57 protein-coding genes and 1 pseudogene (1 of these 58 only partly in view) are annotated in these 57,074 nt (G+C 44.0%); 18 read left to right on the top strand and 40 right to left on the bottom strand.

Features of this window, described 5'->3' with window-relative positions:
- The 6 genes in view from DFP79_RS11160 to DFP79_RS11135 are tightly spaced (each overlapping or abutting the next) and all read right to left on the bottom strand, a layout consistent with a single transcriptional unit that may run on beyond the window.
- A protein-coding gene (locus tag DFP79_RS11160) for a phage tail protein (protein ID WP_133504025.1) crosses the window boundary here: on the bottom strand, positions 1–163 show its 5' end (the start). It extends 518 nt beyond the left edge of the window; the window shows 163 of its 681 coding nt (coding positions 1–163); it begins with the start codon at positions 161–163; its stop codon lies off the left edge, out of view.
- Positions 160–669: a hypothetical protein gene (locus tag DFP79_RS11155; RefSeq protein WP_133504024.1), complete on the bottom strand. Its 510-nt coding sequence runs from the start codon at positions 667–669 to the stop codon at positions 160–162. Before DFP79_RS11155 ends, DFP79_RS11160 begins: the two co-directional genes overlap by 4 nt.
- Complete coding sequence (locus DFP79_RS11150) at positions 657–1,229, bottom strand: phage tail protein I (protein WP_133504023.1); 573 nt, start codon at positions 1,227–1,229, stop codon at positions 657–659. The genes DFP79_RS11155 and DFP79_RS11150 overlap by 13 nt, the downstream gene beginning before the upstream one ends.
- Positions 1,226–2,038 (bottom strand): baseplate assembly protein, encoded by an 813-nt coding sequence (locus tag DFP79_RS11145; RefSeq protein WP_133504022.1) that lies wholly within the window; start codon positions 2,036–2,038, stop codon positions 1,226–1,228. The genes DFP79_RS11150 and DFP79_RS11145 overlap by 4 nt, the downstream gene beginning before the upstream one ends.
- Positions 2,035–2,346: a GPW/gp25 family protein gene (locus DFP79_RS11140; protein WP_133504021.1), complete on the bottom strand. Its 312-nt coding sequence runs from the start codon at positions 2,344–2,346 to the stop codon at positions 2,035–2,037. Before DFP79_RS11140 ends, DFP79_RS11145 begins: the two co-directional genes overlap by 4 nt.
- Positions 2,343–2,882: a phage baseplate assembly protein V gene (locus tag DFP79_RS11135; RefSeq protein ID WP_133504020.1), complete on the bottom strand. Its 540-nt coding sequence runs from the start codon at positions 2,880–2,882 to the stop codon at positions 2,343–2,345. Before DFP79_RS11135 ends, DFP79_RS11140 begins: the two co-directional genes overlap by 4 nt.
- A 186-nt stretch (positions 2,883–3,068) precedes the next feature.
- Between DFP79_RS11135 and DFP79_RS11130 the strand changes: the two genes are divergently transcribed.
- The gene (locus DFP79_RS11130; RefSeq protein ID WP_133504019.1) at positions 3,069–3,530 is read left to right on the top strand and encodes a hypothetical protein; all 462 of its coding nucleotides are present in this window, start codon (positions 3,069–3,071) and stop codon (positions 3,528–3,530) included.
- 2 nt (positions 3,531–3,532) lie between these two features.
- On the top strand, positions 3,533–3,775 hold the full coding sequence (locus DFP79_RS11125; RefSeq protein WP_133504018.1) for a hypothetical protein: 243 nt from the start codon (positions 3,533–3,535) through the stop codon (positions 3,773–3,775).
- Positions 3,776–4,091: 316 nt separating this feature from the next.
- Here the strand turns inward: DFP79_RS11125 and DFP79_RS11120 are convergent, their stop codons facing one another.
- Positions 4,092–4,295: an NrdR family transcriptional regulator gene (locus tag DFP79_RS11120; protein ID WP_133504017.1), complete on the bottom strand. Its 204-nt coding sequence runs from the start codon at positions 4,293–4,295 to the stop codon at positions 4,092–4,094.
- Positions 4,296–4,361: 66 nt separating this feature from the next.
- On the bottom strand, positions 4,362–4,790 hold the full coding sequence (locus DFP79_RS11115; RefSeq protein ID WP_133504016.1) for a glycoside hydrolase family protein: 429 nt from the start codon (positions 4,788–4,790) through the stop codon (positions 4,362–4,364).
- Between the two features lie 152 nt (positions 4,791–4,942).
- Here DFP79_RS11115 and DFP79_RS11110 point away from each other — a divergent pair, with 152 nt between their 5' ends.
- On the top strand, positions 4,943–5,665 hold the full coding sequence (locus tag DFP79_RS11110) for a S24 family peptidase (RefSeq protein WP_133504015.1): 723 nt from the start codon (positions 4,943–4,945) through the stop codon (positions 5,663–5,665).
- 42 nt (positions 5,666–5,707) lie between these two features.
- Here DFP79_RS11110 and tcdA read toward each other — a convergent pair whose 3' ends face one another.
- Positions 5,708–6,490 carry a tRNA cyclic N6-threonylcarbamoyladenosine(37) synthase TcdA gene (gene tcdA / locus DFP79_RS11105; protein WP_133504014.1) on the bottom strand — a complete coding sequence of 261 codons (783 nt, stop codon included), beginning with the start codon at positions 6,488–6,490 and terminating at the stop codon, positions 5,708–5,710.
- Between the two features lie 110 nt (positions 6,491–6,600).
- Between tcdA and DFP79_RS11100 the strand changes: the two genes are divergently transcribed.
- The gene (locus DFP79_RS11100; protein ID WP_133504013.1) at positions 6,601–7,341 is read left to right on the top strand and encodes a TrmB family transcriptional regulator; all 741 of its coding nucleotides are present in this window, start codon (positions 6,601–6,603) and stop codon (positions 7,339–7,341) included.
- A gap of 26 nt (positions 7,342–7,367) precedes the next feature.
- Here the strand turns inward: DFP79_RS11100 and DFP79_RS11095 are convergent, their stop codons facing one another.
- The 18 genes from DFP79_RS11095 to rpmH form a co-directional block, all read right to left on the bottom strand.
- Entirely contained in the window at positions 7,368–7,793 is a 426-nt protein-coding gene (locus DFP79_RS11095; protein WP_133504012.1) for a F0F1 ATP synthase subunit epsilon, read from the bottom strand.
- A gap of 229 nt (positions 7,794–8,022) precedes the next feature.
- A complete protein-coding gene (locus DFP79_RS11090) occupies positions 8,023–8,439 on the bottom strand; it encodes a F0F1 ATP synthase subunit epsilon (protein WP_133504011.1) in 417 nt (138 codons plus the stop codon).
- Positions 8,440–8,498: 59 nt separating this feature from the next.
- Positions 8,499–9,875, bottom strand: a complete 1,377-nt coding sequence (gene atpD / locus DFP79_RS11085; RefSeq protein WP_133504010.1) for a F0F1 ATP synthase subunit beta — start codon at positions 9,873–9,875, stop codon at positions 8,499–8,501.
- Positions 9,876–9,904: 29 nt separating this feature from the next.
- On the bottom strand, positions 9,905–10,765 hold the full coding sequence (gene atpG / locus DFP79_RS11080) for a F0F1 ATP synthase subunit gamma (protein WP_133504009.1): 861 nt from the start codon (positions 10,763–10,765) through the stop codon (positions 9,905–9,907).
- 78 nt (positions 10,766–10,843) lie between these two features.
- Complete coding sequence (gene atpA / locus DFP79_RS11075) at positions 10,844–12,388, bottom strand: F0F1 ATP synthase subunit alpha (protein ID WP_133504008.1); 1,545 nt, start codon at positions 12,386–12,388, stop codon at positions 10,844–10,846.
- 30 nt (positions 12,389–12,418) lie between these two features.
- Entirely contained in the window at positions 12,419–12,955 is a 537-nt protein-coding gene (locus tag DFP79_RS11070) for a F0F1 ATP synthase subunit delta (RefSeq protein ID WP_133504007.1), read from the bottom strand.
- Positions 12,956–12,966: 11 nt separating this feature from the next.
- Entirely contained in the window at positions 12,967–13,437 is a 471-nt protein-coding gene (locus DFP79_RS11065; RefSeq protein WP_133504006.1) for a F0F1 ATP synthase subunit B, read from the bottom strand.
- A 53-nt stretch (positions 13,438–13,490) separates the two neighbouring features.
- On the bottom strand, positions 13,491–13,748 hold the full coding sequence (atpE, locus tag DFP79_RS11060; protein WP_009834415.1) for a F0F1 ATP synthase subunit C: 258 nt from the start codon (positions 13,746–13,748) through the stop codon (positions 13,491–13,493).
- 77 nt (positions 13,749–13,825) lie between these two features.
- Positions 13,826–14,647: a F0F1 ATP synthase subunit A gene (atpB, locus tag DFP79_RS11055; protein ID WP_133504005.1), complete on the bottom strand. Its 822-nt coding sequence runs from the start codon at positions 14,645–14,647 to the stop codon at positions 13,826–13,828.
- 58 nt (positions 14,648–14,705) lie between these two features.
- Entirely contained in the window at positions 14,706–15,110 is a 405-nt protein-coding gene (locus tag DFP79_RS11050; protein WP_133504004.1) for an ATP synthase subunit I, read from the bottom strand.
- Positions 15,111–15,287: 177 nt separating this feature from the next.
- Positions 15,288–16,175 (bottom strand): ParB/RepB/Spo0J family partition protein, encoded by an 888-nt coding sequence (locus DFP79_RS11045; protein ID WP_133504003.1) that lies wholly within the window; start codon positions 16,173–16,175, stop codon positions 15,288–15,290.
- A 101-nt stretch (positions 16,176–16,276) separates the two neighbouring features.
- Entirely contained in the window at positions 16,277–17,050 is a 774-nt protein-coding gene (locus tag DFP79_RS11040) for a ParA family protein (protein WP_133504002.1), read from the bottom strand.
- A 4-nt stretch (positions 17,051–17,054) separates the two neighbouring features.
- Positions 17,055–17,681 carry a 16S rRNA (guanine(527)-N(7))-methyltransferase RsmG gene (rsmG, locus tag DFP79_RS11035; RefSeq protein ID WP_133504001.1) on the bottom strand — a complete coding sequence of 209 codons (627 nt, stop codon included), beginning with the start codon at positions 17,679–17,681 and terminating at the stop codon, positions 17,055–17,057.
- Positions 17,682–17,719: 38 nt separating this feature from the next.
- Positions 17,720–19,609, bottom strand: a complete 1,890-nt coding sequence (mnmG, locus tag DFP79_RS11030; RefSeq protein ID WP_133504000.1) for a tRNA uridine-5-carboxymethylaminomethyl(34) synthesis enzyme MnmG — start codon at positions 19,607–19,609, stop codon at positions 17,720–17,722.
- 782 nt (positions 19,610–20,391) lie between these two features.
- The gene (mnmE, locus tag DFP79_RS11025; RefSeq protein ID WP_133503999.1) at positions 20,392–21,771 is read right to left on the bottom strand and encodes a tRNA uridine-5-carboxymethylaminomethyl(34) synthesis GTPase MnmE; all 1,380 of its coding nucleotides are present in this window, start codon (positions 21,769–21,771) and stop codon (positions 20,392–20,394) included.
- A gap of 225 nt (positions 21,772–21,996) precedes the next feature.
- Positions 21,997–23,658, bottom strand: a complete 1,662-nt coding sequence (gene yidC / locus DFP79_RS11020; RefSeq protein WP_133503998.1) for a membrane protein insertase YidC — start codon at positions 23,656–23,658, stop codon at positions 21,997–21,999.
- Between the two features lie 123 nt (positions 23,659–23,781).
- On the bottom strand, positions 23,782–24,180 hold the full coding sequence (gene rnpA / locus DFP79_RS11015; protein ID WP_133503997.1) for a ribonuclease P protein component: 399 nt from the start codon (positions 24,178–24,180) through the stop codon (positions 23,782–23,784).
- Between the two features lie 7 nt (positions 24,181–24,187).
- On the bottom strand, positions 24,188–24,322 hold the full coding sequence (gene rpmH / locus DFP79_RS11010; protein WP_013663328.1) for a 50S ribosomal protein L34: 135 nt from the start codon (positions 24,320–24,322) through the stop codon (positions 24,188–24,190).
- 529 nt (positions 24,323–24,851) lie between these two features.
- Between rpmH and dnaA the strand changes: the two genes are divergently transcribed.
- From dnaA to gyrB, 4 genes are all read left to right on the top strand, one after another.
- Entirely contained in the window at positions 24,852–26,396 is a 1,545-nt protein-coding gene (gene dnaA / locus DFP79_RS11005) for a chromosomal replication initiator protein DnaA (protein ID WP_133503996.1), read from the top strand.
- Positions 26,397–26,428: 32 nt separating this feature from the next.
- On the top strand, positions 26,429–27,526 hold the full coding sequence (gene dnaN, locus DFP79_RS11000; RefSeq protein ID WP_133503995.1) for a DNA polymerase III subunit beta: 1,098 nt from the start codon (positions 26,429–26,431) through the stop codon (positions 27,524–27,526).
- A 61-nt stretch (positions 27,527–27,587) separates the two neighbouring features.
- A complete protein-coding gene (gene recF / locus DFP79_RS10995) occupies positions 27,588–28,688 on the top strand; it encodes a DNA replication/repair protein RecF (RefSeq protein WP_133503994.1) in 1,101 nt (366 codons plus the stop codon).
- Positions 28,681–31,104 carry a DNA topoisomerase (ATP-hydrolyzing) subunit B gene (gene gyrB / locus DFP79_RS10990; RefSeq protein WP_133503993.1) on the top strand — a complete coding sequence of 808 codons (2,424 nt, stop codon included), beginning with the start codon at positions 28,681–28,683 and terminating at the stop codon, positions 31,102–31,104. Before recF ends, gyrB begins: the two co-directional genes overlap by 8 nt.
- Before the next feature lie 123 nt (positions 31,105–31,227).
- Here gyrB and DFP79_RS10985 read toward each other — a convergent pair whose 3' ends face one another.
- On the bottom strand, positions 31,228–32,079 hold the full coding sequence (locus tag DFP79_RS10985) for an SDR family oxidoreductase (RefSeq protein ID WP_133503992.1): 852 nt from the start codon (positions 32,077–32,079) through the stop codon (positions 31,228–31,230).
- A gap of 125 nt (positions 32,080–32,204) precedes the next feature.
- Here DFP79_RS10985 and DFP79_RS10980 point away from each other — a divergent pair, with 125 nt between their 5' ends.
- Complete coding sequence (locus DFP79_RS10980) at positions 32,205–32,621, top strand: winged helix-turn-helix transcriptional regulator (protein ID WP_133503991.1); 417 nt, start codon at positions 32,205–32,207, stop codon at positions 32,619–32,621.
- Positions 32,622–32,814: 193 nt separating this feature from the next.
- Entirely contained in the window at positions 32,815–33,966 is a 1,152-nt protein-coding gene (locus DFP79_RS10975) for an MFS transporter (protein ID WP_133503990.1), read from the top strand.
- A 66-nt stretch (positions 33,967–34,032) separates the two neighbouring features.
- On the opposite strand, the gene gmhB is transcribed toward DFP79_RS10975, so the two are convergent.
- Entirely contained in the window at positions 34,033–34,614 is a 582-nt protein-coding gene (gene gmhB, locus DFP79_RS10970; RefSeq protein WP_133503989.1) for a D-glycero-beta-D-manno-heptose 1,7-bisphosphate 7-phosphatase, read from the bottom strand.
- A 251-nt stretch (positions 34,615–34,865) separates the two neighbouring features.
- Between gmhB and DFP79_RS10965 the strand changes: the two genes are divergently transcribed.
- Positions 34,866–35,765 carry a lysophospholipid acyltransferase family protein gene (locus DFP79_RS10965; protein ID WP_133503988.1) on the top strand — a complete coding sequence of 300 codons (900 nt, stop codon included), beginning with the start codon at positions 34,866–34,868 and terminating at the stop codon, positions 35,763–35,765.
- Positions 35,766–35,819: 54 nt separating this feature from the next.
- Here DFP79_RS10965 and ybaK read toward each other — a convergent pair whose 3' ends face one another.
- The 6 genes from ybaK to def form a co-directional block, all read right to left on the bottom strand.
- A complete protein-coding gene (gene ybaK, locus DFP79_RS10960; protein ID WP_133503987.1) occupies positions 35,820–36,293 on the bottom strand; it encodes a Cys-tRNA(Pro) deacylase in 474 nt (157 codons plus the stop codon).
- A gap of 36 nt (positions 36,294–36,329) precedes the next feature.
- The gene (locus DFP79_RS10955) at positions 36,330–37,778 is read right to left on the bottom strand and encodes a TrkH family potassium uptake protein (protein WP_133503986.1); all 1,449 of its coding nucleotides are present in this window, start codon (positions 37,776–37,778) and stop codon (positions 36,330–36,332) included.
- A 129-nt stretch (positions 37,779–37,907) separates the two neighbouring features.
- Complete coding sequence (gene trkA / locus DFP79_RS10950) at positions 37,908–39,281, bottom strand: Trk system potassium transporter TrkA (protein WP_133503985.1); 1,374 nt, start codon at positions 39,279–39,281, stop codon at positions 37,908–37,910.
- Between the two features lie 326 nt (positions 39,282–39,607).
- Entirely contained in the window at positions 39,608–40,990 is a 1,383-nt protein-coding gene (gene rsmB / locus DFP79_RS10945) for a 16S rRNA (cytosine(967)-C(5))-methyltransferase RsmB (protein ID WP_133503984.1), read from the bottom strand.
- 51 nt (positions 40,991–41,041) lie between these two features.
- The gene (fmt, locus tag DFP79_RS10940) at positions 41,042–42,046 is read right to left on the bottom strand and encodes a methionyl-tRNA formyltransferase (RefSeq protein ID WP_133503983.1); all 1,005 of its coding nucleotides are present in this window, start codon (positions 42,044–42,046) and stop codon (positions 41,042–41,044) included.
- A gap of 153 nt (positions 42,047–42,199) precedes the next feature.
- Entirely contained in the window at positions 42,200–42,706 is a 507-nt protein-coding gene (gene def / locus DFP79_RS10935; protein WP_133503982.1) for a peptide deformylase, read from the bottom strand.
- A 298-nt stretch (positions 42,707–43,004) separates the two neighbouring features.
- On the opposite strand from def, the gene dprA reads away from it, so the two are divergent.
- Positions 43,005–44,249, top strand: coding sequence for a DNA-processing protein DprA (gene dprA, locus DFP79_RS10930; protein WP_133503981.1), 1,245 nt, complete (start codon positions 43,005–43,007; stop codon positions 44,247–44,249).
- Positions 44,250–44,267: 18 nt separating this feature from the next.
- Here dprA and DFP79_RS10925 read toward each other — a convergent pair whose 3' ends face one another.
- Positions 44,268–44,687, bottom strand: coding sequence for an RNA-binding S4 domain-containing protein (locus DFP79_RS10925; RefSeq protein ID WP_133503980.1), 420 nt, complete (start codon positions 44,685–44,687; stop codon positions 44,268–44,270).
- A gap of 42 nt (positions 44,688–44,729) precedes the next feature.
- On the opposite strand from DFP79_RS10925, the gene cysQ reads away from it, so the two are divergent.
- The gene (gene cysQ / locus DFP79_RS10920) at positions 44,730–45,590 is read left to right on the top strand and encodes a 3'(2'),5'-bisphosphate nucleotidase CysQ (protein ID WP_133503979.1); all 861 of its coding nucleotides are present in this window, start codon (positions 44,730–44,732) and stop codon (positions 45,588–45,590) included.
- 99 nt (positions 45,591–45,689) lie between these two features.
- Here the strand turns inward: cysQ and DFP79_RS10915 are convergent, their stop codons facing one another.
- The gene (locus DFP79_RS10915; protein ID WP_208111418.1) at positions 45,690–46,016 is read right to left on the bottom strand and encodes a hypothetical protein; all 327 of its coding nucleotides are present in this window, start codon (positions 46,014–46,016) and stop codon (positions 45,690–45,692) included.
- On the opposite strand from DFP79_RS10915, the pseudogene DFP79_RS10910 reads away from it, so the two are divergent.
- From DFP79_RS10910 to DFP79_RS10890, 5 genes and pseudogenes are all read left to right on the top strand, one after another.
- Positions 46,012–46,445, top strand: a pseudogene (locus tag DFP79_RS10910) (beta-ketoacyl-[acyl-carrier-protein] synthase family protein); the annotation flags it as partial. The gene DFP79_RS10915 and the pseudogene DFP79_RS10910 overlap by 5 nt on opposite strands.
- A gap of 177 nt (positions 46,446–46,622) precedes the next feature.
- The gene (locus DFP79_RS10905; protein ID WP_133503978.1) at positions 46,623–47,078 is read left to right on the top strand and encodes a hypothetical protein; all 456 of its coding nucleotides are present in this window, start codon (positions 46,623–46,625) and stop codon (positions 47,076–47,078) included.
- A 66-nt stretch (positions 47,079–47,144) separates the two neighbouring features.
- On the top strand, positions 47,145–48,350 hold the full coding sequence (locus DFP79_RS10900; protein WP_133503977.1) for a hypothetical protein: 1,206 nt from the start codon (positions 47,145–47,147) through the stop codon (positions 48,348–48,350).
- Positions 48,340–52,575, top strand: coding sequence for a PAAR-like domain-containing protein (locus tag DFP79_RS10895; protein WP_133503976.1), 4,236 nt, complete (start codon positions 48,340–48,342; stop codon positions 52,573–52,575). Before DFP79_RS10900 ends, DFP79_RS10895 begins: the two co-directional genes overlap by 11 nt.
- A gap of 83 nt (positions 52,576–52,658) precedes the next feature.
- Positions 52,659–53,504, top strand: coding sequence for a hypothetical protein (locus DFP79_RS10890; RefSeq protein ID WP_133503975.1), 846 nt, complete (start codon positions 52,659–52,661; stop codon positions 53,502–53,504).
- A 197-nt stretch (positions 53,505–53,701) separates the two neighbouring features.
- Here DFP79_RS10890 and DFP79_RS10885 read toward each other — a convergent pair whose 3' ends face one another.
- The 3 genes from DFP79_RS10885 to DFP79_RS10875 form a co-directional block, all read right to left on the bottom strand.
- Positions 53,702–55,021: a TRAP transporter large permease gene (locus DFP79_RS10885; protein ID WP_208111417.1), complete on the bottom strand. Its 1,320-nt coding sequence runs from the start codon at positions 55,019–55,021 to the stop codon at positions 53,702–53,704.
- A gap of 3 nt (positions 55,022–55,024) precedes the next feature.
- Positions 55,025–55,573: a TRAP transporter small permease subunit gene (locus DFP79_RS10880; RefSeq protein ID WP_133503974.1), complete on the bottom strand. Its 549-nt coding sequence runs from the start codon at positions 55,571–55,573 to the stop codon at positions 55,025–55,027.
- A 209-nt stretch (positions 55,574–55,782) separates the two neighbouring features.
- Positions 55,783–56,808 (bottom strand): TRAP transporter substrate-binding protein, encoded by a 1,026-nt coding sequence (locus tag DFP79_RS10875; RefSeq protein WP_133503973.1) that lies wholly within the window; start codon positions 56,806–56,808, stop codon positions 55,783–55,785.
- Positions 56,809–57,074: the final 266 nt, after the last annotated feature.

The raw sequence follows: 57,074 nt of genomic DNA, 5'->3' as shown, positions 1-57,074 counted from the left end.
TTTGAACAAAACGCTTCTCAGGTGTCGCACTCGCTAAAAACTGTTCTACTTGATTTTCTTTCTCTGTCACTCGACCATCCGCTTTATCCAAAAAGCTTTGCGTTTCATTGGTATGGTCCTGAACGGCTTGAGTTAGCCGCGCTATTTCGTTGTTCACACTCATAGTGCTTTTCCTTCTGTTGTTAATATTCGGTTATGCAGTTGTATTTGCCGCGTTGCGTTTTGAATCGTCGCGGTCGCATTGGCATAAATAGGGTTCATCCAAAGGTCGGTAAGTTCTGACCCTGTGATGTAATCAGTCGCTTTAAAGACGATCTCACCCGGTTCACCCGAAACGGCGGCTTTGATCGTCAGCATGCCGCCGATCCCTGTGGACAAGGCTATTTTCGGCGTTTTCGCGGAGACAATGGTCGAGCCGCTGGCGTCGACAATTCGCACTTCGTACAAATACATTTGAAAGTCTTTGTCACTGGGTAAATTGACGATAAAGGTCAATACACCACTGGTGTCGTAGTAGCTGTTGTCTATCTGAGATTCGTGGAAAACGCTAGTTGAGCTGGCGCTGTGCGTGCTCGCTCCCACAAGTTGATAGCGATTAGCCTGGCTTTTCAGCGTGCTTTTCAGCACACCAAGCCCATGCTCCGTCGCGATGGCGGTTATAGTGTCCATTGAATGACTCCTTTGCATTTCACTGTGCAATTTGCGTTAAGAGATAACGACGAAGACAAGCTCATACCGTTTGTCGAGGCCGCATCGGTTTTTATCACTGAGGCACGCGCCTCAGGCAGTGCGATAACAAACTCTCCAAAGCGACTACGAAGGTTTTTCGCATCGTTCGCCAGACGTTTTGCTGTCGCAAACTTTTCATCATCAAATACCTGATTCGGATCACCGCCTAACGTTACTTCGGCATCAAACACATAGGGCGTTTTGAACTCCTGTATTTGCACCTTGCTAAACACACTGCTTAAGGCTTTTTTCACTGCGTGAGCGGTGCCTTTGTATCGATGGATCTCCCAAGCATTTGCAATCAACTCCCGACTCTCGCGCTCGTTTAGCCCGCGTACATCCACTTTCCAGCTGGCGGCTAAAATCGGTAGCAAGTCGGCGACACACGTAAGTGGATTGATATCAGCCAGAGATAAATCAAAGCTCAACCGCTGTGCGGCCAGTTGATCCAAACGATGCTCAAGCTCTAATGAATTCGGCGGCAATAAGCTCTGCGTCATGCATCCTCCCAATCGATCTGTATATCAGTAATCACAATACGTTCATCTGGGGCACATACGGTCTCGGTAGTTGGAGCCTTTAATGACACATTGGTCACTTCATCTACTGAAAACAGGCGAACCAGCTGAAAAATCGACAGTGTTTTTCCTATAGTCTGGTTCTTGTTCATCTTGGCTCTGATTTCGGCTTCAACTTGAGACCGATATTGCAGAGGACATGAGACTTTTACGTGGATGCTAATAGGCTTTTCTTTCACTTCTCGTACCGTTACCTTGTCGGTAATCGGTCTGACCTTTTCATCCGATAACACGCTCTCTACTTGCGCTTTAATATCGTCTGCAAGTCCGCCTTCCTCATAGCTTGCGATGACAACGGTGATTTCTCCTATAGCAGGACTATAGGCGTGCACATCATCAATCGAGGAGTGAACCGAGTACGCGTGATATTCATAGCTTTCCCGCGACCCAGCGGTCGGATGACTATCAAGGCTTCTCACAATACGAATTCGAAACGCATCGTCGTCTTCTCCTGTCAGTCGCTCAACCCCATAGTGAGTTGCGATATTGTCTAAGTTCGTATCGCTCGCATACGGCAGTAAAAGCCCTTTTAAACGCTGATTAAAATCATTTTTCAGATACAGTTCACGATAGGCGAACGCTTCTAGTATCAGATGGTACGGATCAGACTCGACGGGCTTATAATTCGGTACGGCCTTATACACTTCATTCAGTAACTCATTAAAAATGCTTTCAAAATCTGTGACTTCAAATACCGTTGGAGCAGCTAGGTTTTCAAATATGTGGCTCATGCTGGGTCTAACTCCAAATAAAAAGTGTGTTTTCCATTTTCCGCATCAGCATTAAATTGCAGACGCTTAAAACGAACTCTCGGCTCCCATTTGGTAATGGCTTCATAGATATAGCGCGTTGCAAGTAAGCGCCATTCGCTGTCCATGTCTCGATCGCGCAACTTGTACAGCTCTGATCCGAAAGTTGGACGCATCACTCGCTCACCCAAGCGGGTGGTTAAAATGCGCTGAATACTCTCGTTAATGCTGACGGCATAGCCGTCTTCCGGTACGTATCCGTTGAGTAAAATACTAATACGCTCACTCATTGGGCTGCTCCCGTACTGGCACCACCACCATAGTGGTTACCTGCATTTTGAGGATGTGTATGGTTCACTAGGCTGATGCCATTGACGACAACATCTCCGCTTCCCCCTTTTAGCTCTATTTCACTTGCCTCAACCTTGACTGCTGATGCATTTACCGTGGCGTTTTGTGTGGTAATACTGACGCTTTGATTGGTTTCAATCTTAAGCGCGTCCAACGCTTTCAAAGTCAGCGTATGAGTTTTGCTGTCATAGCGAATTTCTGTACCGTCTTCGTATACCGTCACGTCTTCTGTTGTATTGGCTACAGGCTCACGGCACGTTTTATTAAATATGGAACCTAGTACGTAGCGTCCCATCAGAATCACGACTTGCTGACCAATGCGAGGCGGTGTGTAGTGACGTTTAAACTCATTGGCTTGCTGCAATATCGGCAACCAATCCGTCTCCCTACCTAAGATATGTGCCTTGACCAAAGCTTGGTCTTCTTTGGCTTCAATCACAGTGCCGCACTCTATCAATGCTTGTTCGTATTTCATTGTTTGCACTCCCGTTACTCATCAAGTTGGACACAGTTTAGAGCGCTTTCAGACTGGGTTCAGTCCAGATAGCGGTATCTGGAGTGAGGTAAAATTTTTTTTTGAAATAATAAAAAAACAACGAAAATCGACGACAGGAGCACCTGAATCAGTCCGCTCGTTGCAACTAATAAAGAGAGGTAATAAATGATGTGGAATTGGATAGGCCAATTGGCGAACAACTTAGTAGGAGACCCTTTAAAGCAGTGGCAAACACGAAAGACAATGAAGTTAGAACAGGCGTTTGAACTGGATAAATTAGTTCACGAGACCAACATAGCAAAAGCCAATGCAGTATTAGAAATGGCACGAAAGGGACAACAACAAAGTTACGACCTAGATAAGATCGCCATGCAGAATATGCAAACCTCGTGGAAAGACGAGCTGGTATTAGTGCTCTTTTTGACACCCATTGTACTGGCGTTTATTCCAGGAATGGACGCTTATGTTCATAAGGGTTTTGACGCCATTGAAAAGATGCCAGCTTGGTATACCAGTATTGTGATAGGTATGGTTGTTGTTATCTATGGCATGCGCGGGATGCTGAAAAGCTACTTTCAAAAAACAAACAATCTACAACGCCAATTTGATGACAAAAAAGAAGGATGAATATGGACATTAATAAAGTCATCACTGCGCTATTTACCACCGCCACAGTGGGGTTAGTAACGGCAATTTACGGCTTAAACACCAGTGTTGCCGAGCTGAGTAAACAGATAGCGGTTATGGAGGAGCGCTATCAAAACACCACTAAAGAGCGCATAAAGCGCGAAGAAACACTGAAAAATCTGGGGTTGAAAGTGCGCCAGCAAGATGAACGTATTAATCGTTTGGAATGGCAGTATGGTAAATAACACACTGGGTAGGTATTTATGTAAAAGAGAAACAGCGTCACACTAAAAAGACATGGGATGGGATATTCGGTGTGACGTTATGACTTTCACTTCTTTCTGTACTTCTCTATTTAGCAGTACTTCAAACCGTAAAAGTATGGGCACTGAGCCTGTTCTTATTAAGGTACTGGTTTTTTAGTTTACCAATACCTTGATCTAATGCGCTACATTGCGCTTTTTATTACTTTTTAAAAGCGGTTAGTACACTTTTTAACGGCCATTAAAAAATGAACATCAACACTACTTTTTTCTACTCAACGCTTCATTATTGTGTTTTTTAGCGAATACGTCGTTGAGACATACGATCCGCTTCTTGTTGGGAAAACTCACTGTTTTTTGACCACTTTGGATCAAATCGATGAGATTCCAGAGTACTGAATGTGTAACCACAATCACTACATTTTCGATAGCGCTCTACGACATAGGATTTATTCGTCCCCACTACTCGTGTCTTTTCGCTTTCACAGTTTGGACACCACATACATCTTTCCTTATCTTTTCCATGAAGATCATATTATTCATTAGCCATCTCGCTAATGCTTAAATCTCAGCAAAATTGTCCTGTTTTCATAATTTTAGATAAACGTTGCGCTCGTTTTCCTACCTGTTGCGCCCATTTGCTGTCCATCATTTCCAGCGCGGCCAACTCGTAGTTTTGTTGATTTAACGCCGCAATCATGCGTTTAAACAAGGTAAAACGCGGATAACCCAGGTTAAAACACATATCCACTAACACGACCTTACGGGCTAGATTTAATGAACGGAAACACGCCAAACAGCCGAGCTGCTCTAGCGTACTTTCTATGTCTGATGACAGCAAAATTGCCGCTTCTTTTGCACTGACTCCGTTGTCTTCAATATTACGCCCATAGCCAATGGTGAGCTTTCCTTCAGGGCAGAGATACGGCTTTAGAGCCAGCCCTTCATGCTCTGCGACCAATTCGGTTGCTCTGTGAATTACGTTTTGTTCTTCCATTTGACAGTTCCTCAGATAAAAATGATTTAAAAATAGGAATATAACCACCAAATACGACGAATTCGCCCGACAATTTGAGGATTTTATCCCAATCAACTCGTATTCTTAGGGCATTAATCGTATACTTTCCCGCAAATACCTCTATCATATTAATGACAACATCATTTTTCATCAACGAATATTTCCTAAAAATTATGAGCGCAAAAGATAGGTTAAAAAAATTCAGAGAAGACCAGGGGCTAACCCGACGAGAAATGGCGGATTTTTTGGGTGTTAAACCCTCTAAAGTTCAAGATATCGAAACCGGGAAGCAGCGAATTAATGAAGATTTCCTAATTCTAGTTTCAGAGAAATGCAATATTGATGTGGGCTATCTTATTACTGGGCAACACAATAACGCGCCGTCGTTACCCGATTCCAGCTCGCTTTATGCCCCCTCAAAGAACCATGAAGATCTCGTGTATATTCCTCAGTTTGATATTGAATTATCAGCAGGAACAGGCGCATATCCTGCCGATCACCCTTTAGCCATTGCTTCACTACCTTTTTCATCTAATTGGCTTATCAAAAAGGGACTGCAAGCTCATAACCTTAAGCTATTGCGGGTTATGGGAGACTCGATGGAACCTTTGCTAAAAGACAAAGACATGGTCATGATCGACACGAGCAGAATAAAGCCAACAGAAGCCATGCCGTTTGCCATACGCCTAGACGGGGATTTATTCGTCAAAGGAATACAAAGACAAGGTGATGGTAGCTTGGTTCTAGTTAGTCGGAATAAAGCCTATAACGATTTAATCATCAACAGTAAGCAACCGCCTGAGGATTTCGTGATTATTGGAGCAGTGGTTTGGCACGCGCACAGTTGGATATAAGCAATGACTGAGCGCGTAAGAAAGCAGTGAATATAGACAGCTTTAAGAATTCGCTTTTTGAGCCAGCTTCTCTAATACTCTACTCGTCGCGACAAAACCAAAGGTAGCAGTTACAGCTGTGCTGGCACCAAAGCCTGTATCACAGTTCATCTTAGTTTCTGTATCCCCTTTTTGACGTGCTTCACATACTGTACCGTCAGTTTGAGGGTATTTAAGCTGCTCTAATGAGTAAACACACTCAATATCAAACCGTCTTTTGGTATTGCGAGAAAAGTTGTAATGACGACGAAGGAAGTTTCTTAGCTTCGCTGCGAGTGGGTCTCGTTCTGTCCGCGCAAGGTCACCCACTTGAATTTGCGTTGGGTCAATCTGACCACCAGCTCCTCCTACGGTAATGATTTTACGTTTTTTGCGCCTACACCAAGCCACAAGAGCGGCTTTCGGCTTGATGCTATCTATCGCATCAATAATATAATCAAACGGCTCAGACAAAAGCTCAGACAGGTTATCTGGCGTTATAAAATCTTCAATAACAGTGACTTGGCAAACAGGGTTAATTAATTGAATGCGCTCTTTCATGGCATCCACTTTTGCCTTACCTACGTTACCGTCCAACGCATGAATCTGGCGATTCGTGTTGGTGACACACACATCGTCCATATCAATTAAAGTAATCTTGCCAATACCAGAACGAGCAAGCGCTTCAGCGGCCCAAGACCCCACACCACCAATACCAATCACACATACGTGGGCAGTTTGAAAATACTCATAGGCGGATTGACCATAAAGACGGCTGATACCGCCGAAACGTGGATCGATACTCACGCGATTAAGACTCCTCGATTTGAACTTTTTTCGTTAGAATAGCCGCTTGGCTTTTGAATCACTTTGACGATGCATTTTAACAATAATACGACGATGAGTTCATAAAACTTATGCTTGAACACGCTTTAGAACAACTTGGCCTGACTGCTCGTGAAACAAAACTGTATCAAAGCCTTCTTAAACTTGGTCCAGCGTCTATTCGAGACATTGCGGAACATGCTGGCATCAATCGCGGTACGACTTATGAAACACTGAAGCAGCTTCAGGCAAAAGGGGTCGTTAGTTACTTCCCGAAAGGAAAGCGTCGATTTTTTACCGCCGAGAGTCCTGACATCTTATTGAGTTTAGCTGAAGAAAAGCGCCAAAGGCTCGACAAAACCATCGACTCCTTGAAGAGCACGATCATTCCCGAGCTGATTCAACAACAACCTCATTTTTATCACACCGATGTTCGCTACTATGAAGGCGACGACGGTATTGAATGGGTATTACGAGATATTTTAAACGTTGTATCCAAGCAAGACGAAAAAGAATATTGTGTCTTTTCTTCGAAGCCCATTCGCCCATACCTGTATCGGCCGTTTCCAAATTACACGAAACAACGCGTGAAATTAGGGATTAACGTGAAAGTAATCGCCTTGGGAGACGGCGGTGAAGACGCAGAGCTGTCTGAACGAAAATGGATCAAGACCGACGGTAAAATAGAGGCAAGCTATATTGCCATCTACCCACCTAAGTGTGCCTTTATTTCATTGGCGAGCGACAACTTCCCATCTGCCGTCGTAATGGAATCGGAAGATATAGCCAAAGCACAAAAGCTGATTTTCGATACACTTTGGAAGTTATTGTAGTTGTCGCTATGGAGGTTTACTGGCCACTACGTTCGATGAATGACCTTTAGTGCTTGAATGGCTTTCAGTCGCGCCAATGCGTCGTTTAGCTCTTTCATAGCTTTGCTATGATCGATATCTGAAGCGGTATCACCCAACACCTTTTCAGCATGTAACTTCGCTTCCAGTGCCGCTTCTTCGTCCAGCTGGCTCGCTCTTACAGCAACATCCGCTAGAACAATCACTTGGTCAGGTTGAACCTCTAAAAACCCGCCTGACAAGAACAATACTTCTTCTTCGCCGCTTTCTTTCATAAGCCTTGCAGGGCCTGGCGGAAGTGTCGTAAGAAGAGGAGCGTGTCCAGCATGCACTCCTAATTCGCCATACTCACCTGTTAAAACGATATAACGTACAAGCCCCGAAAATAACGTCTCATGAAGGCTCACAATACTGCACTGAATTATATTGGTCATATCACATCCTTTTTAAAGCAACTCACTGTTGAACACAGCACCGTCATTATTGTTGCTCTAGCCGGTATTCAATGTACAGTCCAATACGTTAGAAGTACGACTTTTGTCATGTTAAAAATCAGACGTGAGAGTATAAAAATGCGATATGAACAAAAAACAGGCACAAAAAAAGCAGCGTAAACGCTGCTTTTTTATATTCAGATAGCAATCTAAAAGACTGTTTAGAGTCTTATTTAGAACGTAACTGATCGATCGTACGTAAACGAGCAACCGCTTCTGCAAGCTCCGCAGTAGCACGACCGTAGTCGATGTCTGCGTGTTGCTGTTCTAACAGATCTTGTGCGTGCTTTTTCGCTTCAAGCGCTTCAGCTTCATCCAGATCGTGTGCACGAACTGCAGTGTCAGCCAATACGGTGATCTTACGTGGTTGAACTTCTAGGAAGCCACCCGATACGAAGATTAACTCTTCTTCACCATTTTCTTTAACGACACGAACAGGACCAGGCTGCAAAGACGTTAGCAATGGTGCGTGACCAGGCATAATACCCAAATCACCAAAGCTACCTGCAGCGACAAGAGACTCTACAGAGCCAGAGAAAATCTCTTGTTCCGCACTTACGATATCGCAGTGAACTGTGAAAGCCATAAGATGCCTCTCTTAGTCAGGCTAAACAGGTGAGACTGGCTCACCCGTTTCGCGTGTTATTAAAGGTTTTTAGCTTTCTCGACTGCTTCGTCGATGCTACCAATCATGTAGAACGCTTGTTCTGGAAGTTCGTCAAACTCACCGTTTAGGATGCCTTGGAAGCCACGGATTGTGTCTTTCAAAGAAACATACTTACCAGGTGCGCCTGTGAATACTTCTGCTACGAAGAAAGGCTGAGACAAGAAACGCTGAATTTTACGAGCACGGTTAACGGTTTGCTTATCTTCTTCAGAAAGCTCGTCCATACCCAAAATAGCGATGATGTCTTTTAATTCTTTGTAACGCTGAAGAACTATCTGAACGCCACGTGCAACATCGTAATGCTCTTGACCGATTACAAGTGGGTCAAGCTGACGAGATGTAGAGTCTAGAGGGTCAATCGCTGGGTAAATACCCAAAGAAGCGATATCACGAGACAATACAACCGTTGCATCCAAGTGAGAGAACGTCGTTGCTGGAGATGGGTCAGTCAAGTCATCGGCAGGTACGTATACCGCTTGGACAGACGTGATAGAACCCGTCTTAGTTGACGTAATACGTTCTTGTAGTACACCCATCTCTTCTGCAAGAGTTGGCTGGTAACCTACCGCAGATGGCATACGACCTAGCAATGCAGATACTTCCGTTCCCGCAAGCGTGTAACGGTAGATGTTATCTACGAAGAAAAGTACATCACGACCTTCGTCACGGAACTTCTCAGCCATTGTCAAACCAGTCAAAGCAACACGTAGACGGTTACCTGGTGGCTCGTTCATTTGACCGTATACTAGAGATACTTTATCGATTACGTTCGATTCAGTCATCTCATGGTAGAAGTCGTTACCCTCACGAGTACGCTCACCAACACCAGCGAATACAGAGTAACCGCTGTGCTCGATCGCGATGTTACGGATAAGCTCCATCATGTTTACAGTTTTACCTACACCGGCACCACCGAACAGACCAACTTTACCACCTTTCGCGAAAGGACAAACAAGGTCGATTACCTTGATACCCGTTTCTAATAGTTCGTTACTAGAAGACTGATCTGCGTAAGAAGGAGCAGAACGGTGAATAGACCAACGCTCTTCTTCGCCGATTGGGCCTTTCTCATCGATAGGGTTACCTAAAACGTCCATGATACGACCAAGCGTTTTAGTACCAACAGGTACAGAAACAGCTTTATTTGTATTATCAACGGCTAGACCACGACGCATACCTTCGGTAGAACCCATGGCGATAGTACGTACAATACCATCACCAAGTTGCTGTTGAACTTCCAACACCAACTCTTTACCCTCAATTGTGAGGGCATCATATACTTTTGGCACATTATCACGTGGGAATTCCACGTCGATAACAGCACCGATAATCTGTACGATTTGTCCGCTACTCATGTTCGGATCCTCTTAAAATACCAAATACCTTAAACCGCTGCCGCGCCGCCGACTATCTCAGAAATTTCCTGAGTAATCGCTGCCTGACGAGCCTTGTTGTACACCAACTGCAATTCACCAATGATATCACCGGCGTTATCGGTTGCGTTTTTCATAGCCAACATTCGAGCGGCTTGTTCACACGCAATATTTTCAACAACAGCTTGGTATACCTGAGATTCAATGAAACGAACCAAAAGATCGTTTAGGATCTCGACTGCGTCGGGTTCGTACAAGTAATCCCAGTGGTGTGATAACTCTGCGTTTTCTTCTGCTTGTAGCGGCAAAAGTTGCTCAACAACAGGTTTTTGAGTCATTGTGTTAACAAATTTGTTAGACACGACAACCAATCGGTCAATCTTACCTGCGTCGAAGGCATCCAACATAACTTTCACACTACCAACCAAACGCGATGCTTCTGGAGCATCCCCTAAGCCAGTAACTGCTGCTGTTACATTACCGCCGTAGTTTTTGAAGAAAGACACTGCTTTGCTGCCGATTGCGCAAATATCTACGCTAACGCCTGCATCTGCATACTGCTTTATGTCTTTTAGTGCCGCTTTGAACAAGTTTACGTTCAAGCCGCCACACAAACCACGATCAGAAGATACTACGATATAACCAACACGCTTCGCCTCACGTTCGGTAAGGTAACGGTGTTTATACTCTGGATTCGCATTAGCCAAATGGCCAATAACTTGGCGAATTCGTTCCGCATACGGACGAGAAGAGGCCATACGATCCTGAGCTTTACGCGTTTTACTCGCCGCTACTTTTTCCATAGCGCGCGTGATTTTTCGCGTATTGTTAATGCTCCCAATCTGAGCGCGTATCTCTTTTCCGACTGCCATAATAGAACTGCCCCTGTGAGAATGTTAATTCACAAACTGCAGAGATGATAGGTGGCTAGCAAGCCAGCCACCCAATCATTACCAAGTTTGCGTCGCTTTAAACTTCTCAATTGCAGCTTTAAATGTGCCTGCAATTTCGTCGTTAAATTTACCAGTTTTGTTAATGTCTTCCATCATCTCAGCGTGTTCGCTGTTGATGTAGCTTAGGAAAGCACTTTCAAAGCTAGCAATTTTGCTTGTTTCAACATCCGCAAGGTAGCCTTCGTTGGCAGCGTAAAGAATCACACCCATGTCACCTACGGACATTGGGCTGAATTGCGCTTGTTTCATCAATTCAGTGACTTGTTTACCGTGCTCAAGTTGCTTACGAGTCGCTTCATCAAGGTCAGATGCGAACTGGGCAAATGCTGCCAATTCACGGTATTGCGCCAATGCTAGACGAATACCACCACCTAGTTTCTTGATGATTTTTGTTTGTGCTGCACCACCTACACGAGATACCGAAATACCAGCGTTCATCGCAGGACGAATACCCGCGTTGAAAGAGCTCGTTTCAAGGAAGATCTGACCGTCAGTAATCGAGATTACGTTCGTTGGTACGAATGCAGATACGTCACCGCCTTGAGTTTCGATGATAGGTAGAGCAGTCAAAGAACCTGTTTGACCTTTAACTTCACCGTTAGTGAACTTTTCTACGTATTCTACGTTTACACGAGAAGCACGCTCTAGAAGACGAGAGTGTAAGTAGAAAACATCACCAGGGTAAGCTTCACGACCAGGTGGACGACGAAGCAACAATGAAATTTGACGGTAAGCCCAAGCTTGTTTAGTCAAATCATCGTATACGATCAATGCGTCTTCACCGCGATCACGGAAGTATTCACCGATAGTACAGCCAGAATATGGTGCTAAGAACTGCATAGAAGCAGGATCAGCGGCACCAGCAACAACAACAGTGGTGTATTCCATTGCGCCGTTTTCTTCAAGCTTACGTACTACGTTAGCAATAGTAGATTGCTTCTGACCAATCGCAACGTACACACATTTAATGCCAGAGCTTTTCTGAGCAATAATAGTGTCGATAGCCAATGCGGTTTTACCGATTTGACGGTCACCGATGATCAACTCACGCTGACCACGGCCAATTGGCACCATGGAGTCAATTGCTTTGTAGCCAGTTTGTACTGGTTGATCAACACCCTGACGAGCGATTACACCAGGTGCAACCTTTTCTACTGCGTCTGTCATTTGAGCGTTAACCGGACCTTTACCGTCGATTGGGTTACCTAGTGCATCAACAACACGACCCAACAACTCAGGACCTACTGGTACTTCAAGAATACGACCAGTACATTTTGCTTTTTGACCTTCTACAAGGTCTTGGTAGTCACCTAGTACTACGGCACCGACTGAGTCACGCTCAAGGTTCAATGCCATACCGTAGACGCCACCAGGGAATTCAATCATTTCCCCGTACATTACGTCAGCCAGACCGTGAATCAATACGATACCGTCTGCAACGCTGACAATAGTGCCCTCATTCTGGGCATCGGAAGTCACATCAAGAGTTTCGATGCGCTTCTTAATGATCTCGCTGATCTCAGATGGATTCAGTTGCTGCATGCTAAATTCCTCAACCCTAGTTTCGCAATCCTAGGAGTTTATCGCCTCGGCCAGTTTCGCCAATTTTCCGCGTACTGAACCGTCGATGATTAAATCACCGGTACGGATAACCACGCCACCAATAAGCGCTGCGTCTACATCACTTGCCAAATTAACCTTACGATCAAGTTTGACGCTCAGTGATGATGAAAGTGCTTGTTCTTGTTCTGCTGATAACTCAAAAGCAGATGTAACAGTTACATCAACGGCTTTCTCGTAGTTCAGTTTGAACTCTTCGAACAATTCAGAAATTACCGGAATAAGAGATAAACGCTTATTCTCAGCAAGGCTAAGCAAATACGCTTTACCTTGATCAGTAATAACTTCATTACACACTTCCGCAAGAGCAGTCGCTTTTTCTTGCGCACTAAAAGCGGGATTCTGAAGTGCTGTCGCTAATTTCGACTCTGCGGTTGCAGTAGCCAATACGCTAAGCATATTGGCCCATTCTGCAACTAGGCCGGTTTCACGAGCCACTTCAAAAGCTGCTTTGGCGTATGGTCGCGCGACTGTTTTTAATTCAGCCATTAGACCCTCGCTTAAAGCTCTTTGGCGAGTTGTTCAACTATCTCGCTATGAGCTTTTTCGTCAACACTCGCACCCAAAATTTTCTCAGCGCCAGTCAGGGCAAGAGCAGAAACTTGAGCACGCAATGCTTCTTTAGCACGCATAACATCTTGTTCAATTTCTGCTTGAGCCGCATCACGCAAACGTTGCCCTTCGGCGATCGCTTGCTCTTTTGCTTCGTCAACAATTTGGTTTGCACGTTTGTTGGCTTGTTCAATAATCTCGGCCGCTTGTTCCTTGCTTTCACGTAATGTTTGAGTAGCTTTTTCTTGAGCTAGCTCTAAATCACGTGAAGCACGGTTAGCTGCTTCCAAACCGTCTGCAATCTTCTTACTACGCTCATCGAGCGCGGCAATCACTGGTGGCCATACATACTTCATGCAGAACCACACAAAAACTGCAAACGAGATCGCTTGGCCTATAAGTGTGAGATTAATATTCACGCTATATCCTCGCTCTAGTCGTTAATAATCGTTTTCGCAATCAACGCGAAAGCTTAGCCAGCGACCTGAGCAACAAATGGGTTCGCGAAAGTGAAGAACAAAGCGATACCAACACCGATCATTGTTACTGCGTCCAAAAGACCTGCAACGATGAACATTTTCACTTGTAGCATTGGAACCATTTCAGGCTGACGAGCAGCACCTTCCAAGAATTTACCACCTAGCAGACCAAAACCAATCGCAGTACCTAGGGCACCTAGACCGATAAGAAGGGCTACAGCGATAGCAGTAAGACCAACTACAGTTTCCATTTTAACTCCTAATTTTCACAGTTTTTAGATTTCAAGGTTTTAATAAATCGTTTTACTTTAAATTTGATCTAGCGATCTTAGTGATCTTCGTGAGCCATACTTAGGTACACGATTGTTAGCATCATGAAGATGAATGCTTGCAATACGATAACCAAGATATGGAAAATCGCCCATGGCACAGAAAGCGCCCATTGGATGCCCCACGGCAAGATCGCGATCAAGATGAAGATCAATTCACCAGCGTACAAGTTACCAAATAAACGTAGCGCCAGAGAAACGGGTTTAGCAATCAGACCCACACCTTCCAACAAAAAGTTAAATGGAATCATCCACTTACCAAAAGGTTGCAGTGTCAGCTCACCAACAAAACCACTTATGCCTTTTACTTTAATGCTGTAGTAAACAATTAAAATAAAGACAGAAAGAGACATACCAAGAGTCGCATTAAGGTCTGTTGTAGGTACAACACGGAAGTAAGGAACTCCCAACATAGACGCGATATGCGGCAGGAAGTCTACTGGCACTAAGTCCATCAAGTTCATCAGGAATACCCAGACGAAGATGGTCAAAGCCAGTGGTGCAATCACTTTGTTTTTGCCATGGAAAGTTTCTTTGACACTGGTGTCAACAAACTCAACCATCATTTCAACAAAGTTCTGCATACCTGAAGGAGTGTCTGTAGACACTTTCAACGCCGCTTTACGGAATAACCATAGGAATAGGATACCCAGGCCGATAGAGAACAACATAGTGTCCAGGTGAATCGCCCAGAACCCCATTGCAGCCGCTTCTTCAGCACCATGAGCAATGCCCCATGAACCGTCAGGATGTTGACCGAAAGTCAAATTCTGAAGGTGATGCTGAATGTAGCTAGACGCTGTGAGATTTTCACTTGCCATATTTACATCCACACTTTTTCAATGATTAAACCTGAAACCCAATCTAACGCTTATTATTTTATTGCTTAAGCATTAGTGGGCTGAGCCAATGGCTCAAAATAGCTAATCCGAAACCTGTAAAAAGCGCCCCATGCGCCAACGGTTTCGCCAAAAGGAAAACCAGCGACAGAATTACTGCTGTCATAACTAATTTACCAGCTTCCCCTCGGTAAAAAGACCGAACCACATCTTTAGCGGGTCGTGTCCCAACATGGCCAAATACTCGCCATGCCATATAAATATTTGGCAATATACAGGCTGTTGCTCCCAATACAAAGGAGTAACTTGCAATAACGCCTGATAATATCAAAAACACTAATGATATAACGACAGAAATAGCAATCTGCACCCCTAAAAATCGAAACACCGCTCGTTTTTTCGCTACTAATAATTGTGTAGCTGACAGAGGGCTAGGTACTGACATTTCTATTTCCTCGCGCCTCGCACTAACAAAGTGCAGGCCTTGCACAATTAGTGTCATAAATGCAAAATCCGACGCATTATATGAGTTAAATCCAAGAGGTTCAACTTAAAGTCGAATTTCTGAGCACTTTATTCGCATCTTGTCTATAGAGCCATATCAAGATGCGCCAAAATTGCGTTATTTAGCCTCAAACAACTCGCCAAGTAACAATTCAAGGTGTTCTGGGTTACGGAACTCAATCACCACCTTTCCTTTACCTTTTGGTGTTTGTTGGATTTTCACCTGTGCATTTATTTTTTGACTGATCTTTTCTGCTTGTTCAGAGTAGTCTGGAAGTTCAACTTTTTCTTTCTCATTTTCAATTCCAGATTGTAAACTTTTGACGAGTTTCTCTGTTTCTCTTACCGATAAAGACTTTGTGACCACCTGAGAAGCGGCCTGAATTTGCTCATTATGCTCCAACGGCAAAAGTGCACGGGCATGGCCCATTTCAATATCACCGTGCTCTAACAAACGACGAACTTCTGCGCTTAAGCCTAAAAGTCGCAATAAATTTGTTACCGCAGAACGTGATTTGCCCACAGTGTCAGCCACTTCTTGCTGAGTTAAATGAAATTCTTCTATGAGACGATGAAGCGCAAGCGCCTCTTCTATTGGATTAAGGTCTTCTCGCTGAATATTTTCAATTAAAGCAAGAACAACCGCATCTGAATCTTCAACATGTCGAATGATAACTGGAACTTGCTCAAGCTCAGCGATCCTTGCTGCACGCCAACGGCGTTCACCGGCAATAATTTCGTACTTTTGCTCTTCAATCGGACGCACAACGATAGGCTGCATAATCCCCTGTTGGCGAATGGAGTTCGCCAGCTCATCCAAGTGCGCAGGGTTCATATCTCGACGAGGCTGAAATTTACCTTTTGAAAGCCAATCCAAAGGTAAATAAGTCAATCCCTTAATTTGCTCTGTTTGTTCAGAGCTCCCGACTTCTTCTTCAACAGTTGGCGTTTTTGGAGCTAATAATGCATCCAGACCTCGGCCTAAACCACGTTTTTTAACCGTCATCTTTTAAAACCTTTCTTCAAGTGCGCGCCGATAACATAAAATATAAAAGTAGGTTCGCCTATAACCACCCACTAAAAAACAACTCTTTACTGACTAAAAAACTAGGCGACAGCAGCGCGTTTACGGACAAACTCACCCGCTAATGCAAGGTATGCAATGGCGCCTCGTGATTGCTTTTCATATTGTAAAACAGGAAGTCCATAACTTGGCGCTTCCGCCAAACGAATATTCCGAGGAATGACAGTATCAAACACTTTTTCACCAAAGTACTCAACGAGCTGAGAAGAGACATCGTGCGTTAAGCTTGGACGAGGATCGTACATTGTACGAATAATCCCTTCGATGCTTAGAGCTGGATTTAATGCTGTAGATATGGTCTCTATGGTTTGCAACAAAGCCGTCAAACCTTCAAGCGCATAGTATTCACATTGCACGGGGATCAGGACACCCTGAGCCGCAGCTAAGGCATTCACTGTGAGCATATTTAACGAAGGAGGACAGTCCAATAGAACATAATCGAATTCACTTTCGACTTCATACAAGCTGGCACGTAAGCGTGTTTCTTTGCTGGGCAAATCTAATAAGACGACTTCAGCCCCTGTTAAATCGCCGTTCGCTGGCAGGACTTGATAACCAGAAGATTCACACGGTTTCATGACCTCTCTTACACCATGAGTGCCGATGAGTACGTCAAATACACTGGTATCCAATTCCTCTTTCGCCAAACCGCTGCCTGTTGTCGCATTACCCTGAGGGTCTAAATCTATCAACAGGACACGTCTTTTCATAGCAGCAAGGGATGCTGCGAGATTCACACAAGTCGTGGTCTTACCGACCCCGCCTTTTTGATTTGTTACTGCTATGATTTTGGCCATTCATCTATCCTTTACGTGTCATTACGACCATATGTCGTTCTGCATCTATCGTTGGAACCATTAAAGGAAAAACGTCTTGTACGATAACACCATCGGGTAATTGATTGATCTCATTTTCAGGGTAAACCCCTTTCATAGCCAAAAAATTACCGTCTTTGTGAGGCAGAGGCAGACACCAGTTAATCATGTCTTCCAATGAAGCAAATGCTCGAGAAATAACATGATCATAGTGCCCTTGATTTACATGTTTTTCCACTCGCTCATTGGCAACCGTCACATTCGACAAGCCCAAATCCATTTTAACCTGTGTTAGGAAGCGTGTTTTTTTGCCATTGCTATCGAGCAAAGTAAACGATTTGTCCGGCAAACAGATTGCAAGTACCATGCCCGGCAACCCAGGTCCGGTTCCCACATCGATTATATTATCCCCTTTGATAAAAGGAATAGTCGACAAACTATCGATCAAATGGAGGGACACCATTTGATCGGCGTTTCTGATTGCCGTGAGGTTATACGCTTTATTCCACTTTTGCAGCAACTCAAGATAACGCTCAAGTTGTTGCAGTGTGTTTTCAGTTAAAGAAAGCCCTAAATCCAGAGCGCCTTTTCGAATCATTTCAATGTGAGTCACAACCGTTTCCAGAATTCACCAAAAGTATGGCGGAGATTCTAGGCACTTTTGCGTGCAATCGCACGCTTTTTCAAATGAACCAGCAGTAAAGAAACCGCTGCAGGCGTAATCCCTTGAATACGTGAGGCTGCTGCCAGAGTCTGAGGCTTAGAATCCATCAATTTTTGTTTAACTTCATTAGATAAACCATCGATCACAGAGTAATCAAGATCTTCCGGTAATACGGTATTTTCTTGGCGGCGCAGTCGCTCAATGTCATCCGCTTGACGTGTGATGTATCCCTCATACTTAACCGATATTTGAACCTGCTCTGCGACCTGACTGTCAATTTCTTCTTCTGGCGCATTTTTTAGATTCGCAACATCCGCATATTCAATTCCCGGACGCTTAAGCAAATCCAACAAACTGTACTCACGCGACATTGGCGTTTCTAGTTTAGGATTGATCGCTGCTGATTCTGGCGAGTTAGGCACTATCCAGCTTGATTTCATGCGCTGAGTTTCTCGCTCAATGGATTCACGCTTTTTACAAAACGCAGCCCATCGCTCATCAGACACCACACCCAATTCATACCCTTTTTCGGTCAAACGCATGTCAGCGTTATCTTCACGCAAAACCAATCGATATTCAGCACGACTGGTAAACATGCGGTAAGGCTCTTTTGTGCCCATTGTTATTAGGTCATCCACCAGCACGCCAAGATAAGCTTCATCCCGTCTTGGAGTCCAAGCGTCTTTATCTTGAGATTGTAATGCTGCGTTTAGACCCGCTAATAAACCTTGTGCTCCCGCTTCTTCGTACCCTGTTGTACCGTTAATTTGGCCAGCAAAGAACAATCCAGGCATATGTTTGGTTTCTAACGAATACTTAAGATCTTGAGGATTAAAGTAATCGTACTCAATAGCGTAACCAGGACGCGTAATATGAGCATTTTCCATACCTTTCATAGAGCGAACAAGATCAAGCTGTACATCGAAAGGTAATGACGTCGAAATGCCATTCGGATACAACTCGTGTGTTGTTAAACCTTCAGGTTCGATAAAGATTTGATGCGAGTTCTTATCAGCAAATCGGACGATTTTATCTTCAATGGATGGGCAATAGCGTGGGCCTACGCCTTCAATTACCCCTGTATACATAGGGGATCTGTCCATACCTGAACGAATAATGTCATGAGTATGTTCGTTAGTATGAGTGATGTAACAGTTGATTTGTTGTGGGTGCATATTTGATGCTCCCATGTAGGACATCACAGGTGTAACATCATCACCCGGTTGAGCTTGCATAACACTAAAATCAACGGATCGTGCGTCAATTCGCGGTGGTGTCCCCGTTTTTAGGCGATCAACTCTGAAAGGCAGTGCTCGAAGTTTCTCGGCAAGACCAATTGATGGTGGATCCCCTGCTCGGCCTCCAGAATGATTTTGAAGCCCTACGTGTATTATGCCACCCAGAAATGTTCCCGCGGTCAATACCACTGTTTTACTTAAAAAACGAATTCCAGTTTGAGTTACAACACCACGAGCCGCTCCGTTTTCAACAATTAAATCTTCACAAGATTGTTGAAATAGCCAAAGGTTCTCTTGATTTTCAAGTTGATGACGAATTGCAGCTTTGTAAAGAATCCTGTCCGCTTGAGCTCGAGTAGCACGGACTGCAGGTCCTTTACGAGAATTCAAAGTCCGAAATTGAATACCACCTCGGTCAGTCGCCAGTGCCATAGCGCCATCCAAAGCATCAATTTCTTTAACGAGGTGAGATTTTCCTATTCCACCAATGGCTGGATTACAAGACATCTGGCCTAACGTTTCTATGTTATGACTTAACAGAAGTGTTTTTGCTCCAGTACGAGCTGCTGCAAGTGCGGCTTCGGTTCCTGCATGTCCACCACCCACTATGATAACGTCAAAACGACTTGGGAAATCCACTCAATACCTCGGTAACTAAAATATGACTAAAAAACGAACAACTCAGATGAGGGCGCTTAGTATATCGGACATTTTTTAAAAAGAAAGAGCGACAACTGACATCTCCCGGTCATCATAAATAAAAATATAAGTATATATATCTTAAATCTTATGTTTATTGTTATTTAATAGGAGGCGTTTTTCTGTTTATAACTTAAAAAAAACCATATAAAACATAAAATTAAAAATTTTTAACCTTGTTAAATAACACTTTAGATGCTTGGGATGTGGGTAAGTATTCTTGTGTATAACCTTGTTAGTTATACAAGCTGAAATATTGCCTGTGGATTTGTTCAAAACTGTGCAAAACTTCCTATAAAGCTATCACCAATATTTTCCACAGGCTAAGGCGATCTCATTTTTGTTTATAACTTTATGAAATTATTAGGTTTTTTATATTTTTTGGGGATATATACAGCGGTTTTTTATATTTTTAATCCACAATGAAAATAGTTATATTTTTTTGCATATCGGCTTTTTTTAGTCAAAAAAAATGTTAATAAAATTTCTTGACAGATATCCTACCTCATTATTGTGGGTAAAAAATCGATAAATGAATACGCAAATAGTGTGGATAAGGTGAAAAGCATACAGAAAATGGAATTTAGAGCGCGATTGTTGATAAAGAAGAGGTGGGTCAGTATTGAGAAAGGCTTTAGAGCGAAATGAAGTGAGAAAGGTGACGTTTAAAAAAGAGCCTGAAGCCCTTTTTTAAACGTCTTTGAGCTTGATGAAGAAGAGGTCTATTTGCCGATACAAAATGAACCAAATATTCGACCTAGCAGATCGTCGCTGGTGAACTCACCTGTAATTTCACTCAGTGCCTGTTGCGCTTCTTTTAGATCTTCTGCCAAAAGTTCTCCAGCTCCAAAACCATGTAATTGGTCATGTCCAGAACGTAAGAAGCCACTTGCTTTATTTAACGCTTCAATATGTCTTCTACGTGCAATAAAGCCACCCTCAGTGGTGCTTTCAAACCCCATGACCGATTTTAGATGCTGAGACAAAGCATCGATGCCTTGTTCTGTTTTAGCAGATAACGAGATGATTGGAAGACCCTGAATAGTCTCTAACCCTGTTGACTCGGTGGTTAGGTCTACCTTATTTCTCACGAGGGTTAGTTTTTCACGAGAAGGAAGCTGAGCGACAAATTCCGGCCAAATTTCATCTGGATTTTTTGAATTGACGGTCTGGCTATCTACCATCAATAGAATTCGGTCTGCCTTATGAATTTCTTCCCACGCTCTTTGTATTCCAATTCGTTCAACTTCGTCTGGGCTGTCACGTAAGCCTGCTGTATCAATGATATGAAGCGGCATGCCGTCTAAATGTATGTGCTCGCGTAGGACATCTCGGGTGGTCCCTTCAATGTTTGTCACTATGGCGGAGTCTTTTCCTGATAAAGCATTGAGAAGGCTTGATTTACCTGCATTCGGCCTCCCTGCTATGACAACATTCATCCCTTCTCTTAATAAAGCACCTTGGTTTGCTTCTTTTAGAACCTCACCAAGTTTTATTTGAATACCTTTGAGGTCGGCTGCGACTTTCCCATCGCCAATAAAGTCGATTTCTTCTTCAGGAAAATCAATGGCCGCTTCTACGTAAATTCGCAAATGGATTAAGGCTTCTACGAGTTCTGTGACTCGTTTTGAAAACGCGCCTTGCAGAGAACGCAATGCACATTTCGCCGCTTGTTCTGATGATGAATCGATAAGGTCTGCGATGGCTTCTGCTTGTGTTAAGTCCATCTTATCATTTAAAAATGCGCGCTCAGAGAATTCCCCTGGCCTTGCTAGCCGTGCGCCTAATGAAGTGCATTGACTCATTAGCATATCGAGTATGACTGGGCCACCGTGCCCTTGAAGCTCAAATACATCTTCACCTGTAAACGAGTTCGGTCCAGGAAAGTACAAAGCGATTCCCTGATCTATTTGCTCGTCATTTGAATCTTTAAAAGGTACATAATGCGCGTAACGAGGCTTAGGTTCGAATCCAATAATGGCTTTTGCTATCTCTAAGCTTTTTGGACCTGATAAACGGATGATTCCGACGCCACCGCGACCCGGTGCTGTTGCTTGAGCGGCAATCGTGTCTTGATCCATTAGCTGCTGAAAGTCAGTCATGTAAGGCTCTTTTGATAAATTATTTGTCTGTAATTAAGTGCTTGCTTATCTAAAGTGATGTTTGGTGTTGGTTGCACCAGAGGTTAAAAATAGCTTTAGATAGGAATATGATCGGTCATGGTTCAGTGTTGTATTGGATATGTATTTAAATATTAGATACTAAAAAGGCTTCCTGTTGGAAGCCTTTTCAATCAATTAATGTCTTACCCGCTTTTTAGAGGCTGGTTATTTGTCTGCCTCAATACGCTTGGTAATAACGTATTGTTGAACAATCGACAAGGTATTGTTGACTACCCAGTATAGAACCAATCCACTTGGGAACCACAAGAAGAAGAAGGTAAATGCGATTGGCATAATCTTCATAATACGTGCTTGCATTGGATCTGGAGGTGTTGGGTTCAGCATTTGCTGACCTAACATGCTAAGCCCCATCAAAATTGGCAGTACATAGTATGGGTCCATATACGACAAGTCGTTAATCCACAGCATAAAGGGAGCATGGCGTAGCTCTACGGATTCCATTAGTACCCAATACAAGGATAGGAATACTGGCATTTGTACAAGAATCGGAAGACAACCCCCTAGTGGGTTAATTTTCTCTTTCTTATAGAGTGCCATCATCGCTTGCGACATCTTCTGCCTATCGTCTCCATGTTGCTCACGCAGACGCGTTAGTTCTGGACCGAACTTACGCATTTTCGCCATAGAACGATAACTTGCTGCAGAAAGTTTGAAGAATACTGCTTTCACACAAACAACGATCAGGATAATTGCAACACCCCAGTTGATAACAACAGACTGGATAGCGGTTAGTAACCAGAATAATGGTTCCGCAAGCCACCACAGCATGCCGTAGTCGACTGTTTTATCAAGGTTTGTCGCAGTCGCTGCTAATTGATCTTGAAGCTTCGGCCCAACATAGAATGTCGCGCTTAACGTGCCTTTTTGCCCCGCTGGAATTTCTACTTCTGGTCCAGTAAAACCAATAAAGTTGATGCCGTTTTTAGAGCGAGTTTGAAGTGTTACTGTCTCGCCTTGTTTTGGAATCCATGCAGACACAAAGTAATGCTGTAAAAGCGAAACCCAACCTGAATTCGTGCTGATTTTAGCGGGCTTTTCTTCCATATCAGAGAAAGATACTTTTTCGTACCTAACTTCGTCTGTGGATATTGCACCACCTAAGTAAGGTTGAAGGCCAAGGCTTGTTGCTGTGCTTGGGTCTTCCGTGCTGTCACGCTTAATTTGTGCGAACTGCTTACCACGCCAATCACTCGTTGAAGTGTTGTTGATCGTGATACTTTGCTCAACACTGTATAGGCCACGTGTAAAGCGATAGGTTTTTATATACTCGATGCCTTTTTCATCTGTAAAGTACAGATTGACGTCCAGTGTATTTTCACCGTCAGCTAAAGTGTATTGAGTCTTGTCTGTATGGTAAGTTGGGCGGCCTTTTGAGTTATCCGTACCGTCACGTCCGATCAAACCACTTTGTGACACATATGTACGAGTCGAATTCTTTTCTAGAATCACAAATGGATCGATTGCATCCAGTGTTTTCTTATATTGCAGTAAAGAGGCACCTACTAAGTCACCACCAACAGGATCGATCGAAATATCCAGAGTATCGGTTTTGACATCGATGAGCTGGCCTGATGCGAGAGCTTTTGCATTACCAGGTACATCTGTTTCGCTTGCTGGCAATGTAGTATTGCTGGCTGCGTTAGGTAAATCACTGTCTGTGCTCGTTTCGTTGCTGATTGCATTTTGGTTTTGCGCAACGGGTTGAGCTGCTTGAGATTGAGGTCCGTAATCTTGGTTCCACTGTAAAAACAGAAGATAGCCGCTTACGAATAGGGCACCCCATAAAAAGTAACGTCTGAAATCCATGGTACTCAACTAAATTTGATTGGTTGGACAACAGACTCTGATATTTTTAGCAATTTAAATCGCTTACCAGAGCCTTTTTCAAAATCAAGCGCTATTAAACCAGCCTTTGGTCGCTTTTTCAGCTTATTTCTCTGGTGATAATACTGCTTTTGATGATTTTTTCGCCTTGACGGCTTTTTTCGCAAGTTGAGCCCACGCTTTTTCTAAGCGTTTATGCAATTCTTGGTTATCGATCTCTTTAATGCCTTTTCGAGCAAGAAAGACGATATCTAAGTCATTGAGCCCCATTTTGTGATGACGAAATGATTCCCTCACCACCCTCTTAATGCGATTTCGACCAACGGCTCGTTTTTCATTTTTTTTAGCTACGATAAGACCGAGTCTGGCATGAGTGCCTGACTGTTTATGTGCTAAAATAAGAAATTCGCCTGCGAAGACTTTGAAAGAAGTGTTATTGAAGACGGATTGATAATCCCCGGCATTCAGGAGTCTGTTATGCCGGGGAAAACAATATTCGGCCATATGCGAATTAAGCGCTTAGAGCCTTGCGACCACGAGCACGGCGACGAGCGATAACTTGACGTCCGCCTTTAGTAGCCATACGTGCACGGAAACCGTGGTTACGCTTACGTTTTAATACGCTAGGTTGGAAAGTTCTTTTCATTTCTATTCTCTCACTGAATCAGTGTTTCAGAGTTTGAGGGTTAGCCTTAGCCAAGCCTCCATAACGATTTGATCGTATTTGATCGGTAAATCAGGGCGCGAATTCTAGAAGGTTTACTTCTGAAATTCAATGAAAAACGAGTTTAATTTGATAAAAAATATACACACATTTCGTTAATAAAATACCCACAGCCTTATCAATATAGTGTGAATAAAGAAAATCAGCGATTAAAAAGTTTTCCACATTTATAAGTTGTGATGCCTATTTTTGTTTTTATTAACATAGTGTTATGTAAAAACCTTACCTGTTAATAAAATGTTTTTCGTACCCCTGTTAATATGTTGATAACCTGCCATTCTATGCACAAAAAGAATTGGTTTTGCACTGCTGTGCATAACTTGTCTAGTTACTAACATTACAATGCTAGCCTGTTAGCATGTGTGTTTTTTCGTATTTTTTGTGGATAAGTTGACGGCGGCAGGTTACTATTTCGCTTCTGTTTCGCCAATGTTTCTGGGAGTGCTGTTCAGTGTCTTTGGAGTTTTGGGAACGTTGTCTTGACAAACTACAAGATGAAGTTTCCGCATCACAGTTCAATACATGGATTCGTCCGTTACAGGCTGAAGAGTCTGCGTCGGGAGAATTGTGCCTTTTTGCCCCTAACCGTTTTGTGCTCGATTGGGTTAATAATAAGTATCAGGCTCGTATCAAAGAACTGCTTGCTGAGTTTTCGGGTGAAAGCCCTGCTCCCAATTTGACGTTGGCGGTAAAACAACATGCATTTTCTGCGAATACCCCCCCTCCTTCTCCGCCTCCTGTCGTTGAAACGAAAACACCGCCTGTGGTGAAAGTTGAAAACGATTCCGGCTATCGTCCAGGCCAAATAATGGATGAATCGAGTGAGGAGCCGGTGTCGGGTCTTGAGTTTGAAGCGCCTTTAACCTTGTCGGACACGGAAGCTTTTTTAAATGGCGACCTTGAACCCTATGAACAAGGCCAGCTGCCGTTGACTCAACCGAATCGTAAAGTCGAAGTTGAAGGCGGAATTAATCACGGTGCAAACCTAAACAATTCTTTTACTTTTGATAATTTTGTTGAAGGTAAATCAAACCAACTGGCCCACGCAGCAGCGCGTCAAGTCGCTGAAAACCCCGGAGGGGCTTATAACCCTCTCTTTATATACGGTGGGGTTGGTTTAGGTAAAACTCACTTAATGCAAGCGGTCGGTACAGAGTTAATGCGCCACAACCCAAATGCTAAAGTCGTGTATCTGCATTCAGAACGATTTGTTGCTGATATGGTAAAAGCGTTACAGCTTAACGCCATAAATGACTTCAAACGTTATTATCGTTCGGTTGATGCTCTGTTGATCGATGATATTCAATTTTTCGCTGGTAAAGATCGTACACAAGAAGAGTTCTTTCATACCTTCAACGCCTTATTAGAAGGGGGTCAGCAAATGATTCTGACCTGTGATCGTTATCCTAAAGAGATTCAAGGGTTAGAAGATCGGTTGAAATCTCGCTTTGGTTGGGGACTGACCGTAGCCGTTGAACCGCCTGAGCTTGAAACCCGCGTGGCAATTCTCATGCGTAAAGCAGAAGAAAGTGGCGTGAAATTATCGTATGATTCCGCGTTCTTTATTGCGCAAAAGATTCGCTCCAACGTTCGTGAACTTGAAGGCGCGTTAAAACGTGTTATTGCAAACTCACATTTTACAGGGCGTGCGATTACGCCGGACTTTGTAAGAGAATCGTTAAAAGACTTGCTGGCCTTGCAAGACAAGCTAGTAAACATTGATAATATTCAGCGAATTGTTGCGGAATATTATAAAATAAAGATCAGTGATCTTTTGTCGAAACGCCGCAGTCGCTCTGTCGCAAGGCCGCGTCAAGTGGCGATGTCATTGGCAAAAGAACTTACGAATCATAGCTTGCCGGAAATCGGAGATGCTTTTGGTGGCCGAGACCATACAACGGCGTTACATGCGATTCGTAAAATAAAAGAGTTACAAGACACGGATTCTGATATCCGAGAAGACTACAAACAATTGATGCGAATTTTGACCACCTGATCGGTCTAAGACTTAAAGTTAATGAGGAAAATATGAAATTTTCAGTCGTCCGCGAGACGCTTCTAAAGCCATTACAATTAGTTGCCGGTGTCGTTGAACGTAAACAAACTATGCCAGTATTAGCAAACGTACTGGTTGAGGTTAAAGACCAGGTATTGACGCTAACAGGCTCCGATTTAGAAGTTGAATTGGTTGGTCAGGTGCCACTTGATGAATGCCAAGAAGGCCGAGTCACGGTTCCTGCGCGTAAGTTGGTAGACATCTGTAAAAGCCTTCCTGATAGCGCTGTGATTGAGTTCTCTTTAGACGAACAAAAAGCCACTATCCGTTCAGGTCGCTCTCGTTTTAGTTTGTCGACATTACCTGCTGATGAGTTTCCAAACATTCAGGATATGCAAGGTGATTTGACCGTCAATATTGCACAATCGAGCGTGCGTCGCCTCATTGACCGTACCGGATTTGCAATGGCGAACCAAGACGTTCGTTACTATTTGAACGGTATGCTGTTTGAAGTTGCAGACGGTCAGTTGCGTGTTGTCGCAACCGATGGACACCGTTTAGCGACGGCTATAGAAGACGCTCAAGTGAGCGGCGATTTGACTCAAGTGATTGTGCCTCGTAAAGGGGTGTTAGAATTGAATCGTTTGTTGAGTGATACGGATGAGCTGGTTGAGCTAAAAATCGGCTCAAACCACGTTCGTGCAACGGTTGCAGATTATACTTTCACATCGAAGCTGGTGGACGGTAAGTTCCCAGATTATCATCGAGTTATTCCAAGAAATAACGAAAAAATGGTGATCGCTGATCGTCAGGAATTGCGCCAAGTATTTTTACGAGCATCGATCCTTTCGAATGAAAAATACCGCGGTGTGCGTTTGATCTTATCCAACGGCATGCTTCAAGTATTTGCTAACAACCCTGAACAAGAAGAAGCCGAAGAGTCTGTCTTAGTTCAATATCAGGGCGATGGAATGGAAGTTGGCTTCAATGTTGGCTATCTACTTGATGTACTTGGCGTGGTTGACGCGCAAGAAGTTCGCATCGCAATGAACGATTCAAACAGCAGTGCTTTGATTGAAGAAGCACAAAGCCATGCAGCGCAATACGTCGTTATGCCGATGCGTCTGTAACACTTCAATAATACAAAGGTGTGTTCGAGTTCGATCACACCTTTTATAAAGCCTTCCAAATATGCCTCTGGCGCGTCTCGATATCGCAAAGCTGCGAAACCTTACCAAAATTCAGTTTGAGCCTTCGAATCAGGTTAATGTGATTATTGGAGAAAATGGCAGCGGTAAAACCTCCGTTCTTGAAGCCATTCATCTGCTTTCATATGGCCGTTCTTTTCGAAGTCACAAACACAAAACCTATATTCAGCATGAGCAAGACGAGTGCATCGTCTTTGCTCAGCTTGAAGCCAATTCACGTGTATTGCCAATCGGTTTGAGGCGGGCTCGTGATGGCGCAATCGAAGTGCGAATTCAAGGAGAGAAGATCCATTCGATTGTTGAGCTAGCAGAGCGCTTGCCAGTACAGCTGATCAATCCAGATGCTTTTCGATTATTAGAAGGATCTCCTAAGGTTCGTCGCCAGTTTATCGACTGGGGAGCGTTTCACTTTGATGCGCAATTTATGTCTGCATGGAGAGATTGGCAAAAAGCATTAAAACAGCGGAATAGCTTGCTTAAACGTGGTAAAATTTCACCTAATTTACTGGCTGCTTTTGATCAGGAGTTGATCAGGCTCGGCGAAATCGTTAATGGCGTTCGTCAAGCCTATGTAGAGCACTTAATTCCGTATTTTCAAACCGTGTTGAATGCGCTGTCGGATGAGCTTGATGTCACTCTTAATTTTACGCAAGGGTGGGATTCGCAAAAAACGCTTACTGAATCGCTGGCGTCCGGAATGGGTCGTGATATTGAGCTTGGTTATACGCATTCGGGGCCACAACGCGCGGATTTACGAGTAAAAACCAAGACGGGTGATGCGTTAGATACGCTTTCCCGTGGTCAACAAAAGCTGGTGGTGTCTGCGCTTAAAATAGCACAGGGTCAAGTACTGACAGGTATGGGTCGATCTTTAGTGTTCTTAGTCGACGATTTACCTGCTGAGCTGGATGCGAACCACCGTCAAAAACTGTGTCGATTGTTAGAATCGCTTAACAGCCAAATATTTATAACCAGTGTTGGGTCAGACAGTTTGGATTTTGTCTGGTCTGATGCGACAGATGTTCGTCACTTTGCTATGCGTAATGGCGAGTTGCAGAGGGTTGCAGGAGACTTAAATGAGTGAAAACAATTACGATTCGTCCAGTATAAAGGTGCTCAAAGGGCTCGATGCTGTCCGTAAACGTCCAGGTATGTATATTGGTGATACGGACGACGGTACAGGTCTGCACCACATGGTGTTTGAAGTCGTCGATAACTCGATTGACGAAGCTCTTGCGGGCCATTGTGATACCGTCACAGTCACTATTCATCCAGACGAGTCAGTGTCTGTATCGGATAATGGACGTGGTATTCCGGTAGACATGCACGAAGAAGAAGGTGTTTCTGCCGCAGAAGTTATCATGACGGTACTGCACGCCGGCGGTAAATTTGATGACAACTCTTACAAGGTATCGGGTGGTCTTCACGGAGTGGGTGTGTCTGTTGTTAACGCATTGTCCGAAAGCCTAACTCTGACAATTCGCAAGAACGGCAAAATCTATGAGCAGAATTATGTTCATGGGGTTCCGCAAGCACCGTTAGCCATTATAGGTGACACGGATGGAGCTGGCACAACGGTTCACTTTAAGCCTTCTGCAGACACTTTTAGTAATATTCTATTTATCTACGATATTCTTGCGAAGCGTTTACGTGAGTTGTCTTTCCTTAACTCTGGTGTGGCGATTCGCCTGAAAGATGAGCGCTCCGGACAAGAAGACTTCTTCAACTACGATGGCGGATTGAGCTCTTTTGTTGAGCATTTGAATACAAACAAAACTCCGATTAATGATATTTTTCACTTCATTTGTCAGCGTGATGATTTAGAAGATGGCATCGCGGTTGAAGTGGCGCTTCAGTGGAATGACGGTTTCCAAGAGAACATTTATTGTTACACCAATAACATTCCTCAACGTGATGGCGGTACTCATTTGGCAGGGTTTCGTGGTGCGCTAACGCGTACACTCAATAACTTTATAGAGTCAGAAGGTCTTGCTAAGAAACAAAAAGTCGCTACAACAGGCGATGACTGCCGTGAAGGCTTAACAGCGATTGTATCGGTAAAAGTACCGGATCCTAAGTTCTCTTCTCAGACTAAAGACAAGTTGGTTTCGTCGGAAGTAAAAACCGCTGTAGAACAAGAAATGTCTAAGCGCTTCTCGGAATTCTTATTGGAAAGCCCAAGCGAAGCGAAAATCATAGTAAATAAAATGATCGACGCTGCGCGTGCGCGTGAAGCAGCACGTCGTGCTCGTGATATGACTCGTCGTAAAGGTGCATTAGACATCGCAGGTTTGCCGGGTAAGCTGGCAGACTGTCAGGAAAAAGATCCAGCGCTTTCAGAAATCTACCTAGTGGAGGGTGACTCTGCAGGTGGTTCTGCAAAACAAGGTCGTGACCGTCGTACTCAGGCCATCTTGCCGCTGAAAGGTAAGATCCTGAACGTTGAGAAAGCGCGCTTTGATAAAATGTTGTCATCGGCGGAAGTCGGTACACTGATTACCGCATTGGGTTGTGGTATTGGCCGTGATGAGTTTAATCCAGATAAGTTGCGTTATCACAGCATTGTAATCATGACCGATGCCGACGTTGATGGATCGCACATTCGTACCTTGCTACTGACGTTCTTCTTCCGTCAAATGCCAGAAATTATTGAACGCGGACATATCTTTATCGCTCAACCACCTCTATATAAAGTGACACGTCGTAAGAATGAGCTTTATATCAAAGATGAACATGCGCTTGAGCAACACCTTATCGAAGTGGCTTTGGACGGCGCAGCCCTTCATGTAAATGAAGATGCACCAGGAATACAAGGCGAAGCATTGGCTAAGCTCATTCGAGATTACATTCGTATTGAAGACGATATTGAACGCATGGCTCGCGTGTACCCACAAGATGTCATGGGCAAGCTTCTGTATGTTGCACCGCTTCAATCTGAGGCTCTGACGGATGAAAATGCGGTATTAGAATGGGTTGAATTGCTTCGTCAACAAATGCCGACAGACACTCGCACGGGCTTCCAGTTTGACTTCTTCGTCGAAAAAGATGAAGAACGTAATGTGTACCTACCTGTTGTTGATATCATGTCACACGGCGTCAGTAACCGTTACCGTTTTGAAGCGACATTCTTTGCATCACCTGAGTATGCTCGTATTGTTGAAATGTCCGAAACTATTAAAGCACTGTTTAGCGAAGAATCTTACATTCAACGTGGTGAACGTACGCAAATTGTTGCTGACATTGACATAATGAAAACTTGGTTGATGAAAGAAGCCAAACGCGGCATGGACGTACAGCGATACAAAGGATTGGGAGAGATGAACCCTGATCAACTTTGGGATACCACTATGGATCCTGATTCTCGCCGTATGCTACGCGTGACCATTGATGACGCGGTTGCAGCCGATCAGATGTTTACCACACTGATGGGTGACGAAGTTGAACCTCGCCGTAACTTCATTCAAGACAACGCATTGTCTGTAGCGAATTTGGACGTTTAATCGTTAATTTAGTTAAGCGTTAAAAAAAGCCCGATTTAGTTTTCTAAATCGGGCTTTTTTATATTTCTAGTAGCTCAATGCAGTAGAAACGATGAGCCGCAAGTTTTGACGCTATGTCGTTGCTTAAAGCACCGCTTTAATGCTGTCTTGGATAGGTGTAGATGGACGACCAATAAGCGTTTCTAGATCCTTGCTGTCGCTGTATAGTGCGCCATTGGAGGCACCCACGTCTGAGTCTGCTAGAACTGCAGCGAACCCTTCAGGAAGACCGACTTCTATGAGTATTTTTGTGAACTCTTCTGCTGGAAGGTCTTGGTATATAACGGCTTTTTCAGACAGCTCACTCACGTATTGAGCGTATTCGGTTAATGTAAACGCCGTGCTGCCTGCTAGCTCGTATATTTTACCGGCGTGACCTTCCGTTGAAACGGCAACCGCTGCGGCTTCGGCGTAATCTGCTCGTGTCGCTGTGGCAAATTTGCCTTCTTTTGCACTGCCCAGTACTGCGCCGTGTTCCAGTGCCATTCCTAGGTTTTCCGTATAATTTTCAGAGTACCAGCTGTTGCGTAATATTGCATGTGGAACACCAGATTCAGCCAGTGCTTGTTCTGTACCGATGTGCTCTTGAGCTAAGATCAACGGAGAATCTGTTGCTTTAAGAAGGCTGGTATAGACGATAAGTTCCACGCCTGCTTCTTTAGCGGCGTTGATGACATTTTGGTGTTGTGAAAGACGCTGGCCAACTTCACTTGAGGAAACCAAAACTAAGCGTTTTACGCCTTCGAATGCTGGGACGAGTGTCGCTGGATCAGAATAATCTGCTTTACGAACTGCTATTCCTTGACCTGCAAGGTCTGCCGCTTTTTCTGGAGAGCGAACGCCCGCAATGATGCTGTTTGCTGGTGTGCCGCGTGAAATTAGACTCTCTATGACCAGTTTTCCCAATTTTCCTGTTGCGCCTGTTACTAAAATCATAACTGAAACTCCTACGTAATCTTCTTTTCTAAAAATTGCTTTGAATGAAAAAGCCGTTGGTTAATTTGATAAAACTAATTTAGACTAGAAACTAACTAAAAGTAAGTACGTACAAAAAGGTAAGTATGAAAAAAGTAGTGCAATTAGAGAGCAAGCCGTTAGGTATTGACGTTGAGAAGATGTTTTCAGAATACGATCGCGGTGATGTGTTATCGAGTAACTGTCCTTCACGAGAGATTATGAAACACATAACAAGTCGCTGGGGAATCATGGTGTTTGTTGCGCTACGGGATGGTGAAAATCGCCGTTTTAGTTACTTGCGCCGCCGACTTGAAGGCGTAAGTGAAAAGATGCTGGCACAAACACTAAAACAGCTTGAAGGGGATGGCCTTGTTGAACGTACCGTCTACCCCGTTGTTCCGCCGCATGTTGAGTATAAATTAACGGATTTAGGGCAAGAAGCTTGTCAAAAAGTACTGGAATTAGTGTGCTGGATTGAAGGTAATACGATGAACATTATGAAGCAGAAATTGGGCAGTTGATTTGGCCTACTATACGCTTATTTATGGTCACGTTTTTGCAGATTAATATTTAAGAAAATTAAGCGCTTCTTTTTGAAGTAAGTTACTTTTTTTAATTTAACCTCCATGATTAAATGCATTTTGTTCAGAGGAGCATTCGTCTCTTCTTTTTGCCCGCATACGTGTGCTTGTCATTGCCTTTGAGATCTAAAAAATGCGTATATTTGAATGGAAACGCACATCAACTTATTGTTTGATGTTTATCGCCTGTGGTGCCGTCAGTGGTATGTTAGGGCCATGCTTGATTTATTTGGCACATCTTTCTAATTCAACGGTCACTGGAATTTCCGTGCTGTTTACTGCCAGAGGTATTGGCAATATTTTGGGAGCATTGGTTGCTGCCAGAATGTATGACCGATTTACAGGCCACCACTATTTGATTGCGATGTTAGGAATCATGATTGTCGCGACGTTGCTGGTGCCCTTTTCTACCAGCTTGTGGATGTTGATAGGTTTGTTTGTCTTGCTTGGGGCAAGTGAAGTCTCCATTAATACAGGCGGTAACTTGATGATGCTTTGGTTACACCGCGAAAAAGTCGAATCTTATGTAACGGCATTGCATTTAAGTTACAGTTTGGGAGCCATGGTGGCGCCTCTTATTTTTGTTGCGATGAATTGGTTAGGAGGGAGCTACGGTTGGGGGATTTGGCTCATCGGGCTGTATTCTATTCTGTTCCCTATTCTGTTGTTTAAGCAACCCACCCCGGTATTAGATACGCCTTCTGATACTCAAACAGAGGTTCCGAAAAATCAAACTAAGTTGTTCGTTTCGTTCTTAGTCGTGATTTTTTTGTATGTAGGAATGGAAGTCACGGTTGCAGGCTGGATTTCAACGTATGGAACTCTAAAAGGTCTTACTACTGATAATGCAGCTGTGTTGGCAACATGGTTTTTTATGGCCATGTCATTGGGGCGCTTGATCTTTGTTCCCTTATTGCGTTTTTTAGCGGTTGTGCCGTGTGTTTATATCTTGATGCTGGTATGCGGCGTTTCTATTTTAGCGATGAGTGTAGGCTCTGAAAAAGGTCATATGTTGGAATTGATCGTTTTCGGTCTAGGCTTCGGGTGCTCTGCACTTTTCCCTATGATTTTCTCCTTTGCTAATCGTATTTTAACCTTAACAGGTAAACGAACCGGCATCATCTTCTTCTGCTGTGGTCTCGGTGCGTTGGTCGCCCCTTCTTTAACAGGTCCTTTGATCGAAGTGCTTGGCGTTGATTCGTTTCCAATATTATTGTTGGTTCTGTTGGCTTTTTTTGTTTCGAGCTGGACCTATGTTCTAAGGCTAGCAAAACGATATGAGTGATCTAATAGCGTACGAGCTTCATGACGATTATCCGACTCTCACAGTGAGATAATCGTCATAGGACGCTCAGGCAAATTTATGAAGGGTTGCCAACGCAAATGCCGCTAGATCAGCGTACACATCAAAGTAGAAATTGAACTCTTTGTATTGAGAGTCTCTGCCTTTACCTGTTAGTACCAATGCAGGGTGACAGCCCCGTGCGTGACCGGCTTCTAGATCTCGTTTGCTATCGCCAACCATGATTGCCTGTGTTTGAGTAAAATCTGCGTTGATTTTACTTTCAATGGATTCGATCATACCCGGTAAAGGCTTTCTGCAGCTGCATCCGTCGTCAGGCCCATGAGGACAGTATTCGATCCCTTCGATAGTACCGCCTTCCGCTTCAACCAATGCCATCATTTTTTGGTGCATTGCGAGCAGCTCAGCTTCATCGTAATAACCACGAGCAATGCCTGATTGATTGGTTACAACAAACACTCTAAACCCTGCTTTTGAAAGTGCGGCAATAGCTTTAATACTCCCCGGAAGAGGTTGCCATTCATCGACAGATTTAATGTATGCGTCTGAGTCATAATTGATGACACCATCACGATCTAACAAAATAATAGGTTTAGTTTTGATGTTATTTTGATCTGTAATTTGCGGCATTTTCAGTTTCTGTCACTTCTAATTAAGTTCAAAAAGGAGATTGTTTGTATCATTGCTGCATTTGCAGGTCGAGTTGTTTTCTAACAAAGACAACAAAGACAACAAAGCAAATAAGAGCATGCGTATAACTTACTGCGTTTGTTCTTCCAATGCGACTTTTATTGATAAGCTGTGATTCTGATAAATAGGATTCTGAGAAATAGAGTACAATACACACTTTCATTATTCTGTTTTGTGGTAAATGGTGGCCTATGTCTTCAGATCAACCTAAGTCTGTGCTTGTTGCGAGTTTAAAACTTATCGGTGCTTTGCCGTTTTCGGTTAAACGAACATTGGGGCGTTTAATGGGTCGCTGTCTTATTCGCTTAGACAAACGCACGGTTGAAGGGATTGATCAGAACTTGTTACTTTGTTTTCCCGATATGCCTCTGGCTCAACGAAAGTCACTTCGTAATCAGCGACTCATTCATATGGGCCAAACGAGTATGGAGATGTTGCATGCTTGGACTCGGACTCCTGATGAGCTGATTAAGCTATTGGAGTTTGGAGAAGGTGTTGAAGAGTTTAAACAGGCGCTGGAAAGCGACCAAGGTGTTTTACTCATGGCGCCTCATTTAGGAAGTTGGGAGTTTATTCCTTCTTTTGTGTCGCAGATGCGTACGATGACCACTATGTACCGTCCGCAAAAAGACAAAGCAATGGACGCATTTATTTTGGAGTCTCGCAAAAGAGCGGGTACGGAGTTGGCCCCTACGGATCGTCGCGGTGTTATGCAGTTAATGAAGGCGTTAAAGTCTGGTGGCGTGGTTGGAATTCTTCCTGATCAAGTCCCAGCTGAAGGCAGTGGCGAGTATGTTCCATTTTTTGGCCAGCCTGCGTATACCATGACACTGGCGAGTCAGTTAACGTCTAAGTCTGGAGCAAAGGCGTATATTTGTGCCGCCTTTCAAACGAAAACAGCATTAAAATTTGAAGTGTTTCCCTTAGATCAGGCGTTCTACAGTGAGGACTTACCAACTTCCACAGCAGCGTTAAATAAAGATCTAGAATCATTGATAATGCGCCACCCTGAGCAATATCAATGGGAATATAAGCGATTTAAAAAACAAGCTGACGGCTCTTCCTTGTATCCGCGTTCATCTGATATGTGATTTCAGGTTAGCATTTGCCTTCGATTGTTCAGTATTCGCTTTATTGCATTCAAATTAAGCGACGTCTCTAATATCTGCAAATTGCGCCTGTCGACACTGCGTTGCTAAATCAAGGGGTGACAGGCCAATGTCTAACCCTCGCTTGCCCCCACTGACATAGATTTTGTCGAGACATTCGGCACTCTTATCTATGAGGGTTATCAGTGCTTTTTTCTGCCCGAGAGGACTAATGCCTCCGACTAAATACCCGGTTAATCGCTCAGCTTCTTTTGGATCTGCCATTCGAAGCTTTTTCACCTTCAGTGCTGAGGCTGCACGCTTTAAATTGAGCGTGCAGTTGACTGGTACGATGCAAACAAAAAACTGTTTATCATCAGACACAAGTAAGGTTTTGAATACTTCTTTTGCCTGCAGGCCTAACTTTTCAACGGCTTCGTTACCAAAATTTTTGCAGCTGGGATCATGCTCGTATTCATGAATTGAAAACCCCTTTTTTGCTTTTTTCAGTTGGTTGATGGCCGGTGTCATGTTAATTCCTTCTTACGTGTGTCTCGTCAATTCGAGTTATCGTTGCCAAAACATAGGCGTAAACAGTACCAGTAAAGTAAAGACCTCTAAACGCCCAAGGAGCATAGCAAAGCACAGCATCCATTTCGCTGGGTCGTTTACACTGGCAAAATTGGCAGAAACTTCTCCTAGGCCAGGCCCCAAGTTATTAAGCGTTGCAGCGACGGCTGACCAAGCCGTAACTTGATCGATGCCTGTTGCCATCAAGCCAATCATAAGGATGACATAAACAATCAGATAGGCAGAGAAGAATCCCCACACTGCTGAAACAACGCGTTCAGGAATTGCCTTACCCCCTACTTTGATTGGGATTACGGCACTTGGATGCACCAGCCTTTGGATCTCCCGAACACCTTGCTTTAGGATCAACAGTATCCGCATGACTTTCATACCGCCGCCAGTAGAACTGGCACAGCCACCCGCAAACGATGTAACGATCAATAAGAACGGAAGGAAGTGAGGCCAAGTTGAGAAGTCGGATGTACCAAACCCTGCTGTGGTCGCAATTGAGATGCTCTCAAAGACCGCATAACGGATAGATACATCCCAGTCGTAGGTTGATGTAAGAGTGAGTCCTAATGTTGCTAGGGTGATCGTACAAAAGAGAATAAAGATAAAGAAGCGAGCTTCAGGATCTTGGAAGTAATGCAGTACACTTTGGTTTCTCCAAGCAAAAAAGTGCAGCCCAAAGTTGATGGCGGAAATAAACATAAAGAGTGAGCAAACGATTTCTATCGCGACGCTGTCGAAATAGCCGATGCTTGCGTCATGCGTGGAGAAACCACCAATTGCTACGGTAGAGAAACTGTGACAGATAGCATCAAATAAACTCATCCCCGCTAACCAATATCCGATCGCGCAAACGGTCGTTAAAGAAGCGTATATATACCAAAGCGCTTTTGCTGTTTCTGCAATTCGTGGCGTTAGCTTTGAATCTTTTACAGGACCTGGCGTTTCAGCACGATATAGCTGCATACCACCGATGCCGAGCATCGGCATAATGGCCACCGCCAGTACGATAATCCCCATTCCCCCTAACCATTGAAGTTGTTGGCGATAGAAGAGGATTGACGGCGGTAAATTATCAATGTGAGTTAGGATGGTTGCACCCGTCGTGGTAAGAGCAGAGATAGACTCAAAAAGTGCATCAGTAAACGTGAGCACTGGGTCGGTGGAGATTAGAAACGGAACCGATCCCGATAGACCCAATACAAACCAGAACAGAACAGTCACTACGACCCCATCCCGAATTTTTAAATCGGCTCTTTGGTTTCGAACCGGCAACCAAAGTAGCAAACCGCTGATTAAGTTAATGCCAAGTGCAGAGATAAAAGCGTTCAGTGCGCCATCCTGATATATAAGAGAAACAATAATAGGCGGGATCAGAGACAGGCTGAACACCATCACTAATATGCCAATAACTCGTAGAATAACCTGAATGCGCATATGTCTTTTCCAATTTACTTGTTGTCGCTGAATCACTCAGCGCGCTTATTTTTGTTTGATCTTGCTTTCGATTACTTGCGAATGAGCTTGGGCTCATTCGACGTTTGCTCGCTGATTTAAGTATTTGGATTAGAAGAAAGTCAGCCCTACTTGGAACAGTTGCTCTACCGCAGGTATCTGCTTTTTGTTAGAGACAAATAGAATGACGTGATCCTCAGCTTCGATTTTCACGTCTCCTGAGCCAAGAATAATATCATCGCCTCGAACAATCGCACCAATCGTTGCACCTTCGGGAAGGTTAATGTTTGAGATTTTTCGCCCCACAACTTTAGACGAGTTGTAATCTCCGTGTGCGACGGCTTCTAATGCTTCCGCAGCACCTTTACGCAGCGAGTGAACATTTACCACATCACCACGACGGATGTAGGACAGCAAACTACTGATGGTGGTTTGTTGCGGCGAAATCGCGATGTCTATCATGCCTTTCTGTACGATATCGACGTACGCAGGGTTGTTGATGATCGTCATGACCGTTCTCACGCCAAGTACTTTGGCCAACATCGAAGACATGATGTTCGCTTCGTCGTTGTTTGTCAGTGCACAGAAAACATCAGTCGACTCGATATTTTCTTCCAGCAGCAATTCCTGTTTTGACGCATCGCCATTGAGTACGATGGTGTTGTTTAGCGTTTCTGATAAATAGCGACAGCGTTCAGGGCTACGTTCAATGATTTTAACTCGGTATTCTTTTTCTAGGCTCTGCGCTAAACGTTCACCTATGTTACCGCCGCCCGCAATGATGATACGGCGATATGGCGTATCCAATGGACGCATCTCACTCATCACATCGAGCACGTCTCTCTGAGCCGTAAGGAAGAATACTTCGTCATTGGCTCGAATATGAGTATTACCGTCTGGCTTGATGGCTTTGCCTTCACGATAAATTGCTGCGATTCGAGTTTGAATCGATGGCATGTGTTCTTTTAAGTAGCTAATGGGCTGATCAATGAGAGGGCCGCCTGTCTCCGCTTTAACCACGACCAGCTGAACTTTCCCCTCAGCGAACTCCATCACCTGTAATGCGCCCGGATATCGAATCAGGCGACTTAAGTGCTTCGTCACTTCTTTCTCTGGGCTAATACGTACGTCGATTGGGAGCGCTGTATCAGAGAAAAGTTTTGGATATTTCGCGTAGGCGCTGGAGCGTACTCGACCAATTTTGGTGGGTGTTTTGAATAGCGTATGAGCGATTTGGCACGCCACCATGTTTATTTCATCTTGGTTGCTTACCGCGATCAACATGTCTGCATCATTACAACCTGCTTGATCAAGTACGTCGGGATGCGATCCACTCCCCTCTACTGTTTGGATATCGAGCCGATCTTGCAGTTCTCTCAGTCGATGTTGGTTACTGTCAATAACGGTAATGTCGTTATCTTCATTTGCAAGGTTCTCTGCCAGAGTGGCTCCAACCTGACCTGCACCGATAATGATTATTTTCATAAACTGCCTTAGAGGAGACGCCTCTCACTTAGGTTCTGATTTACTGTCGTGTTAATTGCGTTAGCGTGTCGCAAGTAGTTAATTCTAAACTCGTTCTCCGATAGTTTTAACGTCTATTTTGAATTTATTGATGATTTTTTTCTAAAGGAGATTAAATGATGAATTGATCTATTGTCGGTATGGAATTTTGGTGAATCTCAATTTGCCCTTATGTCGGCTCAGCGAACATCATTTGTAATGAAAACATGACTAACCTGAAAACAAAAAAAGGAGTGTTTCACGTGAAACACTCCTTTTTAGAATTTTAATTTAGATTGTCGTCTAGGTTAGGCGTCTCTTTTTTGTAATAAGCAATAGTAGAAGCCATCATGACCGTCGACCTTAGGAAGGAGCTGGTGGCCATGGTCAGTCTTGTTGTTTGAGGTATTCGTAGCGACCTTGCTAATTGTAGAATCACTATTAATTGAATGACTACTAATTGAATTCAACGGAACCTCAACTGCGGTTGCTGTTCTCGCTAAGAAACGCTCGATTTGAAGACTGTTTTCTTCCGGCATGATTGAACAGGTAGCGTAAAGTAAATAACCGCCCTCTCCAACGACTTGCCAAACGTTGTCCAACAAGGTCGATTGGATTTCTACAAGCGCCTCGATATCAGCTGGTTTTCTATTAATCTTAATGTCAGGATTGCGTCGAATTACGCCGGTTGCTGAGCAAGGCGCATCTAATAAAACTTTGTCGTACGGAGTTTCATCCCACCAGTTTTTTAAATCTCCAGCATCACTAACAATCAGCTCCACTTGATACCCTAAACGTTCAAGGTTCTCTTCAATTCTTTCTAAGCGCCACGGTTCTAACTCAACCGCAGTAAGTTGCACATCCGGAGCCGTTTCCAAAAGGTGTCCCGTTTTTCCACCCGGGGCGGCACAAGCATCAAGTAAACGCTCATTATTTTTCGGATGTAATATTTGAGCAGACAGCTGTGCAGCCTCGTCTTGTACGCTTACAAATCCTTCAGTAAATTTTGGCAATACAAAAATTGGTACTGCGGTTTCGAGATACAAACCTGACTCTGAAAATGATGTTTCACGTGAAACAATACCTTCCTCGTCCAGCATGTTCTTATATATTTCACGTGAAACCTTATCTAGGTTTACGCGAATGCACATGGGTGGGCGAGCATTAGTCGCTTCGACAATGGACTCGAACTGGTCCGGCCAGTTCTTTTTGATTCTCTTGATGATCCATTTTGGTAGATTGAATTCGACAGAAGGTTGTGACGAAATGGCCGCAATGATGTCGTCTTGATCCCTCTGATAACGTCTCAATACGGCATTAATAATTTTGGTCGCCCAGTCTTTTTTCAGAGTTCGACACAGTTCAACTGATTCATTGATGGCTGCGTGATCGGGAGTGCTCATATGTTGTAGCTGGTAAAGACCTAATAATAATGTGGCATAAAGATCAAAATCTCGCTCTTCGAATGGTTTTGCAAGTAAGCTTAACGCGATTGAATTGAGCGATGGGAAATGACGACACACGCCAAAACAGTACTCTTTTAGTAACGCTTGATCATCAAAATCTACTTTTGCTTGTATCCTCGACAACTGTGTCGACAAGGAACCTTGTTGAAGCAATATTTGTGTAATGACTTCAACGGCGGCGACTCGTGACCCCATTGAAGGCTGATCATTGTGGAAATCTGACATTGGCTGTATCTCTAAATTAACGGGGCACCTCACTTTCGTGAGGTGAGATTTTTATGCGTCAGTTTTAACAACCGAAGTGCCGACACTGAGAGCTGCTTTGTGTTTTCCATTTAGCGCATCTTGAACAGACATGCGCTTTCCACCGGGAAACTGTATGTTTTCTAAAATCAGATGACCTTGCCCTGTTTGAACAACAACACCTTCTTTCCCTGAAGATAGGATGTTAGCGACAGGAGCACTTTCGGAGGTTTCTGAACTCTTGACCTGTGCCGCATGTACTTTCATAACGCCTGCATCTGTTTGGGTATAGGCGATAGGCCAAGGATGTAGACCCCGCACTTGGCGAGCAATCATCTTGGCAGATTGATTCCAATCTATCTGACCTTCGGTTTTCGTTAATTTACCTGCGTAGCAAGTGAGTGATTCGTCTTGCTTTTCAGGAGAGATATCGCCGACTTTGATTTTCTCAAGCGCGTCTATAAGGGCTTTTCCTCCTAATGGAGCAAGCCTATCGTGCAGTACACCAGATGTGTCGTCTTCAAGAATGTCGCACTCTGCTTTTAGCAGCATGTCGCCTGTGTCCAAGCCAACATCCATTTGCATAATAGTGATGCCTGTTTTGGTATCCCCTGCTAGAAGAGCTCGATGAATCGGTGCAGCGCCTCGCCATCTTGGTAGCAATGACGCATGTACGTTGATGCAGCCTAAGCGTGGCGTATCCAAAACGACTTTGGGAAGAATGATCCCATAAGCTGCAACGATCATAATATCGGCATTCAGGTCCGCCAACGTTTGTTTGCCATCGTCTTGCTTAAAGTTAAGAGGCTGATAAACCGCAATGTTGTGTTGCTGTGCAAGTTGTTTCACAGGGCTTGCTACGAGCTTTTGTCCTCGCCCAGCGGGCCTGTCTGGTTGCGTGTAAACCGCAACAATTTCATATTGGTTTGTTTCAGCATTGTCGAGTATTGCCTGCAAACTGGACGCAGCAAAATCTGGTGTACCCGCAAATACGATTCTTAGAGGCGTTTCATTAGAATTGATAGAGTTATGTGGCATGAATATTATCCTGAGTCGATAACAAAAAAATCAGGCCGAAGCCTGATCTTTAGTTGATTGTTAGCATCGTATTGACACTTTGCTCAGTTTCGCTGGCAGGTCGTGATGCAAACTAATCCAATTATTAAAGCACTTATTATTTCTAAAGCTTGCTTAGGCGCGCTTCTTCTGAAGTTTCTGTAGTTTGGATTTTATACGATTACGCTTAAGTGGCGAAATATAATCCACAAATAGTTTGCCATCTAAGTGATCAATTTCATGTTGAACGCACACGGCCATTAATTCGTCCGTGTCCATTTCAAAAGGATTGCCTTCTCGATCGAGTGCTTTTACCTTTACTTTTGCGGCGCGGTAAATGAGTTCGTAGTATCCAGGAACGGATAAACAACCTTCTTGGAACTCATTTGGCTCATCATCTAAAACAACAAATTCAGGATTGATGAACACAAGAGGCTCATTACGCTCTTCTGAATGGTCCATAACGACAATGCGTTTATGAATATCAACTTGAGTTGCAGCAAGACCAACGCCACTTTGGTCATACATGGTGTCCAGCATGTCGTCGACCATGGCCTGAATTTCAGGTGTGACTTCTTCGACTTCCGTTGCTACTGTGCGTAATCTAGGATCGGGGTATTCAAGTACGGTTAAAACAGCCATAGCGGTATTCCAAATAGTTCTGTACTGACCTTGTTTTGGTTCTTCCAAAAAAAGCCTTATTCAATTCTCTTTATTGTAACTCAAACTGACAGGCTACGCCGAGTATCTATGGCCGAATTTTGTGCAATATGATTGAATAGCCCTGATAGAAAAGCTTAATGACAACGGGAAGTGTCGGAGCGTGTTCTAGATCACCTCGCTATGATTAGTTGTCACTTACACCCTTATTAATTTCGTAAGTGTTCAAATACTAATTGAGAATGGTGTAATTCAACAATGATCAATACAAGGATGGTATATGGATCAAACCTACTTAGGCTTTTCATTAGAAAAGTGGCTTTGTCTTAGCTTTATTGAAGGTGTAGGCCCTACTCGTTTAGCGCGCCTTTATACTTACTTAAAAACATTGGAAATGGATCAGGCTGATACGAGCCTCGACGTGGGTACGCTAAACCGACTTAAATGGCCAAAGCAAACTGCGATTCAAGCCATTGCACTTTTGAATTCAAATGTCCTTTCTGATGAAGCAAAGAAAAAACGTGATGTGACACAGAACTGGCTCCATGCAAGCCGCAGTCATCATATCGTATTTAGAGAAAATAAGGCGTTCCCTTCACTTCTACATGAAATTGCCGTTGCGCCTACGTTTTTGTATGTTCAAGGAAATGAAACACTGTTACAGCATAAAAAGTGTTTGGGGGTTGTCGGCGCGCGTCGGGCATCAACTTTTGGCCGTAAGGCATCAAAAGATTGGAGTGCTAAACTTGCATCGCATGACGTATGTATTGTCAGTGGCGGAGCAATGGGAATCGACACCTACGCGCATCAAGGCGCATTGGACGTACAAGGTAAAACGCTGTCAGTGATGGGAACGGGGTTACTTAATCTTTATCCTAAGCAAAACGCTACCTTGTATAAAAACATCGTTGAGAATGACGGAGCACTTATAAGTGAATACCCGCTAACGACGGAAGTGCGAGCTCATCTATTTCCTCCTAGAAACCGAATCATCAGTGGCATCAGTTCCGGCGTATTAGTTGTTGAAGCATCCGAGCGAAGTGGTTCGTTAATCAGTGCGCAGTATGCACTAGAACAAAATCGCAATGTGTACGCAGTGCCCGGGCACATTAACGATGTCTTGGCATCGGGCCCCAATGCTTTAATACGACACGGAGCTACTTTAGTTCGGTCGGCAGAAGATGTGTTGGAAGATATCGAATTACCGCTGAGGTCGTATCCTATTTCCGATACGAACAAAAAGATTTATCAAGAAGAGAAGCAGACTCAGTACAACACCTGTTCGAGCGTTAAGTTAGATAAGCAGGCCCAAACAAAGCTGTCGAAGCAAACTTGCTTACCGGATTTTTTATCGGTTGATGCAAAAACTCTTTTTGAAATCTTACAGCAAGAACGAGTGGGTTTGGATTTTGACGAATTGATCCGGTTGACGAGTTGGCCTGCACCGAATTTGATGCAGACATTGATGGAGCTCGAATTAAACAGCCTAATCGCCAATCAACAAGGCATGTACTTTAGGTGCTAACAATTACCCAAAACGTGTTTAATCAAAGGAATTGAAAACGTCGTTTTTAAGCTGGCGAATATCTCGACGCTCTTTTTTGTTCGGCTTATGGTCTGACATGATGCGTCCGCCATAGGATTTATTTTCCAGCGCACGACGTTCTCGCTTCTCAATGGACTCTGCGGTCTCTTCGTACAATAAGCGCGCTTCTGGCGCACCTCGGCGTTGTTCACTTAAAGCGAGTACCTTGATGGTCCTTTCATCCCAACCGAGACGTAAACGGATCTCTGAGCCGACCTCAACATTTTTGGCAGCTTTGCCCTTAGATCCGTTATAAATTACCTTTCCTCCGTCGATTGCTTCCTTACAAAGTGTGCGGGTTTTATAAAAACGTGCGGCCCAAAGCCATTTATCTAATCTTACCGCTTGTGGTGAGGCTTGCTTTTCTGCTTTACTCATATGTTATCGCGTTAATCCTAAATTGTTTGTACTGAGGCTGTTATGCAGGATGTTGGTCGCCACCCAGTTTTTAAAGCTCTACAAGAAATAATACACAATGCTGCTGATGCTATCATGGAAATTTATCAGCAAGAGGATTTGGGTATTCAACAAAAGTCTGATGACAGTCCTGTAACGGAAGCAGACTTAGCTGCACATAAAGTGATTTCTGAAGGCTTAAAAAAATTAACACCGGATATTCCAATTCTATCAGAAGAAGATGTTAAACCGTTTGAAGAAAGATCTAAATGGCGTCGACTTTGGGTTGTAGATCCGTTAGATGGAACGAAAGAGTTCATTAAGCGCAACGGAGAGTTCAGTATCAACATCGCGTTGGTGATTGACGGTGAATCCGTGTTGGGCATTGTCTATTTGCCAACAACATCTGAAGGGTATTTTGGTGCGACGGAATCGCTAAGGAAACACGATCTCTGGAACGACCTTCCAACGGGCGCAATGAAGTGGCGCGATGACGATGTGGAAGTGATAAAGGTTAGAGAACCAAACAGCCCTTTTGTCGCTATGACGAGCCGAAGCCATGGCCCTGCGTTACCGGAAGACTTTAAACAAATGTTGATTGAAGAATACGAGCATGTCAGAGAGCTGCCAAAAGGAAGCTCTATTAAAGGATGTCGTATTGCTGAAGGTATTGCTGATTTGCACCTTCGTCGCGGTCCTACTTGCGAATGGGATACTGCTGCTCAACAAGCTGTTGTTGAAGGTGCGGGCGGTGTATTGATTACACCGAAGGGCGATCCGTTCCGTTACAATCAGCGCGACACGCTATTAAATGGCCACTTCATCATAGCGAATCCACAGATCGCTGCTCGAGTGGTGAATTGGTATAGCCAACAAGACAAGTGATCTTAAATCCCTCTCTTTTACAAGTAACATAAGTAAGCAAGTACTTACTTATGTTTAACTGATAGTTTTGTGGTTCTGAAAGTTACTTAGTTATAATCGCTATTGAGTTGGAGCGCGTTCCAATTTCTGGAAGACGCGTTGCTGCGCTCTTTCTAAAAAGGCCTTTTGTTTTTCTATGCTGACAATAGACCTCGCCGCGGTCACAGTACCGACTAGACTGACAATGGTGTCTTCAGCCAGTGCTTTTGCGTTTCTAACGCCCTTTCGTTCCATGATGGCCGTCAGATTATCAACGAGATCAAAATAGCACGTCTCGTATGCCTGACGAACTTTCTCTTCTTTGTGAGAGGCGTCCGTAACAAGAAACGTCATCGGGCTTAAGCTTTCTTCCAAACTGACATGCGTCTTTCCTAAATACCGCGCCACACCGCTTGCAGAAATTGCAGGTTATGGAACCAGTGCCGATGCATATCATTTAACGGCAGGCTCTGAAAGCGGAGAAGGTGCAGCGCGCGCCATGAAAGCGGCCGTTAAAATGGCTGGCATTCAGGTAACGGACATTGGCTATGTGAATGCTCACGCAACCTCAACACCGGTAGGTGATAAAGGGGAAATTAATGCCTTGAGAGAGTTGTTTGGAGAGCATATCAATCAAGTCTCAATCTCTTCTACGAAATCGTCTATTGGGCATTTGTTGGGCGCGGCAGGTGGTGTCGAAGCCATTTTCAGTGCACAGGCGCTACGAACACAAACCCTTCCGCCTACTTTAAATTTAGAAGAACCAGAAGAAGGTATGAAAAATTTGGATTTGGGTTCGGAGGCGTAAACGCTGCCCTAATTTTGAAAAAAATCTAAAAGAAAATGATGGTTAACCGAGCAGTTTTTAAACGAATTTATTTACGGCTCGGTGTTTTTTATTTAGACTCTTGCGCCATCTTAAGAAGCTATTTATTGATCAAGTACGATCGATCCGCGTAGACCGTTAATGATTAACGAGATTTGCCCTACGCTGAATTACATGGAGTTGTATATATGTCACGTCAATACGCGAATACTGCGTTCCGTTCTTCTTCACAACACCTTTATTGTTTTAATGCTGAAGTGGTGTCGATTGAAGATCGCCATATCTGTATTACGGACTTGTCCGACCAAGAAGGTCTTACAAGCCAAACGATTCAAGTTCTTAAATCCCATTGTAATGCTGCGATTCACGACATTCGCGTTGGTGATAGAGTCAGCGCGCGTTTTCAATCCGATACCTATGTGATCGAATTTCGTTTTCAAAGAGAACAGGAAGAGTTCTTGCCATTGCAATACGATGCTCAAGGGCGGTTGACCTTACACGCAGGAAAAAGCCTGTTGTTGCAAACAAATAACGGAGTGTTGTCTATCAGTGATAAAGGTGCCGTTTCAATAGAGGGTACAGAATTAAAGCAGGATTTTACGCAGTACTATCGTGTGTACTGTCCATCCATTGCTTTTAATTAACCTGTCGTCAACATTCGTTGAGCGTGCAATAACGGTAGAAAGCGATTCTCTATTTATGAACCGAAAATGTCGAGTAAGGATACATACGACATGGTAAAGGACTTTCCACAATTATCCTGTATGTCATTGCAGGGCTCCCAAATGATCACTGTGTGCGGTGACGATAACGGCCTGACGAGCGAACAAACACTGTTTGATAATGTTCGGCGAGGGCAAATTAATACCCAACGTATTGATTCACTTGCCGTACTTCTAAATGGCATTCCAGTTATTGGAGAAGCGGCCTGTTTCGACCCTGAACATTGTTTTCATATCACGGAGTGGCAGTTTGATGCGCTCCTTAACAAGTTGTTTTCATTGGATTTATCCATTGATGCTGACGCAGGCTTGGTGATCAGTTGTCAATTTGAATTCCCCGATACCGCATTGGATGCATTGTCGTTAAGCCATGTACAACACGTAATACAAGCGACTTCATTGGAGAGCACGTTCGAGCGTTGGGAGCAGTCACTTACCGACACAGGGATTACAAAATGGTATTGGTTATGCCTCGACAGCCTGTGTACGAAGGATTGGCTGAACGAAAACCGCAGCCGGATGTACTCATCGCAAGTTCAAACGGATGGTTTGATTGCAGGTGAAGCGATTGTCTTGAGTGAGTGGAAGTATTGTCCCGATCAACACCAAAACGGTGTAGATATACCCGAAACTGCAAGTTGTTTCTTTAAAGGGTTAGAGAAATGGTCAGCAAGCACTAAACCAGAACAGCTTGCACGCTTTACTGTACTTGATAGTAAAACATCAGATACACCTGTATACATTGTTTCGAATGGTGATTTATCTAAAGATACATATTCGACAAATTACCACATGCGGAAGACATGGTGGCCAAATTTAATATTAAGTGAGATGGGCGCGCGCCAAGATGCAAATGATCTGACTGGCAATAAGCCGATTAGCCCGATTTCGGGTTTTCCGTTTATTAGCCCGTATCTTACGTTAGGCGATTGCGGTATGGCGAACTTGCCGTTGGTTATGATTTTAGCGAAGTCGCTGTTGCATTATGAGCAAACAGTGTCCGAACAACGCTCAAACGACAATTCCAATGAACCAGCGCCCTGGCCAGATTCTCTCACTTCCGACGTGCATTCCGAGCATAACGAGTACTCCAAGGACGAAGCCATCGTACTGGTAAGAAATGCTGACCACTATTATGTCGCAAGGCTAACTCATACACCTCATTCAAGTAAGGAAACGAAGAATGGCGTATAACATATGCATTAATGGACTTGGTGCTGTTCATGCGGGATCGGGCGGCAAACTGATTACCATTGATATTTGTAAAACACAATGTGGGCCACCGATTGTCCCTATACCCTACCCAAACGTCTCTGAAAGTAAGGATGCAGATAAAACCGTCAGCAGCGTAAAAGTAGCAGGTAATCCGGTTTGTACGGTGGATTCTGTCTTCACGCAAAGTAAAGGTGACGAAGCAGGCAGCCATGGTGGTATTCGCTCAGGAGGAACACAAGGTGAAGCCAGCTTCTTAATGGGCAGCCCAAATGTACAGTTTGAAGGCACGGCGGCGGTACGCTCAATGGATCTTATGGTTTCAAACCAAGAAAATACTCCACCTGCACCTCTGATGCAAGGCGGAGGAACAATCGCTTTATCTGCAACTTTGACCGATCCGACAGAACTTAACCCACTGGTTGCGCCTTACAAAACTGCGGTCGGCATCTTTGGTGAAAACGGTGCGTGGCACAGCTCACATTTAGTGATCGATATAGGTACACAGACAGGGTTAAGACAAACCGTCGCGCAACCGACGGATGAAGGCGAGTACTTACTGTTTGATAATCTACATACTGAGATCAGCGACATTGCCCTTTGTGTCAAAGAAGCAAAACCTTGGGTTCATAAAAAGGGAAAAGGGGCGCACGACCTGATACTTCCTTTGGTACAGCATCAAAACCAGCCTCGTAATGAGGAGACGGCTGAGCCCGTTACTAGCCTTGTACAGCTGACATTGAAGCGTTACCTTGATGAAACCCAAGACCCCGAACACGTTACCCCGCTTGAGGCTGGCTGGGTGTATGTGTTTTTAAATGGCCACCTTTGGCGGGAGCTTGAGGTGACGTCCATCGGGGAGCTACGCGACGTTGATCTTGCAACTTGGCAAGGAGTGGATGGCGGCGGGTTGCAATCATTAGATGATTTAAATCGTAAGCACATTCAGCGTGTGAGCTCTGGTATTAGTCAGGAAGGGTTAGAAGTACCTAAGATTCTCAATGGTGAACCGTGCGAGGTACAGATTGCTTACTCGGATAACCAATGGAGCTGGGAGCGTATTACCTCGTTGGGCGGAATGAACCCAGAAGATCCGCGTTTATGCTACTACGTCCAGCAGGACGATACGCTTAGCCAGATTGCATTGCGCTACCCTGTACTAGAAAGAAATACTCAAGCGCTAGCAGACCTTAACAACCTTGCGAACCCAGATTATATTCAGCCAGAGCAACGGTTACAGATACGTGAACCGGATATAGCGGGTGACAATGCGGATGATTTGCGTGCTCAGCGAACGGGCGCCGCGATAGATTTTGATCAGCTTGAAAGCGCAAACTACGAACTGTGCCTTTACGATGCGGTGAGCATTGCCAAAGAGCATGTTAGCGTGATTATGGAAACACATAATGACATTGCTGAACTTATAACAGGTCTAACAAACGGCGACACGGTGGCTGCGTATGAACACAGTGCGCTTATTCCGGCCAATATGCGCCCCCATCGAGCAGATAAATACAAATTGGCGGTAGAATTAAACGAGCTATTAAATCGGACTCCACAGGCGCTAAATGCGCCAAATGTAACATTAAGCGAGCAAGAGCAGGATAGCTTGGAAAGGCTTCAGTCGTATTCTGACGACCACTTAGACAAGGCCTATTTAGCTCAGTATTTGCAATTGGATACGCTCAAGCAAAAGGCGAGAGTGATATTGCAAAGTAAACAAGACTTAGTTGCCTTGTTTGATGAAGACACTCCAGCCTCGTTTACGGAATGTTGTATTGATTTAGGTTACCTACCCTCTGAAACTCTTTATCTGTTACCTAAAACATTAACCATCTTCATGCTGGTACTAAAAGGCCACCCAGCTCAGGCTTTTGTTAAACTTTTGCCCGACAATGAGTTTATGGATGGGTTAGCAGAGAATGATCCTGGCGAAGATTTGCTCTTGCGCCTACTCGGCACTCATCCGAATGAAGAACAGCATAAAGTCGGTCAGCTTATTACACCTGAGAGCACAGGAGATGGAATCGATGACTGGCAGGATAGGCAGGCTCCCTTTTTTGATTCGTCAAAATGGCAGTTAAATGATCTAGAAAGTGGATCTTTTCATCAAAATGTAGGCTTTGATCAAACGAAAAAAGCGTTAACGCTTTTGGTCGGTATGTACAACCAGCTGGCAAGCTTACCCAGCGCAAATACCAATCAAAAATTTATTGGTCAATTAGCGAGATTAGGAGCACAAGAAGATGCACTGATTAATTTGAAACGCTCCATGCAATCTATTAGCGGTCTTTTCGTTGAATTTGAAACTACTGTGACTGAATATGCGCGTGGCTATTTCCCTGATCATGTTATCCCGTTTGATATTAAGTTGCGTAAGCAACTTGCGGCGAATCAGTACACACAATTAAAAAATTCATTTAACGAACAAGGGGCAAACATAGCGACACCAAATGGCAACAAAGCGCCCTATTCGGCTCCGTTAAGCAGCATATTTAAACAAACGCCGCTGGCGCATGTGATGCAAGGGTTAGCGGACGAAGCGGCAAATAAGGCTTCAATAACCCCTCACCACGGCGTCAAAAAAGAAATCAAAATAAAAATATTGGGGCTCAAGCGAGATGAGTCTGTATCTATTGTGCTTTCAAAAAAGGATATAGAGCCCGAACCTCTTCCTAAAGGAGCGCAAAATCAACACAAGTATCTAAATGACCGTCTTACACGGCTACAAAATGTGCATCGTATTCCTTTCAAGCAATTGGCAATGTTTCGAGATGGGCGCGTACCATTATCAACCCGTGCTATACAGGCTGACCTTTTAACCACCAAACTCAACCACTTAAAAGACATAGCAGAGCTAGATCTTGATCCTATTAAGAAACAATCGATCAGCCATGCCATTACTGATCGCAATGGTGACGTGAAAAAAATGTATTACCGCTACCATATGCTTACGACGCTATTAGCGGGCTTGGAGTTTGTGAACTTGTACCGAGTTTGGAAGGATGACAGTAAGGGAGCAGGAAGGAGAAGGTTAGATATTGCTAGTAGCGTTGCCACAATAGCGTCCCTAGCTGGCTATGTGCTCAACTTACGGACTGAGTTTCGCTTGGGAGCCGTTACAGAGGACGATATTGATATTGTTAAAGGAAAAGTGGAGTCGACCTCATCATACACGTCACAAAAAGCGAAACTTGCTTCTATTGAAAGAAATAAACTCGCAAAGAGTCGTGTAAATTCCTTTCGTTTTCTTCATGGTGGTGCAGGAGTGGTTAGTGGACTGTCTATGGTATCGAGTGGGTTAGATGGTTACAAAGATTGGCAGGCGAATAACGAGTGGGGAGTAGCTGCAAATGTGGCATTTTTTGTTTCTGAAGCACTGGTCTTTTCGTCTTCTACGTTCAGCTTTATGGCGTCACTTCGATTAATGCCGCTTGCTTTCGCACAAATGTTCGGCGCAGCGATTTTCTGGCCTACTTTCTTGTTAGGAGTGGCGGGGTTAGCGCTCTATATATGGCTTGCGGATACGCCTCTCGAAACCCTAATTAAGAACTCTCCATTTGGTTTAGAGCGCAAGAACCAAAAACAGAAAGAAGACGTTGTCCAGCAGCACTGTCCAGCACTAACGATCGAAAAATTTCGCGACGCCCTAATGTCGCCCAGAATTCGCTTTTTTGAACATACAGGTGTTCTCTTAACCAATCGTGATTTCTGGAACGCTAAAATCAAGCTTAGTATCAAAGGCATGCCGCAGTCCTCAGCGTGCGAAACGGCTCATGCGTTATATTGGCGTCCGGTAGAGGTAAACTCTTCGCGACAAGGTACGTGGGTTCGGTTGTCGTTAGACAATGAAGCTTCGAATTTACCGCATATTAACTGGCTCGACACTATAATCGAGCCGTATGACGATAGTTCAGGTCATTTATTGATCATACCCTACAAAGCGTTACAGCCAATTTTACAACATTACCAACAAATTGAATTGAAATTCGAGTTGCGTGTTTACCCTAATGGTAAAACGACGCCATTGGGTCAGGGGATCAATGAGCCGTTGGAATTACCCATGCCTGATCGAGCGGAAAAGCCGCCGTTTAAAATTGTCACGCATAAGTTTGAGTCGACTACGATAAGCGTCCGAGCGCCACGGCCTATTTCTCAGATACCGGAATACATATCGGGTGATCGAGCCCTTTCGCTTTTTACGTGAGCGAATTTAAAGGATGAGCAAAAACGTTTGCAAAATGAGCAATCGTACAAGGAAAGTCATCACATGAATAAATTAGGTAAATAATGAAAAAAGTAAGATGTTATTTTTCTACTGACGAAGATTGTAGAGCGATTGCGCCTGATCTTGTACCTGCAAAACGACCGTGGCGCTTTGCAAAACATAAAGCGCCGAAAACACCGCATGGCCCGGTTCCAATTGGTAATATTAGTATGGCGTGTGATGGAAGAGTACTCTCTTATGAACTAGGGACTCGCGGATATTCGGGTTTTGATACCGCGTTTCTTTATATGGCTGCAGTTATAGGAGGGGGGGGGGCTTTTCTGGATTTTCTAGCGGGGGAATTGTACTTACTTAACCCTTGGTCAGATCACCCTGACGCTTTAGAGTCTAGTATGGTCTACTGGGGGATTACGCTTCCTCTTTTGTTCTTGGGTTTGTTTTGTCGCTATAAGGCCAAAAGTGAGGGTATTGAGAATTTGGTATTCCACCGAGATTATGGAACCGTGACCTTTGCTGAATCTCCTGGATTTAAAAAGCTCACTGTACCGTTTGAGGCAGTCGAATTGGGGGTATACCACGTAAACTATGCGAGCCTTGGTGTTCATAGTTGGAGTGCTATACTGTGTTCGACGTTAAAACCGAAAGGAAAGCGGTTCGCTAGGGATGTTATGTTGCCGATATCCGGCTACAGTCAGCAGGACTTTCAAGAACAATGGAACATGATTTGCTGTTTTATGGACAAATCTCGTCCCTATCCGAAATGTCTGCGCGCGATTATCGATGGTTATAACAACCATCTTTGTAAAGATATATGGGAAACTCCGATTCCTCCTGAGTGCCGCATTACTCGAAAACAACTAGGGCTACCAGAAAATTATGATAGTCCTTTTTCACATTATGAAGTTTAGTAGCCTTTCATTCTAATCGAGATGCCCACTAATTGAGATGTACAAGGTAGTGAAAAAAAAGCGATGGAGAGATAAGCCTTGGAAGGCAAATAGTGGAAGCAGTAAGGTGTTATTTTTCGAAAAAGGAAGGTAGCGAGGAGATAAAAAAGCGGCGCGATTTAGGGAAATCGCGCCGTAAAAAAGGTGACTTAGAGTCGTCACCCCATGACTTTATTTGGTAACCACATAACAAGCTCTGGGAAACACATGCAGATAATCAAAACCAGCAGTTTGATTAATACGAAAGGTGTTACTGAGCGGTAGATATCGAGCATGGTGACACCTGGAGGTGCAATACCTTTCAGGTAGAACAAAGCAAAGCCGTACGGTGGCGTCTGTACTGCGATCTCGATATTAAGAATCATCAAGATACCAAACCAGATCGGGTCGAATCCTAGCGACACTGCAATAGGCGTAAAAATTGGCGCACACATCAATACAATGATGAACTCGTCAATGATAAAACCAAGCAGCAGCATGATGATCTGGAACATGATGATCACCATAATGGGCGGAAGCCCAAGGTCCTGAGTAAAGCCCGCCACCATATTTTGAACGCCCATCAATAGATGGAAGTTACTGAATACCGTTGCGCCAAAGATGATCCACATAGCAACGCTGACCAACAACGCCGCCTGAAAACCTGCTTTTTGTACCATACGAGGCTTAAAGCGTTTGAACAGTATCGCTAATAAGATTGCACCGACTACACCGATTGCTCCGGACTCCGTAGGTGTCGCAATACCCATGATGATACTGCCCAATACTGCAACAATGAGCACCAAAGACAGAAGGCCATCACGCGCTGTCATTATTTTTTCTTTGGTGGTTACAGGCGTTTCTGGTATTTCATCCAGCGGTGCTTTTTTCGGATTCAGCTTGCAGGAGATAATGATGTAAGTGATCAGCAATACGATGGTGATTAAAGCTGGCACCAACGCTGCAATGAACATGCGTCCAACTGAGTTTTGAGTGGCAGAAGCGAACATGATCATAGGGATGCTGGGTGGAATCAGTATCCCCAAGCCACCGCCCGCCATGATCACACCTAATGCCAGACGCTTATCATAACCACGCTCTAACATTGGACGTAAAGCAATACTGCCAGAGGTCATAATACCTGCGCCAATGATGCCGACCATCGCGCCAATCATTGAACAAACGATAACTACACTGATGGCAAGAGAACCGCGTACGCGACCAATAAGCATTTGGCTGGCGTTAAACATGGCATCACCAATGCCTGAGCGGGTAAGCAACTGACCCATGTAGATGTACAAAGGAATGGCCAACAGGATAAAGCTAAAATGGGTGCCTTCAAGCGTCGTTGGAATAACGTTAAATAAGGCATCACCCCAAGTAATATAGCCAATTACCATGGCTATCCCACCCAATGCGAAGCCTACTTGAGCTCCTAAAGCGAAGGTCACTAAAATACAAACGAGTAATACGCCTGTTAACACTTCAATACTCATCATGATTTAGTTTTCCTCTTCGATTGTGTCGAATTCTGGCAAGAGTATGGTTCCTGTACATACGTGGTATGCACCTCGTAACCAGTCACTTGAGAATTGAAGTATCAGTAAGACACTGGCAACGGCCATCATGACCCAGTAGTGGTGCATGTGAGGCGCCCATTCGCTTTGGCGACGGTAGTTGTATTCTATTGCTTCCTCGAATTTACCTATGCTCATTTTAAGAACAATGGCCATGAAGAAGATCGCCAAAGCAAACGAAAAGAGATTGAACATGCTACGAACACGTGGAGAAACGTGGTTGTATAAGATATCGACATTGATGTGCGCGCGTTGTTGTTGTGCGTAGGCACCGCCCAATGCGGCGATGTAGCCGAACATGAACAGAGAAAGGTCGTAAGCCCAAATGGTCGGCTTATTTAAAAAATAGCGCGAAAATACTTCAAAGGCCACGACAAATGCCAACATAGGCATTACATAAGATACTGATTTACCAGTGAATTCCACCAGTTTGTGGACAACTAGGCAATAGCTGCGTATCGCTGCTGTTATCATGGAAATTACCTCGGAGGATAAATAAAAAAAGGTGAGTTGATGCAAGGTATTTGGCCTTGTAAACTCACCTTGGAGGGTGTCGCTAAAGTACTTAGCGAGATAATACGGCTATAAAATCGTCTTACCTTTGCGCTTCCTTTTTCGATACCCTCTCTGGATCGTGCATTGAACCTCTCAAGCCAAAGGCTGAGAGGTAATTACAATATCGATTACTGCTCTTTACGCAGAATGTCGATCAGTTGTTTGCTGTACTTATCTTCTGATGCGTACTCGTCCCATAGGCCAGCACCTGCTGCTGCCCAAGCGTCACGGTCAGCTGCACTTGGCTCTGGGCTCCACTGAAGACCTTTCGCTTCCATTTCTGCAACGGCTTGTGATTCCCAAAGCTTAGACTTCGTCATTTGCTCTTGAGCATGTATCGTTGTTGCTGCTTTTACAATCGCTTGTAGGTCCGGAGTCAATCTGTTCCATGCGTTACGGTTAACGATGATTGGCAGTACTTGAGCGCCAGCTAGTGGCAGTTTGTACATGTACTTAGCCACTTCAACGTGGTTACCGTCGCGGTGGTCGATCATGTTAGAACCGATAGAACCGTCGATAACACCAGTAGAAAGAGACGTGTAGATTTCAGACCATGCCAAAGAAACAGGTGATGCACCTAGGTTACGTAGGAATTTACCGTAGGCACCTGGCGCACGAATTTTCAGACCTTTGAAGTCTTCAATAGACGTGATTGGTTTCTTAGTGATGATGTAAACTGGCGGCTGAATGTATGGGTCAAGCCATACTAAACCTTGAGAACCGTATGCTTCGGTAAGAACTTTGTTCCACCCTTTCTCATGGAAAAGTGTAGAAAGCTCAGCAACATCGTCTGTACCGCCTGGAAGACCGATCTCAACGACACCAGCTGGAAGTTCACCAGCGTGCATAGATTGGAATGGAGCACCCATGGTGACAAGGCCTGTTTTTGTTGCGCCTAGAATACCAGATGTACCAACACCTTCACCTGAATAAAGAACTTGTACTTTAATTCGGCCATTCGACATTGTGTCGATGTTTTTTGCTAGGTTTTCGTAAACTTCGCCGAACGCAGTACCACGCCCGTAAAGGTTTGCGAAACGCCAGTTGTGTTCTGCGGCTTGAACTGCAGTTGAAGCAACTGCACTAAAACCTAAAGCTACGGCAAGAGAGCTCGTAACTAAGTGCTTCTTTAGTTTTTTTACTGTATTGAGCATGTGTTACCTCGTGATAATTTTATTTACTAAGGATCACTTCATCCTCGAAGCGGTTTCCTTAATTTGATCCTTTCAAAAACAAGAAATCTGTTAAAGCGTATGAAATCTACTTAAAGTTTTATCGTCATCAAACAATCGTTTTTTGGAAAAATGACCTTTCAATTTTATTAAAATAAAGCACCAATGAGAGTCTAATTCACAACCAATTCGAACCAGATTGGTGCGGCAGTTGAAGCACTTTTTCGGATGAAAAACTGAACGTTGGT

The organism is Marinomonas balearica (genome assembly GCF_004362145.1).
Lineage (GTDB): Bacteria > Pseudomonadota > Gammaproteobacteria > Pseudomonadales > Marinomonadaceae > Marinomonas > Marinomonas balearica.
The sequence above is the reverse complement of the archived record's forward strand: the minus strand, read 5'-3'. Positions and strand labels throughout refer to the sequence as shown.

What these genes read in the sequence shown, in the direction of transcription:
- def (WP_133503982.1), bottom strand. Translation starts at nt 42,706, where the DNA reads ATGGCTGTTTTAACCGTACTTGAATACCCCGATCCTAGATTACGCACA.
- DFP79_RS11135 (WP_133504020.1), bottom strand. Translation starts at nt 2,882, where the DNA reads ATGAAATACGAACAAGCATTGATAGAGTGCGGCACTGTGATTGAAGCC.
- recF (WP_133503994.1), top strand. Translation starts at nt 27,588, where the DNA reads ATGCCTCTGGCGCGTCTCGATATCGCAAAGCTGCGAAACCTTACCAAA.
- atpE (WP_009834415.1), bottom strand. Translation starts at nt 13,748, where the DNA reads ATGGAAACTGTAGTTGGTCTTACTGCTATCGCTGTAGCCCTTCTTATC.
- DFP79_RS10900 (WP_133503977.1), top strand. Translation starts at nt 47,145, where the DNA reads ATGTCGAGTAAGGATACATACGACATGGTAAAGGACTTTCCACAATTA.
- DFP79_RS11155 (WP_133504024.1), bottom strand. Translation starts at nt 669, where the DNA reads ATGGACACTATAACCGCCATCGCGACGGAGCATGGGCTTGGTGTGCTG.
- cysQ (WP_133503979.1), top strand. Translation starts at nt 44,730, where the DNA reads ATGCAGGATGTTGGTCGCCACCCAGTTTTTAAAGCTCTACAAGAAATA.
- gmhB (WP_133503989.1), bottom strand. Translation starts at nt 34,614, where the DNA reads ATGCCGCAAATTACAGATCAAAATAACATCAAAACTAAACCTATTATT.
- DFP79_RS11130 (WP_133504019.1), top strand. Translation starts at nt 3,069, where the DNA reads ATGATGTGGAATTGGATAGGCCAATTGGCGAACAACTTAGTAGGAGAC.
- rpmH (WP_013663328.1), bottom strand. Translation starts at nt 24,322, where the DNA reads ATGAAAAGAACTTTCCAACCTAGCGTATTAAAACGTAAGCGTAACCAC.
- DFP79_RS10880 (WP_133503974.1), bottom strand. Translation starts at nt 55,573, where the DNA reads ATGATAACAGCAGCGATACGCAGCTATTGCCTAGTTGTCCACAAACTG.
- DFP79_RS10890 (WP_133503975.1), top strand. Translation starts at nt 52,659, where the DNA reads ATGAAAAAAGTAAGATGTTATTTTTCTACTGACGAAGATTGTAGAGCG.
- DFP79_RS11050 (WP_133504004.1), bottom strand. Translation starts at nt 15,110, where the DNA reads ATGTCAGTACCTAGCCCTCTGTCAGCTACACAATTATTAGTAGCGAAA.
- ybaK (WP_133503987.1), bottom strand. Translation starts at nt 36,293, where the DNA reads ATGACACCGGCCATCAACCAACTGAAAAAAGCAAAAAAGGGGTTTTCA.
- DFP79_RS11040 (WP_133504002.1), bottom strand. Translation starts at nt 17,050, where the DNA reads ATGGCCAAAATCATAGCAGTAACAAATCAAAAAGGCGGGGTCGGTAAG.
- DFP79_RS11120 (WP_133504017.1), bottom strand. Translation starts at nt 4,295, where the DNA reads ATGTGGTGTCCAAACTGTGAAAGCGAAAAGACACGAGTAGTGGGGACG.
- mnmE (WP_133503999.1), bottom strand. Translation starts at nt 21,771, where the DNA reads ATGACTGACTTTCAGCAGCTAATGGATCAAGACACGATTGCCGCTCAA.
- DFP79_RS10895 (WP_133503976.1), top strand. Translation starts at nt 48,340, where the DNA reads ATGGCGTATAACATATGCATTAATGGACTTGGTGCTGTTCATGCGGGA.
- DFP79_RS10965 (WP_133503988.1), top strand. Translation starts at nt 34,866, where the DNA reads ATGTCTTCAGATCAACCTAAGTCTGTGCTTGTTGCGAGTTTAAAACTT.
- fmt (WP_133503983.1), bottom strand. Translation starts at nt 42,046, where the DNA reads ATGCCACATAACTCTATCAATTCTAATGAAACGCCTCTAAGAATCGTA.
- DFP79_RS10980 (WP_133503991.1), top strand. Translation starts at nt 32,205, where the DNA reads ATGAAAAAAGTAGTGCAATTAGAGAGCAAGCCGTTAGGTATTGACGTT.
- rsmB (WP_133503984.1), bottom strand. Translation starts at nt 40,990, where the DNA reads ATGTCAGATTTCCACAATGATCAGCCTTCAATGGGGTCACGAGTCGCC.
- DFP79_RS11100 (WP_133504013.1), top strand. Translation starts at nt 6,601, where the DNA reads ATGCTTGAACACGCTTTAGAACAACTTGGCCTGACTGCTCGTGAAACA.
- DFP79_RS11145 (WP_133504022.1), bottom strand. Translation starts at nt 2,038, where the DNA reads ATGAGCCACATATTTGAAAACCTAGCTGCTCCAACGGTATTTGAAGTC.
- DFP79_RS10985 (WP_133503992.1), bottom strand. Translation starts at nt 32,079, where the DNA reads ATGATTTTAGTAACAGGCGCAACAGGAAAATTGGGAAAACTGGTCATA.
- DFP79_RS11045 (WP_133504003.1), bottom strand. Translation starts at nt 16,175, where the DNA reads ATGACGGTTAAAAAACGTGGTTTAGGCCGAGGTCTGGATGCATTATTA.
- DFP79_RS11150 (WP_133504023.1), bottom strand. Translation starts at nt 1,229, where the DNA reads ATGACGCAGAGCTTATTGCCGCCGAATTCATTAGAGCTTGAGCATCGT.
- DFP79_RS10885 (WP_208111417.1), bottom strand. Translation starts at nt 55,021, where the DNA reads ATGATGAGTATTGAAGTGTTAACAGGCGTATTACTCGTTTGTATTTTA.
- dprA (WP_133503981.1), top strand. Translation starts at nt 43,005, where the DNA reads ATGGATCAAACCTACTTAGGCTTTTCATTAGAAAAGTGGCTTTGTCTT.
- yidC (WP_133503998.1), bottom strand. Translation starts at nt 23,658, where the DNA reads ATGGATTTCAGACGTTACTTTTTATGGGGTGCCCTATTCGTAAGCGGC.
- DFP79_RS10905 (WP_133503978.1), top strand. Translation starts at nt 46,623, where the DNA reads ATGTCACGTCAATACGCGAATACTGCGTTCCGTTCTTCTTCACAACAC.
- DFP79_RS11110 (WP_133504015.1), top strand. Translation starts at nt 4,943, where the DNA reads ATGACAACATCATTTTTCATCAACGAATATTTCCTAAAAATTATGAGC.
- DFP79_RS11070 (WP_133504007.1), bottom strand. Translation starts at nt 12,955, where the DNA reads ATGGCTGAATTAAAAACAGTCGCGCGACCATACGCCAAAGCAGCTTTT.
- DFP79_RS10875 (WP_133503973.1), bottom strand. Translation starts at nt 56,808, where the DNA reads ATGCTCAATACAGTAAAAAAACTAAAGAAGCACTTAGTTACGAGCTCT.
- rnpA (WP_133503997.1), bottom strand. Translation starts at nt 24,180, where the DNA reads ATGGCCGAATATTGTTTTCCCCGGCATAACAGACTCCTGAATGCCGGG.
- gyrB (WP_133503993.1), top strand. Translation starts at nt 28,681, where the DNA reads ATGAGTGAAAACAATTACGATTCGTCCAGTATAAAGGTGCTCAAAGGG.
- DFP79_RS11125 (WP_133504018.1), top strand. Translation starts at nt 3,533, where the DNA reads ATGGACATTAATAAAGTCATCACTGCGCTATTTACCACCGCCACAGTG.
- DFP79_RS10925 (WP_133503980.1), bottom strand. Translation starts at nt 44,687, where the DNA reads ATGAGTAAAGCAGAAAAGCAAGCCTCACCACAAGCGGTAAGATTAGAT.
- atpD (WP_133504010.1), bottom strand. Translation starts at nt 9,875, where the DNA reads ATGAGTAGCGGACAAATCGTACAGATTATCGGTGCTGTTATCGACGTG.
- DFP79_RS10975 (WP_133503990.1), top strand. Translation starts at nt 32,815, where the DNA reads ATGCGTATATTTGAATGGAAACGCACATCAACTTATTGTTTGATGTTT.
- atpG (WP_133504009.1), bottom strand. Translation starts at nt 10,765, where the DNA reads ATGGCAGTCGGAAAAGAGATACGCGCTCAGATTGGGAGCATTAACAAT.
- DFP79_RS11140 (WP_133504021.1), bottom strand. Translation starts at nt 2,346, where the DNA reads ATGAGTGAGCGTATTAGTATTTTACTCAACGGATACGTACCGGAAGAC.
- atpB (WP_133504005.1), bottom strand. Translation starts at nt 14,647, where the DNA reads ATGGCAAGTGAAAATCTCACAGCGTCTAGCTACATTCAGCATCACCTT.
- DFP79_RS11090 (WP_133504011.1), bottom strand. Translation starts at nt 8,439, where the DNA reads ATGGCTTTCACAGTTCACTGCGATATCGTAAGTGCGGAACAAGAGATT.
- DFP79_RS11115 (WP_133504016.1), bottom strand. Translation starts at nt 4,790, where the DNA reads ATGGAAGAACAAAACGTAATTCACAGAGCAACCGAATTGGTCGCAGAG.
- DFP79_RS11095 (WP_133504012.1), bottom strand. Translation starts at nt 7,793, where the DNA reads ATGACCAATATAATTCAGTGCAGTATTGTGAGCCTTCATGAGACGTTA.
- dnaN (WP_133503995.1), top strand. Translation starts at nt 26,429, where the DNA reads ATGAAATTTTCAGTCGTCCGCGAGACGCTTCTAAAGCCATTACAATTA.
- DFP79_RS10955 (WP_133503986.1), bottom strand. Translation starts at nt 37,778, where the DNA reads ATGCGCATTCAGGTTATTCTACGAGTTATTGGCATATTAGTGATGGTG.
- trkA (WP_133503985.1), bottom strand. Translation starts at nt 39,281, where the DNA reads ATGAAAATAATCATTATCGGTGCAGGTCAGGTTGGAGCCACTCTGGCA.
- atpA (WP_133504008.1), bottom strand. Translation starts at nt 12,388, where the DNA reads ATGCAGCAACTGAATCCATCTGAGATCAGCGAGATCATTAAGAAGCGC.